44 protein-coding genes are annotated in these 54,953 nt (G+C 74.6%); 24 read left to right on the top strand and 20 right to left on the bottom strand.

Translation table 11 applies throughout. From position 1 onward, the window contains the following. Positions 1–221: 221 nt before the first annotated feature. Positions 222–1,355 (bottom strand): alpha/beta hydrolase-fold protein, encoded by a 1,134-nt coding sequence (locus ABZ641_RS01120; protein ID WP_344622532.1) that lies wholly within the window; start codon positions 1,353–1,355, stop codon positions 222–224. A gap of 157 nt (positions 1,356–1,512) precedes the next feature. Here ABZ641_RS01120 and ABZ641_RS01115 point away from each other — a divergent pair, with 157 nt between their 5' ends. Then, complete coding sequence (locus ABZ641_RS01115; RefSeq protein WP_344622531.1) at positions 1,513–1,743, top strand: hypothetical protein; 231 nt, start codon at positions 1,513–1,515, stop codon at positions 1,741–1,743. Between the two features lie 123 nt (positions 1,744–1,866). Here ABZ641_RS01115 and ABZ641_RS01110 read toward each other — a convergent pair whose 3' ends face one another. Continuing rightward, a complete protein-coding gene (locus ABZ641_RS01110; protein WP_359978198.1) occupies positions 1,867–2,469 on the bottom strand; it encodes an HAD hydrolase-like protein in 603 nt (200 codons plus the stop codon). 375 nt (positions 2,470–2,844) lie between these two features. Here ABZ641_RS01110 and ABZ641_RS01105 point away from each other — a divergent pair, with 375 nt between their 5' ends. Then, complete coding sequence (locus tag ABZ641_RS01105) at positions 2,845–3,228, top strand: cold-shock protein (RefSeq protein WP_344622529.1); 384 nt, start codon at positions 2,845–2,847, stop codon at positions 3,226–3,228. A 30-nt stretch (positions 3,229–3,258) separates the two neighbouring features. On the opposite strand, the gene ABZ641_RS01100 is transcribed toward ABZ641_RS01105, so the two are convergent. Genes ABZ641_RS01100 through ABZ641_RS01085 form a run of 4 tightly spaced genes read right to left on the bottom strand, consistent with a single transcriptional unit; the run spans position 3,259 to position 6,665 of the window. Next, on the bottom strand, positions 3,259–4,101 hold the full coding sequence (locus tag ABZ641_RS01100) for a 1,4-dihydroxy-6-naphthoate synthase (RefSeq protein WP_359978196.1): 843 nt from the start codon (positions 4,099–4,101) through the stop codon (positions 3,259–3,261). Continuing rightward, positions 4,094–4,792 carry a futalosine hydrolase gene (locus ABZ641_RS01095; RefSeq protein ID WP_359978194.1) on the bottom strand — a complete coding sequence of 233 codons (699 nt, stop codon included), beginning with the start codon at positions 4,790–4,792 and terminating at the stop codon, positions 4,094–4,096. The genes ABZ641_RS01100 and ABZ641_RS01095 overlap by 8 nt, the downstream gene beginning before the upstream one ends. Positions 4,793–4,802: 10 nt before the next feature. Further along, positions 4,803–5,321 (bottom strand): hypothetical protein, encoded by a 519-nt coding sequence (locus tag ABZ641_RS01090; RefSeq protein ID WP_359978191.1) that lies wholly within the window; start codon positions 5,319–5,321, stop codon positions 4,803–4,805. A gap of 60 nt (positions 5,322–5,381) precedes the next feature. Further along, positions 5,382–6,665 carry an MFS transporter gene (locus tag ABZ641_RS01085; RefSeq protein ID WP_359978188.1) on the bottom strand — a complete coding sequence of 428 codons (1,284 nt, stop codon included), beginning with the start codon at positions 6,663–6,665 and terminating at the stop codon, positions 5,382–5,384. Between the two features lie 507 nt (positions 6,666–7,172). Here ABZ641_RS01085 and ABZ641_RS01080 point away from each other — a divergent pair. Both ABZ641_RS01080 and ABZ641_RS01075 read left to right on the top strand, forming a co-directional pair. Continuing rightward, positions 7,173–8,054, top strand: coding sequence for a DUF3027 domain-containing protein (locus tag ABZ641_RS01080; protein WP_344622612.1), 882 nt, complete (start codon positions 7,173–7,175; stop codon positions 8,052–8,054). Between the two features lie 111 nt (positions 8,055–8,165). Next, a complete protein-coding gene (locus ABZ641_RS01075) occupies positions 8,166–11,456 on the top strand; it encodes a molecular chaperone Hsp90 (RefSeq protein ID WP_344622525.1) in 3,291 nt (1,096 codons plus the stop codon). Between the two features lie 53 nt (positions 11,457–11,509). Here ABZ641_RS01075 and ABZ641_RS01070 read toward each other — a convergent pair whose 3' ends face one another. Together ABZ641_RS01070 and ABZ641_RS01065 are read right to left on the bottom strand one after the other, a co-directional pair. Beyond that, on the bottom strand, positions 11,510–13,939 hold the full coding sequence (locus ABZ641_RS01070; RefSeq protein WP_359978185.1) for an HAD-IC family P-type ATPase: 2,430 nt from the start codon (positions 13,937–13,939) through the stop codon (positions 11,510–11,512). Positions 13,940–13,992: 53 nt separating this feature from the next. After that, positions 13,993–14,301, bottom strand: a complete 309-nt coding sequence (locus ABZ641_RS01065) for a DUF2530 domain-containing protein (protein WP_344622523.1) — start codon at positions 14,299–14,301, stop codon at positions 13,993–13,995. Positions 14,302–14,564: 263 nt separating this feature from the next. Between ABZ641_RS01065 and ABZ641_RS01060 the strand changes: the two genes are divergently transcribed. Both ABZ641_RS01060 and ABZ641_RS01055 read left to right on the top strand, forming a co-directional pair. Next, on the top strand, positions 14,565–16,031 hold the full coding sequence (locus ABZ641_RS01060; protein ID WP_344622522.1) for an NCS2 family permease: 1,467 nt from the start codon (positions 14,565–14,567) through the stop codon (positions 16,029–16,031). A 391-nt stretch (positions 16,032–16,422) separates the two neighbouring features. Next, on the top strand, positions 16,423–18,114 hold the full coding sequence (locus ABZ641_RS01055) for a hydrogenase maturation protein (RefSeq protein ID WP_359978182.1): 1,692 nt from the start codon (positions 16,423–16,425) through the stop codon (positions 18,112–18,114). A 69-nt stretch (positions 18,115–18,183) separates the two neighbouring features. Here the strand turns inward: ABZ641_RS01055 and ABZ641_RS01050 are convergent, their stop codons facing one another. Beyond that, entirely contained in the window at positions 18,184–19,152 is a 969-nt protein-coding gene (locus tag ABZ641_RS01050; protein WP_344622520.1) for an MHYT domain-containing protein, read from the bottom strand. A 268-nt stretch (positions 19,153–19,420) separates the two neighbouring features. On the opposite strand from ABZ641_RS01050, the gene ABZ641_RS01045 reads away from it, so the two are divergent. The 3 genes from ABZ641_RS01045 to thpR all read left to right on the top strand — a co-directional run bounded on the left by ABZ641_RS01045 (position 19,421) and on the right by thpR (position 22,242). Then, complete coding sequence (locus tag ABZ641_RS01045) at positions 19,421–19,855, top strand: MarR family transcriptional regulator (protein WP_359978180.1); 435 nt, start codon at positions 19,421–19,423, stop codon at positions 19,853–19,855. A gap of 131 nt (positions 19,856–19,986) precedes the next feature. Beyond that, positions 19,987–21,510 (top strand): MFS transporter, encoded by a 1,524-nt coding sequence (locus ABZ641_RS01040; RefSeq protein WP_344622518.1) that lies wholly within the window; start codon positions 19,987–19,989, stop codon positions 21,508–21,510. 138 nt (positions 21,511–21,648) lie between these two features. Next, the gene (gene thpR, locus ABZ641_RS01035) at positions 21,649–22,242 is read left to right on the top strand and encodes an RNA 2',3'-cyclic phosphodiesterase (protein WP_344622517.1); all 594 of its coding nucleotides are present in this window, start codon (positions 21,649–21,651) and stop codon (positions 22,240–22,242) included. 164 nt (positions 22,243–22,406) lie between these two features. Here thpR and ABZ641_RS01030 read toward each other — a convergent pair whose 3' ends face one another. Beyond that, complete coding sequence (locus ABZ641_RS01030; RefSeq protein WP_359978176.1) at positions 22,407–24,182, bottom strand: glycoside hydrolase family 35 protein; 1,776 nt, start codon at positions 24,180–24,182, stop codon at positions 22,407–22,409. A gap of 173 nt (positions 24,183–24,355) precedes the next feature. Between ABZ641_RS01030 and ABZ641_RS01025 the strand changes: the two genes are divergently transcribed. After that, on the top strand, positions 24,356–25,210 hold the full coding sequence (locus ABZ641_RS01025) for an AraC family transcriptional regulator (RefSeq protein WP_344622515.1): 855 nt from the start codon (positions 24,356–24,358) through the stop codon (positions 25,208–25,210). Between the two features lie 178 nt (positions 25,211–25,388). Here the strand turns inward: ABZ641_RS01025 and serC are convergent, their stop codons facing one another. Further along, entirely contained in the window at positions 25,389–26,507 is a 1,119-nt protein-coding gene (serC, locus tag ABZ641_RS01020) for a phosphoserine transaminase (RefSeq protein WP_359978173.1), read from the bottom strand. 119 nt (positions 26,508–26,626) lie between these two features. After that, the gene (locus tag ABZ641_RS01015) at positions 26,627–27,727 is read right to left on the bottom strand and encodes a citrate synthase 2 (RefSeq protein WP_344622513.1); all 1,101 of its coding nucleotides are present in this window, start codon (positions 27,725–27,727) and stop codon (positions 26,627–26,629) included. Positions 27,728–28,126: 399 nt separating this feature from the next. On the opposite strand from ABZ641_RS01015, the gene pdxH reads away from it, so the two are divergent. From pdxH to ABZ641_RS00980, 7 genes are all read left to right on the top strand, one after another. Then, positions 28,127–28,750, top strand: a complete 624-nt coding sequence (pdxH, locus tag ABZ641_RS01010; protein WP_359978208.1) for a pyridoxamine 5'-phosphate oxidase — start codon at positions 28,127–28,129, stop codon at positions 28,748–28,750. A 190-nt stretch (positions 28,751–28,940) separates the two neighbouring features. Further along, positions 28,941–29,123 (top strand): FxSxx-COOH cyclophane-containing RiPP peptide, encoded by a 183-nt coding sequence (fxsA, locus tag ABZ641_RS01005; protein ID WP_344622512.1) that lies wholly within the window; start codon positions 28,941–28,943, stop codon positions 29,121–29,123. A 6-nt stretch (positions 29,124–29,129) separates the two neighbouring features. Continuing rightward, complete coding sequence (locus tag ABZ641_RS01000) at positions 29,130–31,535, top strand: FxsB family cyclophane-forming radical SAM/SPASM peptide maturase (RefSeq protein WP_359978170.1); 2,406 nt, start codon at positions 29,130–29,132, stop codon at positions 31,533–31,535. Between the two features lie 31 nt (positions 31,536–31,566). Next, positions 31,567–32,475: an AAC(3) family N-acetyltransferase gene (locus ABZ641_RS00995; RefSeq protein ID WP_344622510.1), complete on the top strand. Its 909-nt coding sequence runs from the start codon at positions 31,567–31,569 to the stop codon at positions 32,473–32,475. Positions 32,476–32,567: 92 nt separating this feature from the next. Then, entirely contained in the window at positions 32,568–33,914 is a 1,347-nt protein-coding gene (locus ABZ641_RS00990; protein WP_344622509.1) for a TIR-like protein FxsC, read from the top strand. Positions 33,915–34,048: 134 nt separating this feature from the next. Further along, positions 34,049–37,924, top strand: a complete 3,876-nt coding sequence (gene fxsT / locus ABZ641_RS00985; RefSeq protein ID WP_344622610.1) for an FxSxx-COOH system tetratricopeptide repeat protein — start codon at positions 34,049–34,051, stop codon at positions 37,922–37,924. Positions 37,925–37,980: 56 nt separating this feature from the next. Then, positions 37,981–38,979 (top strand): D-glycerate dehydrogenase, encoded by a 999-nt coding sequence (locus ABZ641_RS00980; RefSeq protein ID WP_359978166.1) that lies wholly within the window; start codon positions 37,981–37,983, stop codon positions 38,977–38,979. On the opposite strand, the gene ABZ641_RS00975 is transcribed toward ABZ641_RS00980, so the two are convergent. The 3 genes from ABZ641_RS00975 to ABZ641_RS00965 all read right to left on the bottom strand — a co-directional run bounded on the left by ABZ641_RS00975 (position 38,942) and on the right by ABZ641_RS00965 (position 41,751). Then, on the bottom strand, positions 38,942–39,808 hold the full coding sequence (locus tag ABZ641_RS00975; protein WP_359978205.1) for an alpha/beta fold hydrolase: 867 nt from the start codon (positions 39,806–39,808) through the stop codon (positions 38,942–38,944). The two genes, ABZ641_RS00980 and ABZ641_RS00975, sit on opposite strands and share 38 nt — an antisense overlap. Positions 39,809–39,825: 17 nt before the next feature. Then, positions 39,826–40,797 (bottom strand): DUF4231 domain-containing protein, encoded by a 972-nt coding sequence (locus ABZ641_RS00970; RefSeq protein WP_344622507.1) that lies wholly within the window; start codon positions 40,795–40,797, stop codon positions 39,826–39,828. A 198-nt stretch (positions 40,798–40,995) separates the two neighbouring features. Continuing rightward, positions 40,996–41,751, bottom strand: a complete 756-nt coding sequence (locus ABZ641_RS00965) for an SIS domain-containing protein (protein WP_359978202.1) — start codon at positions 41,749–41,751, stop codon at positions 40,996–40,998. A 191-nt stretch (positions 41,752–41,942) separates the two neighbouring features. Between ABZ641_RS00965 and ABZ641_RS00960 the strand changes: the two genes are divergently transcribed. After that, entirely contained in the window at positions 41,943–42,632 is a 690-nt protein-coding gene (locus ABZ641_RS00960) for a metal-dependent transcriptional regulator (RefSeq protein ID WP_030268918.1), read from the top strand. Between the two features lie 568 nt (positions 42,633–43,200). Here the strand turns inward: ABZ641_RS00960 and ABZ641_RS00955 are convergent. Next, positions 43,201–43,902 (bottom strand): bifunctional DNA primase/polymerase, encoded by a 702-nt coding sequence (locus ABZ641_RS00955; RefSeq protein WP_344622506.1) that lies wholly within the window; start codon positions 43,900–43,902, stop codon positions 43,201–43,203. Positions 43,903–44,216: 314 nt separating this feature from the next. Between ABZ641_RS00955 and ABZ641_RS00950 the strand changes: the two genes are divergently transcribed. Both ABZ641_RS00950 and ABZ641_RS00945 read left to right on the top strand, forming a co-directional pair. Further along, positions 44,217–45,593, top strand: coding sequence for a hypothetical protein (locus ABZ641_RS00950; protein ID WP_030268921.1), 1,377 nt, complete (start codon positions 44,217–44,219; stop codon positions 45,591–45,593). A 274-nt stretch (positions 45,594–45,867) separates the two neighbouring features. Continuing rightward, complete coding sequence (locus ABZ641_RS00945; protein ID WP_359978161.1) at positions 45,868–46,962, top strand: hypothetical protein; 1,095 nt, start codon at positions 45,868–45,870, stop codon at positions 46,960–46,962. A gap of 105 nt (positions 46,963–47,067) precedes the next feature. Here ABZ641_RS00945 and ABZ641_RS00940 read toward each other — a convergent pair whose 3' ends face one another. Further along, positions 47,068–48,381 (bottom strand): ABC transporter substrate-binding protein, encoded by a 1,314-nt coding sequence (locus ABZ641_RS00940; protein WP_344622503.1) that lies wholly within the window; start codon positions 48,379–48,381, stop codon positions 47,068–47,070. A 264-nt stretch (positions 48,382–48,645) separates the two neighbouring features. Here ABZ641_RS00940 and ABZ641_RS00935 point away from each other — a divergent pair, with 264 nt between their 5' ends. Next, a complete protein-coding gene (locus ABZ641_RS00935) occupies positions 48,646–49,083 on the top strand; it encodes a hypothetical protein (protein ID WP_344622502.1) in 438 nt (145 codons plus the stop codon). 110 nt (positions 49,084–49,193) lie between these two features. Continuing rightward, a complete protein-coding gene (gene purU, locus ABZ641_RS00930) occupies positions 49,194–50,060 on the top strand; it encodes a formyltetrahydrofolate deformylase (RefSeq protein ID WP_344622501.1) in 867 nt (288 codons plus the stop codon). A gap of 37 nt (positions 50,061–50,097) precedes the next feature. Here purU and ABZ641_RS00925 read toward each other — a convergent pair whose 3' ends face one another. Both ABZ641_RS00925 and ABZ641_RS00920 read right to left on the bottom strand, forming a co-directional pair. Next, a complete protein-coding gene (locus tag ABZ641_RS00925) occupies positions 50,098–51,210 on the bottom strand; it encodes a zf-HC2 domain-containing protein (protein WP_344622500.1) in 1,113 nt (370 codons plus the stop codon). Beyond that, positions 51,207–51,848, bottom strand: a complete 642-nt coding sequence (locus ABZ641_RS00920; RefSeq protein WP_344622499.1) for a sigma factor — start codon at positions 51,846–51,848, stop codon at positions 51,207–51,209. The genes ABZ641_RS00925 and ABZ641_RS00920 overlap by 4 nt, the downstream gene beginning before the upstream one ends. A gap of 581 nt (positions 51,849–52,429) precedes the next feature. Here ABZ641_RS00920 and ABZ641_RS00915 point away from each other — a divergent pair. Further along, positions 52,430–52,903 (top strand): ATP-binding protein, encoded by a 474-nt coding sequence (locus ABZ641_RS00915; protein WP_344622498.1) that lies wholly within the window; start codon positions 52,430–52,432, stop codon positions 52,901–52,903. A 296-nt stretch (positions 52,904–53,199) separates the two neighbouring features. On the opposite strand, the gene ABZ641_RS00910 is transcribed toward ABZ641_RS00915, so the two are convergent. After that, positions 53,200–54,276: a helix-turn-helix domain-containing protein gene (locus ABZ641_RS00910; protein WP_359978154.1), complete on the bottom strand. Its 1,077-nt coding sequence runs from the start codon at positions 54,274–54,276 to the stop codon at positions 53,200–53,202. Between the two features lie 86 nt (positions 54,277–54,362). On the opposite strand from ABZ641_RS00910, the gene ABZ641_RS00905 reads away from it, so the two are divergent. After that, positions 54,363–54,953 (top strand): MFS transporter (locus ABZ641_RS00905; RefSeq protein ID WP_359978151.1); only part of this gene is annotated, 591 nt, incomplete at its 3' end.

The following is a 54,953-nucleotide window of genomic DNA, read 5'->3' as shown; positions in this document are numbered from 1 at the left end:
GGACGCGCCGGACGCGCCGGACGCGGCGGGGGCGGCACCGCGGACGGCGGGCCGGGTGCACCCGGCCACGGCGGTGCCGACGCTCGCGGCGATCGCGGTCAGGACCGCCCGGCGGGTCGGCCGGTGGGGCATCGGGACCTCCCGGAGGTCGGGCATGTGCGTCCGATTATGAACGAAATGCCCGATCCTTCTGAGGAGCCGTCACCCCGCCGCGGCCGGGATCAGCGCGGGTCGGTGAGGTGTTCGCCCAGCCAGCCCAGCGAGGCCGGGAGCATCCGCGACCAGGTGTTGAAGTTGTGGCCGCCGGTGGCCAGGGTGATCGAGGAGACCTTCGTCTGCCCGCCCTTGGCGGCGGCGACGAACTTCTCGGTGCTGCCGTAGTAGTCGCCGTCGCCCTCGCGGCTTCCGCCGACGAGCAGCGAGACCGCCGGCCGGGGCCGGTGGGTGAGCCGCCAGGTCAGGTCGGCGTCCTCGCGGCGGTGGGCGTCGCCGCCGAAGAGGTCCCCGGTCGTGGCGTCCTCGGCCGCCTTGTAGTACCCGGAGAGGGAGACCGCGGCGGAGAACACGTCCGGGCTGCGCAGCGCCAGCTTGAGGGCGCAGTAGCCGCCGGTGGAGTTGCCGATCGCACCGAAGCTGCCGGGGCCGTCGGCCACCCGGTAGGCGGCCCGGATCGCGGCGGGCACGTCGGCGGTGAAGTAGGTCGCCGCCTTCGGACCGCCCGGGACGTCCTCGCACTCGGTGTCCCGCGGCATCGCCGGCGAGGGCCGCATCAGCACCAGCACCGTCGGCTTCATCCTGCCCTCGCGGATCAGCTGCAGCTCGGTGCCGGGGTAGTTCAGCTTGGTGATCAGGTTCTTGGCGTCGCCGGGGAAGCCGGTGATGGCGATCGCGGCGGGGAAGCGCTTGTCCTTGTACTCCGGCTGGAAATACTGCGGCGGCAGGTAGACGTAGCCGTCGGTGGCCAGGCCGGTGGAGGCGCCGGGGATGCGGATCCGCTCCAGCTTGCCGACCTGGGCCGCGTCCCGGCCGACGGTGTTGGTGCCGCGGACGTTCTCCGCGGACAGCCGCTGCACCCCGTGCGCCCGGCCGTCCAGCCGGTTCTGGATCGTCACCGGGCCCTGGTCGCCGGTGCCCAGCAGGTCGTCCCAGCTGCTGTAGAAGGCGAAGTAGTTGTTGGCCAGCAGGCCGAGGGTGCACATCACCGCCAGCTGCGTGCCGACGATGGTGCCGATCCGCCCCAGCACGGCCGCCCACGTCCGCTCGGCCAGCCGCGGCCAGAGCCAGACCGTGCCCGCGATCGCCGCCACCGCCACCAGGGCGGACAGCGCCAGCACTTTGTGGCTGGTGAGTCCCATTCTCCGCTCCCCCGTAAGCCCCGATTCCGGTCTCAGTGTCAAGGATCGCTGGGAGATTCCTGGGAGGACTCGGCGCGCAGGGTGAATCGTCCCCCGCCGAACGGCGGGGGGCGGAGAGCTGGGAGACTGATGGGGTCCGTGCTGTGAGGAGCCCGCTGTGAGCAAGCAGACCGCCGACCGTGGCGACGCCCTGGTCCGCGCCGGGGCGATCGTGTTCGCCGTCGGCGCGGTGGCGACCCTGGTCACCTTCGTCCCGCTGTTCTTCGACCTGACCAGGCTGCCCACCGCGGCCTACTGGATCTGCATGCTGATGCCGCTCGGCTTCCTGCTGTCGCTGGCCGGCCTGCTCGCCACCGCCCGGGCCGAACGCCGGCGCGCCCGGGACTGACGGCCGCCGGGGCCGACGCGGCCGGGGCCCGCCTCGAAGGGCGTACGGGTGCCTCACGGGCACATGGGAGCAGTTCCCCGCGCTCCCGAACCCGTCGGCCGAGCGCCCCGTGGACGCCGTCCCCTACAGGGCGTCCGCCAGCCAGGCCGGGAAGGCCGTGAGGTCGTCCAGGACGGCGTCCGCGCCGGCCGCGCGGAGCTCCTCGGCGGTGTACGGCCCGGTGGCCACCGCGACCGCGACGGCGCCCGCCGCCCGGGCACCGGCGATGTCGCCGAGGTGGTCGCCCACGTAGACGCCGGCGCCGTGTTCGCGCAGCGCGTCGCCCTTGGTCTCCGCCCACAGGTCGCCGACCAGGACGTCCACCTCCAGGCCGAAGTGCTCCAGGTGCAGCCGCGCGTTCCGCTCGTACTTGCCGGTGATCACCGCGACCCGGCCGCCGTGGGCCCGGACGGCGGCGACCGCCTCCAGGGCGCCGGGCAGCACGAGGGTCCCGGGCAGCGCGTACTCCCGGTACATCTCGCGGTACCGGTCGGCGATCTCGTCCAGCCGCTCGGCCGGGAACCAGTTGGCGAGCTCGCGCAGCAGCGGTGGCCCGAGCCGGCTGACCGCCAGCTCGCTGTCGATCCAGGTGCCGGTCTCGGCGGCGAGCGCGTCGTAGGTGGCCTTGATCCCGGGCCGGGTGTCCAGCAGCGTCATGTCGAGGTCGAAGCCGACGGTGAGAGCCATGCCCGCCAGCCTAGGCCGTGCCGGCCGTCCGCCGGCCGCCGTGCGGACCCCCTGCCACGTGCTCTCCGTCACTGCCCGCAGTTCCCCGGGGACCCAAAGTTTCGACCGCGGGCCCGGCCGGGTATGCAGCCCTCGCACGGGGTGGTCGATCACCCCGCTTCGTCTCCGGGGGGTGTCTGCCTGTGGATCGCGCCGTGCCGCGTCCCTGCCGGGCCGTGCCCCCGTCCGGACGTGCCGCTCGGGAGTGAGCGGCTGAGGGATCATTAATCCGCTGAGCGTCGCCGACCACCCGCGTAGGGTGGTCGGCTCGCCGTCCACCCGACGGGATCCGGCCACCGCCGGTCCCGCCCACACTCACAACGAGGACAGTTCGAGATGCCCACCGGCCAGGTCAAGTGGTTCAACGAGACGAAGGGATTCGGCTTCCTGTCGCGCGACGACGGGGGCGACGTCTTCGTCCACACCAAGGCGCTGCCCGCCGGGGTCACCACGCTGAGGCCGGGCCAGCGCGTCGAGTTCGGGATCGTCGCGGGCCACCGCGGCGACCAGGCGATGGGCGTCACGCTGCTCGACGCCCTGCCGTCGGTCGCCGCCGCCCAGCGCCGCAGCCCCGACGACATGGCACCGATCGTGCAGGACCTGATCACCACGCTGGACGCCGTCCTGCCGGGCCTGCAGCGCGGCCGCTACCCCGCCAAGCCGGCCGGCCAGAAGCTCGCCGTGATGCTGCGGGCGGTCGCGGACCAGTTCGACGTCTGACCGGACCGCCCGCACCAGGGCGTCAGGACCTCAGAAGCGCAGCGCACCCGGGTCGACCGAGGGCACCAGCCCCTCCGCGGCGGCCCGGGTGAGCAGCGTCTCGACCGCCGCGTACCCCTCCGCGCCGAGGTCCTCGGTGAACGCGTTGACGTAGAGGCCGATGTGCTGGTCGGCCACCGCCGGGTCCATCTCCTGCGCGTGCTCCAGCACGTACGCCCGGGAGTCCTCCGGGGCGTCCCAGGCGGCCCGCACCGAGGCGCGCAGGGTGTCGGCCAGCTCCTTCAGCCGGTCGGCGCCGAGCGAGCGCCGGGCCACGATCGCGCCGAGCGGGATCGGCAGCCCGGTCTCCCGCTCCCAGGCCTCGCCCATGTCGGCGAGGCGGTGCAGCCCGTACCGCCCGTACGTGAAGCGGGCCTCGTGGATCACCAGTCCGGCGTCCACCCGGCCGTCCCGCACCGCGGGCATGATCTCGTGGAAGGGCATCACGACGATCCTCCCGAAGCCGCCGGGCACGGCCTTCGCGGCCCAGAGCCGGAACAGCAGGTAGGCCGTCGAGCGCTCGCTCGGCACCGCCACCGTGCCGCCCGTCAGGTCGGCGTCCGGCTCCCGGGTCAGCACCAGCGGGCCGCAGCCGCGCCCCAGCGCCCCGCCGCAGGGCAGCAGCGCGTACTCCTCCAGCACCCAGGGCAGCTGCCCGTAGCTGATCTTCAGCAGGTCGAGCTCGCCGCGCTCGGCCATGCCGTTGGTGACGTCGATGTCGGCGAACAGCACCTCGGGCGCGTCGGCGCCGGGCACCAGGCCGTGCGCCCAGGCGTGGAAGACGAAGGTGTCGTTGGGGCACGGCGAGTACGCGACCCGCAGCGGCTCAGCCATCAGCGGCCTCCTGGAGCAGTTCGGGGTACGGCAGCGCCGCGAAGGCCCGCTCCAGGGCCCCGAGCGCCTCGCCGATCCGCCAGGCGGCGCGGTCGCGCGGGCCGACGGGGTTGGACACGGTCCTGATCTCCAGGACGGGCAGGCCGGACCGGGCGGCGGCCTCGGCCACGCCGAAGCCCTCCATCGCCTCCGCGACCGCACCCGGATGACGGGCCGCCAGCGCGGCGGCCCGCTCGGCGCTGCCGGTCACCGTCGAGACGGTGAGCACCGGGCCGACCACGGCGTCCAGGGCCTTCGCCGCCAGGGCGGCCGCGTCCGGTGCGGGCCGGTGCCGCACGCTGCCGAAGCCCAGCTCGGTCACGTCCCGGAAGCCCTCCGGGGTCTCGGCGCCGAGGTCGGCCGCGACGATCCCGGAGGCGACCACCGTCGCGCCGACCGGCGCGTGCGGGGCGAAGCCGCCCGCGATGCCGGCCGACACCACCAGCCGGAACCGGCCGGTGGCCAGGGCCGCCGCCGTCGCCGCGGCCGCCGCGGCCGGGCCGACCCCGCCGGCCAGCACCTCGACCGGAACGCCCGGCGCCCCGGCGCGCGCGAGCCCGCGCAGCACCGCGTCGGCCTCGGCCTGCACGGCGACGACGACGAGCAGCCCGGCCGGGGGGCCGGACTGCTCGTCGTCGTACCTGGGGCTCATCGCCGGAGGGTCAGTCCTGGGTCTTCATGTCGAAGTACCAGATGCCCAGGATCTCCTGGGTCTTCTGGTCGGCCTCGACGACCGTCACGGTGGTGGTGCCCGAGGAGTTCAGCACCTGCGAGGCCGGCACCGAGCCGGACCAGGTGGTGCCGCGGGTGTCCTGCGCGAGCGGGGTCTGGCCCTGGGCGCCGCCGTCGGTGAAGGCGAACCAGCCGCGGTCCGCGACGGACGGCGGCACACCCACGCCGATCCGGTCGCTGGCCTGCACGTCGGTCGACGGCAGGGTGTTGGCCTCGCGGGCCTTCTTCGCGTCCACCTGGCACTTGGCGAGGACGTCCTGCGGCAGCGCCTTGCCGTCGTTGTAGCAGAACGGCGCCGAGGTGATCGACGAACGGCCGACCGTCAGGGTCACGACGTGCTCGTCGGGCTTGCCCTGGTCGGCAGCGTGCGCGATGGAGATGCCGACCGTGCCGGCGCCGATCACGACCACGGCGCCGATGGCGGCGATTGCACGGGTGCTGAGGCTCATGGGCAAGAGGCTACCGGGCTTTCGCGATCACGCGACGCGGGGGTGGCCGAGTCGCCGCGGCTATGCCACCCGTGGCCGAGTGGCCGTCCCGCGCAACCCCACCTTGAACAGCGAGCGCAGCGTCCACAGCAGCATCACCGTCATCACCGCCGCCGCCAGTGCCAGGCCCAGCGTCGCGTTCAGCGGCAGCGAGATGCCGACCACGCCGCCCACGACCCAGCACAGCTGAAGGACCGTCTCCGACCGCGCGAAGGCGGACGTCCGCACCGCCTCCGGCACGTCCCGCTGGATCACCGCGTCCAGCGCCAGCTTCCCCAGCGAGGCCGCCATGCCCGAGGCCGCCGCCACCACGGCGATCGTCAGCAGGCTGTACCAGATCGCCGCCGCTGCCGAGGCCATCGCCGCCAGCAGCAGCATCGCGGCGACCGTCGCCTCCGAACCGCGGGTCTTCAGCCAGGAGCCGAACACCGACCCCAGCGCGTTGCCCACCCCCGCCGACGCGGCCACGATGCCCAGCGCCGCCGTCTCCGGCACCCCGCTCACCGGCTCCTTGCGGACCAGGAACGCCAGGAACATCACCAGGAACCCCACCAGCCACCGCAGCGAGGACACCGCCCGCAGCGCCAGGATCACCGACGGGCCGACCGTCCGCAGGATCGCCTTCGACGACCGGGCGCCGTGCCCCTCGGCGTGCATCACCGCACGCTGCTCGCCCTTGGCCGAGTCCACCTTGTGCGGCAGGTGAAACGCCATCAGCGTGCCGATCACGAAGACCAGGAACGCCCCGCGCAGCGGCCACCCCGGACCGGCCAGGTGCAGCAGCCCGCCCACCCCGGCCGCGACCATCGTCGCCAGCAGGCCGGCCAGCGTCACCCGGGAGTTCGCCTTCACCAGCGACAACTGCGGCGGCAGCAGCCGCGGCACCACCACGCTGCGCACCACCCCGTACGACTTCGAGGCGACCAGCACGCCCAGCGCTTCGGGATAGAGGGCGATCCCCCCTCCGGCGATCGACCCGGCCATCGTCCAGGCCAGGATCGCCCGGGCCAGCATCGACATCGCCATCGCCGAACGGCGGCCGTGCGGCAGCTTGTCGAGCAGCGGACCGATCACCGGTGCCAACAGCGCGAACGGCGCCATGGTGATCAGCAGGTAGAGCGCGACCCGGCCGCGGGCCTCGCCGGTCGGCACCGAGAAGAAGATGGTGGAGGCCAGCGCGATGGTGATGAGCATGTCGCCGAAGGAGTTCAGCGCGTGCAGCTCGATCAGCTTCGCCAGCCCCGACTCGCCGGCGCCCTCCGCCGACGTCGCCCGCCGGATCCGCCGGCCGGTGCCGTGCACCATCCGGCCGGTCCGCACACCCGCCGCGGAAGCTCCCCTGACCAGTGCGTTCTTCGGCCTGCCGGCCTTCGGCGGCGTCTGCTCCCCGGCAGCTCCGGCGTCGGTGTCCGGATCCTGCGGCGGCACAGCCCTCACTCCCGAGGGACCCTCCGGCTGCGGAGCGTCCACGCCGTGCTGCGAGGGGGTCTCGTCCGCCACATACGCCATCCTGCCCGAGAATCAGCGACCGTACGACTGTTGACCCGGTGCGGCTTCCGCGGAACGCCGCGCGCGGCCCCGGACTGTGCCCGGACGCCGACCGGCGGGTAGCCTGCACTACGCGCACGGGGTTGGGACGGACCGGGCGGGGCGGCGCGGCCGGTGCCGGGGACGGACCCAGGTCGCGCAGAATAAGAAGTGCCCCTCGTACAGCTTCGGCGGGCGGGGCACCACCCCCGGACGGCCCCGGCCGTGCGCGGGACCGCCGCCGGACAACAGGACTGGGAGAGAATCGACGCCGTGAGCGCTGCGATGCGAAGCCGTACCCCCGACCGGCTCTGTGCCGAGGCCGTCGAACTCGCCCGCCAGGCCGCCGTCGAGATGGTCGGACCGGAGACCGTCGGCGCCCACCTCGGCGTCCGCGCCGAGGCCGACCGCGTGGTCACCCACACCTTCGAGTGCCTCGACGCCGCCTACCGCGGCTGGCACTGGGCGGTCACCGTGGCCCGTGCACCACGCGCCAAGAACGTCACCCTCGACGAGGTCGTCCTGCTGCCCGGCGACGACGCCGTCCTCGCCCCGCAGTGGGTGCCGTGGAGCGAGCGCCTGCGCCCCGGCGACATGGGCCCCGGCGACCTGCTGCCCACCGGCGCCGACGACCTCCGGCTGGAGCCCGGTTGGAGCGGCGAGGACGAGCCCGCCCCCAACTCCGCGATGAGCGAGGCCGCGGAGGAGGACGTCGTCCTCACCGATCCGCACGTCCAGCCCGCCCCGGCCCGCGCCCGGATCGGCGCCGTCGCCGAGGAGCTCGGCCTCGCCCGGCCCCGGGTGCTCTCCCGGCTCGGCCTGCACCTCGCCGCGGAACGCTGGGACTCGGCCTTCGGCCCGCAGACGCCGATGGCGCAGGCCGCCCCGGCCAACTGCGACACCTGCGGCTTCCTGATCCCGATCGGCGGCTCGCTCGGCCAGGCGTTCGGCGTGTGCGGCAACGAGTTCGGCCCCGCCGACGGCCAGGTCGTCGCCTTCGGGTACGGCTGCGGCGGCCACTCCGAGGCCGCGGTGCTGCCCGCCCCGCCCACCCCCTCCGAGCTGATCCTCGACGAGACCGTCGTCGAGCCGCTCACCCTCCACCCCGACCGCACCGGCGGCTCCGTCGAGCCCGACGCCCCCGCCGAGGAGCTCGGCCACTCCTGACGGAGCGGACACCCGCCCCGCGTGCGCCGTCCCCTGCGGTCGGAACTGTCCGTCCGGCAGGGGAGAATGCGGACGTACGCAGGGTGCGGACGGCGGAAGGCGGCAGGGCCAGTGGAGCCTCGGATCATCGGCGGTACGGACGGGCAGACGGCGGACGTCTTCGACACAGCGGGCCTGCGCCACCGCGTCCTGGACGCGTGGACGGCCGCGCCCGCACGCTTCCGGGAGGACGCCAACGCCGAGGAGGAGCTCGCCCTCGGCGGCTACCGCGACCGCCTGATCGTCGAGCTCGCCCAGAACGCCGCCGACGCCGCCGCCCGCAACGGCACCGCCCCGGGCCGGCTGCGGCTGATCCTCCGCGACGGCGTGCTGGCCGCCGCCAACACCGGCGCCCCGCTGGACGCCACCGCGGTGGAGTCGCTCTCCACCCTCCGCGCCTCGGCCAAGCGCCCCGAGGACGTCCCCACCGTCGGCCGCTTCGGCGTCGGCTTCTCGGCCGTGCTGGCGGTCGCCGACGAGCCCGCGGTGCTGTCCACGCACGGGTCCGTCCGCTGGTCGCTGTCCGAGGCCTCCGCGCTGGTCGGCGCCCGCCCGCAGCTCACCGAGGAGCTGCGCCGCCGCGAGGGCCACGTCCCGCTGCTGCGCCTGCCGTTCCCCGCCGAGGGGTCCGCCCCGGACGGCTACGACACGGTGGTGGTGCTGCCGCTGCGGGACGCCGCCGCCGAGGACCTGACCCGCCGTCTGCTCGCCGAGATCGACGACGCGCTGCTGCTGACCCTGCCCGGCCTCGCCGAGATCGTGGTGGAGACGCCGGAGGGCGTCCGCACGCTGACCCGGTCCGCGGACGCCCCGCGTCCGGACGGCATCACCACCGTCACCATCACCGACGGCGACCGGGCCACCGTCTGGCAGACGGTCGGCGCCGAGGGCACCGTCGCCGCCCCTCTGCTGGCCGACCGGACGACCGAGGAGCGCGCCCGCCCGTACTGGTCGGTGGTCTGGGCGGTGCCGGTCTCCGACACCGGAATGCCGCAGCCGCTGCGGACCACCGCGGTGGTGCACGCGCCGACGCCCAGCGACGAGCCGCTCGGCGTGCCCGCGCTGCTGATCGCCGGCTACCCGCTGGACTCCACCCGCCGCCACGTCGCCCCCGGCCCGCTCACCGACTTCCTCACCGAACGCGCCGCGGACGCCTACGCCGAGCTGCTGAAGGCCCGCGGGGCGGACCTCGGCTCGCTCTCCCTGGTGCCCGGCCGCCTCGGCCACGGCGCGCTGGACAACGCGCTGCGCGCCGCGATCCTGGACCGGCTGCCCGGCACGCCGTTCCTGCCGCACCCGGGCCCGGTCGAGGAGGGCACCCCGGCGCTGCGGCCGCGCGACGCGACGCTGCTGGAGGGCGCGGACGGCTCGGTGGTGTCCGCGCTGGCGCCGATCTTCCCCGGCCTGCTGCCGGCCGGCCTGGAGCGCCGCCCCGAGCTGCGGGCGCTGGACGTCCGCCGGGTGCCGCTGGCCGAGGTGGTCGACCAGCTCGGCGGCCTGGACCGGGAGCCCGCCTGGTGGCGCAACCTGTACGCGGCGCTGGCCGGGGCCGACCCGGAGGCGCTGGGCGCCCTGCCGGTGCCGCTGGCCGACGGCCGGACGGTGACCGGCCCGCGCCGGGTCCTGCTGCCCTCCGACCCGGCGGACTGGGCCGGCTACGAGGGGTACCCCGACTCGCTGGCCGAGGCGCTCGGCCTGCTCGACCTGCGGCTCGCCCACCCGGAGGCCGCCCACCCGCTGCTGGCCAAGCTCGGCGCCGTGACGGCGACCCCGGCCGGCGTGCTGGACACCCCGGAGGTGCGGGCCGCCGTCGCCCGCTCGCTGGAGGTCGGCGAGGACGACTTCGACGCCGCGGTCGACCTGGCCGACGCGGTGCTCGCGCTGGTGAAGGCCGCCGAGGCCGGCCCGGGCGACCACCCGTGGCTGGCCCGCCTGGCACTCCCGGACGACGAGGGCGAGCTGACCCGGGCCGGCGAGCTGATCATCCCGGACTCCCCGTTCGCCGACCTGGCCCGGGACGGCGACGCCGCCTACGTCGACGAGGACCTGCTGGAGCGCTGGGGTCCGGACGTGCTGGCCGCCGCCGGTGCACTGGCCGGCTTCGTGCTGGTCCGCGCCGAGGACGTGGTGCTCGACCCGGACGACCTGGAGCGGCTCGACCCGACCGTGCCCGCCGACCGGGCCGCCGGCGGCTCCCCCACGGGCCTGGTCGACGAGGCCCCGGACGGCCTCGCCGAATGGTGCGAGGACACCCTGGAGGCGCTGCACGCCGACGACAGCGGGGAGATCGGCGTGCCGCCGGTCGCCGCCGAGCTGCTCGCCGTCCGCGACCTCGACCTGGTCGACGACGCGGCCTGGCCGCAGGCGCTGAAGGTGCTCGCCCGCCCGCCGTACCGGGACGCCGTGGTGAACCCGGTGCGCACCCTGCTGCCGGACGGCCGCTACGTCGACCTGCCGCCGTACACGGCGTGGTGGCTGCGCGACCACCCGGTGCTGGACGGCCGGGAGCCGGCCGGCCTGCGCGCGGCCGGCGCCGACCCGCTGCTGCGCGGCCTGTACGACGAGGCCCGCACCGACCTGGACGAGCAGTTCCTGCACGCCCTCGGGGTGCGCACCACGCTGGCCGCGCTGCTCGCCGAGCCGCACGGCCCGGAGGAGCTGCTCGACCGCCTGGTGGACGACGCCTCCGACGTGACCCACCGCCAGCTGCACGGCATCCACACCCAGCTCGCCGCGCTGCCGGCCGGGCGGGTCGAGCCGCTGGACGTCGTCCGGGCGCTCGCCCCGCTGGACCCGGAGACCGGCCGCCGCCCCGACACCACGGTGATCGTGGACGCCGCGCAGGCGGTCGTCGCCGACGCGCCGGACCTGGTCGAGCTGCTGCACGACCACCCGGTGCTGCCGGTCGCCCCGGAGCTGGCCGCGGCCCTCGCCGAGCGGCTGAACGTGTCGCTGGCCAGCGAGGTGGCGGGTGGCCGGGTGCTCTCCGACGGCGTGCTGCACCGGGTGCCGGCCGTGGTCCGCGAGCTGCTGCCGGGCTGCCCGGCCGCCTACGAGGAGCACGAGGAGCTGCTGGTGGTCGGCCCGGACGGCGGGGAGGCGCACGTCGACTGGCGCTGGGACGCGGCCGCCGGCACGCCGGAGGTGCCGTACGCCCCGGAGGACGCCGAGGCGGGCGACGAGGACGACGAGTTCGAGGTGCCGCCGGTGCCGGGCCTGCTGCACGCGGCCACCCCGGAGGGCCTGGCGGCCGGCCTCGCCTGGTCGGTCGGCCAGTGGCACCGCCGGTTCGAGGTCCTCGCCGCGCTGGCCGAGCCGGACCGCGCCTACGAGCTGCTGAACGCCCGCGACTACGAGTCCTGACCGGCGCCGTGCCGGGGCCCGCACCCGCGGGTCCCGGCCGGCCCGGACGGGCCTCAGCCCACGCCGTTCCCGGCGGGCTCGGAGCGGAGCACGATCACCCGCCAGCTGATCTCCAGCAGCACGCCCGCGATCCCGGCGATCACCACCCCGAGCCAGGGGTCGCGGACGCCGGCCAGTTCGAGCTGGAAGAAGTCGGAGAGCCAGGGCACCGTCAGCACCAGCGCGAACGCCCCTCCCATCGCCGCGATCAGCAGGATCCGCCACCAGGAGTACGGCCGGGCGACGATCGCCAGCACCCACATCGCCACCAGGAAGAGCGTCAGCGTCGCCACGCTGGTGTCAGCCTTCAGGTCGGTGCCGTCGTCGGCCCGGGCCAGCATGTACGAGGTGAAGGTGGCGGCGCCGGCGATCACCCCGCCGGGGACGGCGAACCGCAGTACCCGCCGGACGAAGCCCGTCCTGGCCCGCTCGTTGTTGGGCGCGAGGGCGAGGAAGAAGGCCGGCACGCCGATGGTGAGGGTGGAGAGCACGGTGGAGTGCCGGGGCAGGAACGGGTACGGCACGTGGGTGAAGACGACCAGCAGGGCGAGCAGCACCGAGTAGACGGTCTTCACCAGGAAGAGGGTGGCGACCCGCTCGATGTTGCCGATCACCCGGCGGCCCTCGGCGACCACCGAGGGCAGGGTGGCGAAGGAGTCGTCGAGCAGCACGATCTGGGCGACCGCGCGGGTGGCGTCGCTGCCGGTGCCCATGGCGACGCCGATGTCGGCGTCCTTCAGCGCCAGCACGTCGTTGACGCCGTCGCCGGTCATCGCCACGGTGTGCCCGCGGGACTGCAGCGCGCCGACCAGGTCGCGCTTCTGCTGCGGGGTGACCCGCCCGAAGACGGATGCCATGTCGGCGGCGTCGGCGAAGGCGGCCGGGTCGTCGTGGGGGAGGGTGCGGGCGTCCACCGGCTGGTCGGCGCCGGGCAGGTCGAGGTGGCCGGCGACCGCGCCGACCGCCACCGCCGCGTCGCCGGAGATCACCTTGGCCCGGACCTTCTGCCGCTCGAAGTAGCGCAGGGTCTCGGCGGCGTCCGCGCGCAGCCGCTGCTGGAGCACCACCAGGGCGAGCGGCTCCAGCCCGGCCGCCGGGTCGGGGTCGTCCAGCGGCACGGGTGAGCGGCCGAGCAGCAGCACCCGCAGCCCGCGGGCGCCGAGCCCGTCGGCCTCGGCCAGCGCCGGGTGCCCGGCCGGCAGCAGGACGTCGGGGGCACCGAGCAGCCAGCTGCCCTCGCCGCCCTGAGGTTCGGCGAGCCGGGCCGCGCTCCACTTGCGGGCGGACGAGAACGGCACGGACTCGACCACCCGCCAGTGGCCGTCCGGCGGGGGGCCGTAGGCCTCGATGACGGCCTGCATGGAGGGGTTGGGGCGGGCGTCCGCGGCGCCGAGCGCGCCGAGCGCCTCGCGGAGGGTCTCCGGTGCGCCGTGCCGGGCCCGGCCGTCGGCGAGCGGCCGCAGCTCCAGCAGGTCCATCCCGCCCTCGGTGAGGGTGCCGGTCTTGTCCAGGCAGACGGTGTCGACCCGGGCGAGCCCCTCGATCGCGGGCAGCTCCTGCACCAGGCACTGGCGGCGGCCGAGGCGGATCACGCCGATCGCGAAGGCGACCGAGGTCAGCAGCACCAGGCCCTCGGGCACCATCGGCACGATCCCGGCCACCATCCGGCGGACGGCCTCCTGCCAGTCGTTGCGCTCCACCGCGAGCTGGCTGACGATCAGGCCGAGCGCGGTCGGCACCAGCAGCCAGGTGATGAACTTGAGGATCTCGTCGATGCCGCTGCGCAGCTCGGAGCGGACGAGGGTGAACTTGGCGGCCTCCTCGGAGAGCCGGGCGGCGTAGGCCTCCCGGCCGACCTTGGTGGCGGTGAACGCACCCGCGCCGGCGACGACGAAGCTGCCGGACATGACCTGGTCGCCGGGGCGCTTGAGGACGGAGTCGGGTTCGCCGGTGAGCAGCGACTCGTCGATCTCCAGGCCGTCGGCCTCGGTGACGGTGCCGTCGACGACGACCTTGTCGCCGATGCCGAGCAGCACGGTGTCGTCGAGCACGACCGCGGAGGTGGCCACGGCCAGCGCGGCGCCGTCCCGGCGGACCTGCGGCTTGGCCTCGCCGATCAGCGCGAGGCTGTCGAGGGTGCGCTTGGCCCGCAGCTCCTGGACGATGCCGATCGCCGTGTTGGCCACGATGACCAGGCCGAACAGGCCGTCCTGGATCGGGCCGACCACCAGGATGATCGCGAACATCACGCCGATGATGGCGTTGAAGCGGGTGAAGACGTTGGCCCGGACGATCTCGCGGACGGAGCGGCTGGAGCGCACCGGGACGTCGTTGACCTGTCCGCGGGCGACCCGCTCGGCGACCTCGGCCGCCGTCAGCCCGCCCCGACGCCCGGACGGCCCCGGGTGTCCTGCCTCGGCCGTGCCCTCCGCGGGATGCGTCATGGGTCCGACTCTAGGTGGGGCCCCGGGCCGGTGCCGCTCCGCCGAGGGGGCGGTCAGTCCAGACGAGTGGCGGGGCCCTCGGGGCTCTGCGCGCCCGTCGCGGCCCCGGTCGCGGCCTCGGCGGCCCGGGCGCGGCGGATGGCGTCCCGGCGGGCGCGGCAGTACCAGAGGCCGATCAGGCCGAGCAGGCCGCCGGAGAGGCAGATCCACGGCCAGGTGCCGTGGCCGTGCTGCTCCAGGGTGCCCTTGAAGGGCAGCAGGGCGAGGAAGGCGACGAACCACAGCGCCGTGCCGCCGCCGACGATGGCGACGTCGTTGGCCTCCAGCGGCGGGGGCGAGGGGCGCAGCGGGGTCTTGGGCATGGCCCCTAGGGTACGGGGACGAGGAGCCTCCGGTGCAGGGGTGGCGGGCGCCCGACGACCGATTCTGCGGGTGGATGGCCGTAAGGGCCTTCTTCTACGCGCGAAGATGGCGTGCGAACGAGCGAAAACTCATACTTGGGCTTCCGGTTGCTGCTACGCGCGTCATTCCGCCCGTCCGGCAGGCCGCCGGTGGACCGGGTCAGTGCCGCCCCGGGTTCCGCCGTCACCACCCCCGTCCGTGCCCCCACCCGACGAGGACCCGCATGTCTCCGCAGGCCCAGCCGACGTCCGCGCTCGACGCGCCGTCCGTGCCCTCCGCCGCACCGCAGCCCCCCACCGGTGTGCTCGACCGCTTCTTCCGGATCACCGAGCGCGGCTCCACGCTGCCCCGGGAGATCCGCGGCGGCGTCGCCACCTTCTTCACCATGGCCTACATCCTGGTGCTGAACCCGATCATCCTGGCCAACGCCACGGACATGACCGGCGCGCACCTCGACAGCGGGCAGCTGGTCACCGCCACCGCGCTCACCGCGGGCCTCACCACCCTGCTGATGGGCGTCATCGGCAACGTGCCGATCGCACTCGCGGCCGGCCTCGGCGTCAACAGCATCGTCGCCCTCCAGCTCGCCCCCCGGATGACCTGGGCCGAGGCGATGGGCATGGTCGTGCTGGCCGGCTTCGCGATCCTGCTGCTGGTCGCCACCGGCCTGCGCGAGCGCGTGATGAACGCCGTGCCGCTCGGCCTGCGCAAGGCCATCGCGATCGGCATCGGCCTGTTCATCGCCCTGATCGGCCTGGTCGACGCCGGCTTCGTCAGCCGGATCCCGGACGCCGCGCACACCACCGTCCCGCTGCAGCTCGGCGGCAGCGGCCACCTGCTGGGCTGGCCGGTGCTGGTCTTCGTGCTCGGCCTGCTGCTCACCCTGGTGCTGCTGGTCCGCAAGGTGCCCGGCGCGATCCTGATCGGCATCGTCGTCGCCACCGTCGTCGCCCTGGTGATCGAGCAGGTCGTCGGCCTCGGGCAGGGCTGGGGCCTGACCGTCCCGACCTGGCCGGGCAGCCCGGTCGCCGCCCCGGACTTCGGCCTGATCGGCAAGGTCGACCTGGTCGGCGGCTTCCACCACGCCGGTGCGCTCACCGGTGTGCTGTTCGTCTTCACCGTGCTGATGTCCTGCTTCTTCGACGCGATGGGCACCATCCTCGGCGTCGCCGACGAGGCGCACCTGCTCGACGAGAAGGGCGACCTGCCGGGCATCAACAAGATCCTCATGGTGGACGGCATCGCCACCGCGGCCGGCGGCGCCACCTCCTGCTCGGCCAACACCTGCTACGTGGAGTCCACCGCGGGCGTCGGCGAGGGCGCCCGGACGGGCTTCGCCTCGGTCGTCACCGGCGTGCTGTTCCTGTTCGCGCTGTTCCTGACCCCGGTGGCCACCATGGTGCCCGCGCAGGCCGCCACCCCGGCGCTGGTCGCGGTCGGCTTCCTGATCCTGGCCAACTCGATCAAGGAGATCGACTGGGCCGACCACACCATCGCGATCCCGGCGTTCCTGACCATCGTCCTGATGCCGTTCACCTACTCGATCACCAACGGCCTGGGCATGGGCTTCATCGCCTTCTGCGTGCTGCGCCTGGCGGCCGGCCGAGGCCGCGAGGTGCCCGCGGCGATGTACGCGGTGTCCGCGGTGTTCGCCTTCTACTACCTGATGCCGGCGCTCGGCCTGCTCTGACCTCCGCCGCCGTACGGGCCCTCCCACCGGATCCCCGGGGGAGGGCCCTTCGCGTTCCCGGCGCCGGCGGCGTGCGCGCCGTGCCGGCCCGGGGGGGAGCGGACCGGCGCATTCGGGGGGCGTACGGGTGGCGATCCGGCGTCGATTCGAGGGAGGGGTCGGCCGTTCCGGGCGGGTGTTGTGCAGGGGCCGTCGACCCGTCCCGATCTGGCAACTTGCGTGTGCATGACCATGCTTGGATGGCCCGACCCCGCCCGGCGGCGGCCCGTCCGGCCCACCCCGGGGCGCGGATCCGGTGACGCCGGCAGCGCTCCCGGGTAGGCATCTGCGTCATCCGGAGCCGACCGGCCGGGACACCCCCACCACCGTGACATGTCGTCGGAGGGCCACCTTGCGCATCCTGCTGGTCGCCAGCGCGTTCAACAGCCTCACCCAGCGTGTCCACACCGAGCTGCGCGACCGGGGCCACACCGTGGCCGTCGAGCTCGCCCTCGGTGACGAGCCCGTCCGCGCCGCCGTCGGACGGTTCGAACCCGACCTCGTCCTCGCGCCCATGCTGACCCGGGCGGTGCCGGAGGACGTCTGGCGCAGGCTCCCCGTCCTGATCGTCCACCCCGGCCCCAAGGGCGACCGCGGGCCGTCCTCGCTCGACTGGGCCATCCACGAGGGCGCCGAGGAGTGGGGCGTGACCGTCCTGCAGGCCGTCGCCGAGATGGACGCCGGGCCGATCTGGGCGTCCGTCCCCTTCACCCTGCCCGCCTGCGGCAAGAGCGAGGCGTACCGCACCGAGGTGGCCGACGCCGCCGTGGAGGCCGTGCTGCTCGCCGTCGAGCGGTACGGCAGCGGCTGGTTCGAACCCGAGCCGCTCGACTACGCCCGCTGGGACGTCCGCGGGAAGCCGCGGCCGTACCACGCACAGGAGTACCGGCGGATCGACTGGGCCGCCGACGACACCGCCACCGTGCTGCGCAAGCTGCGCTCCGGCGACTCCCAGCCCGGCGTCCTCGACGAGCTGTACGGCCGCGAGCACTTCCTGCACGGCGGCCACCCCGAGGACCTGCTGCGCGGCGCCCCCGGCGCCGTCCTCGCCACCCGTGAGGGCGCGATCTGCCGGGCCACCACCGACGGCGCCGTCTGGATCCCGCAACTGCGTCCGCGCCGCACCCCCGGTGGCCCGGCCACCTTCAAACTGCCCGCCGCGCAGGTGCTCGGCAGCCTCCTCGACGGCGTGCCCGAGGTGCCCGTCACCCCCTACGACGCCGCCCGCCGCCGCACCTGGTCCGAGCTGCGCTACCGCGAGGAGGCCGGCGTCGGGTACCTGGAGTTCGCCTTCCCCGGCGGGGCGATGAGCACCGGGCAGTGCCGCCGGCTGCTCGCCGCCTACCGGGAGGCCTGCGCCCGGCCCACCGCGGTGCTGGTGCTCGGCCCGGCCCGGGACTTCTTCTCCAACGGCATCCACCTCAACACCATCGAGGCGGCCGCCGACCCCGCCGAGGAGTCCTGGCAGAACATCAACGCCATGGACGACCTGGTCGAGGCGGTCCTGACCACCACCGACAAGCTCACCGTCGCGGCCCTGGCCGGCAACGCCGCGGCCGGCGGCCTGATGCTGGCGGCCGCCGCGGACGAGGTCTGGTGCCGGGCCTCCGCCGTGCTCAACCCGCACTACCGGCTGATGGGCCTGTACGGCTCCGAGTACTGGACGTACACGCTGCCCCGCCGGGTCGGCGAGGAGACCGCCCACCGGCTCACCACCGCCGCGCTGCCGGTCGGCGCCCGGGAGGCCGAGGCGGTCGGACTGGTCGACCGGGTGCGCCGCGGCGGCGCCGCCGAGTTCCGCCGCTGGGTCGAACGGGAGGCCGCCGCGCTCGCCGACGCGCCCGAGCTGGGCGCCCGGCTGCTGGAGAAGAAGCGCCGCCGGGCCGCCGACGAGGCCGCCAAGCCGCTCTCCGCCTACCGTGCCGAGGAACTGGCCCGGATGCGGCGCAACTTCACCGCCCCCGACGAGCCGTACCACCGGCTGCGCCGCGACTTCGTGCACAAGGTCTGCCCGGCCGCGACCCCGGAGCACCTGCGCGGCTGACCCGGCGAACGGCCGAGGGCCGGCCCGCCCCCCGTGGCGGACCGGCCCTCGGCCGTGGGTGCTGCGTGCTCAGTACTGCGGCTTCCCGTCGGCCTGCGGGCCCGACCAGGCGGGCACGACCCGGCCGCTCACCGGCGCGGACTGCGCCGGACGGGCCCGGCGGCGGCCGCTCTGCGCGGTCTGCCCGGCACCCGGGACGAACAGGTCCGGCCCGGCACCGCCGTCCTGCAGCGGCCACTGCGGCCAGTCGTCCGGCGCGCGCCGGGCAGCGGAGGGACGGGACGGCAGCGGTGCGGCCGGCCCGGTCACCACCGGGCGGTGCTTGCTCGGCGCCACCGCGAAGGCCAGCGCACTGATGAAGACGTACGTGCCGAAGCCGACCGCGAGCGGGAAGACGAACTGCAGCGCGACCGGGCCGGGCGGGGCGTGCTCGGTGTCCGAGAGCCGGACGGAGACCGCCAGCATGCCGGTGTAGTGCATGGCGCACACGGCCACGCCCATCACCGGGGAGGCGGCCAGCACCGCCGCGGTGCCCCGGATGTTGAGGGCGGCCCAGAGCGCCGCCGTGGCGGCGAGGACGGCGATGCCGATCGAGGCGCCGACCAGCACCGGGTCGTAACCGATCCGACCGGGCAGCCGCACCGCCGCCATGCCCAGGTAGTGCATGGCGGCCACGCCGAGCCCGGTGGCGACGCCGCCGACCAGCACGGCGCTGCGCCGGTGGGTGCTCTGGCCCACGGTGAAGATGCCGATGCCGACGAAGCCGATGGCGACCAGCAGGCTGACCAGGGTCAGCGGGACGTCGTAGTGGATCTCGACGCCGCTGACCGCGAAGCCGAGCATGGCGACGAAGTGCATGCTCCAGATGCCGCCGCCGAGGGAGATCGTGCCGAGCAGCAGCCAGTTGCGCCGCGAGCGGCCTTCGGTGATCAGTGCCCAGCGGGTGCTGCGCAGCGCCACCAGGGCGCCGAGACATGCGACGAGGTACGAGAACGCCGGTGTCACCCAGCCGTAGACAGCGTGGTGGATGTGACCCAAGAGGACTCCCGGGGCGGAGTAGGGGTGCACAGTGCCGGCGTGCTGTGTTCCTGACAAGCCCGAACCCTAGCGACCCGCTCCGCTCGTGGGCAACGCCGGGAGATTCAGTGAACTCGCAGGTCAGTAGCGGTACTTCACGTTTGGCCCAAGATCTTGTCACCGGAGGTCGACACGATGTCCCGCCGGTCTTCGCACCGTGGCGGGCGGTGCGGCGACACCGGCGGAAAAGGATTTTCCTTAGCGAGAGTAATGACATAGGCTAAGGACCATGCCCGAGATGTCCGAGGACGATCTCGCAGCCGTCAGCCAGCTGCGGTCGTCCACGATGCGCCTTGCCCGCCGGCTGAGACACCAGCGTGTCGAGGAGTCGCTGAGCCCCACCGAAATGGGGGTCCTCGGCACCCTGGCGCGCTGCGGCAAGGCCACCCCCGGCGAGCTCGCCCGCCGCGAGCACGTCCAGCCTCCGTCGATGACGCGGATCATCGCGATGCTGGAGGAGAAGGGGCTGGTACGGCGCGAGCCGCACCCGGACGACCGCCGACAGGTGGTCGTCAGCAGCACCGAGCAGGCCGAGGCGATCCTCACGGAGAGCCGACGCCGGCGGAACGCCTGGCTGGCCGAACTGGCCGAAGGGCTGAGCGAGGAGGAGTGGGCGCTGATCCGCGCAGCGGCACCGGCCCTCTCCAGACTCGCCCACCTCTGACGCGCACCCCGACCGGCACGACGTCTCACGGCAACCGAACGAAGGAGCACCGCATCACCGCAGGACACATCCGAGAGAACAGCCGCGCGGCGACGAACCTGCCCGTCGCCGCGCCCCGAGGGGAGACCACCTTGACACCGCCGGCCGCAGCCAGCGCCGCCGCCACCCGCACCGACGACCTCGCCGCAGACCCCGCAGCCGACCGCGCTGCCACCGCCGAGAGCCAGGCGCCCGCCCCCGTGGGCCTGCCCGGCACCGGCGACGACGACCCCGACGAACGCCCCGCGGCGGTCACCCCCGCCGCATCCGCCCCCGCCGCCACCCGAGCGGGGGACGGCCCCACCGGGGCCCGCTTCACCCGGCCCGGAGGAATGTTCTCCTCCCTCCGGATCCGCAACTACCGGTACTACTTCGCCGGCCAGGTCGTCTCCAACACCGGCACCTGGATGCAGCGCATCGCCCAGGACTGGCTGGTGCTGAGCCTCACCGGCAGCCCCTTCGCGGTCGGCGTGACCACCGCCATGCAGTTCCTGCCGATGCTGCTGCTGGGCCTGTGGGGCGGCGTGCTCGCCGACCGGCTGCCCAAGCGCCGGCTGCTGCTCGCCACCCAGGGCGCGATGGGCCTGCTCGCCGCCGGGCTGGCCGTGCTCACCGTCACCGGCGCCGTCACGGCCGGGTACGTCTACGTCTTCGCGCTGCTGCTCGGCCTGGTCACCGTCGTCGACAACCCGACCCGGCAGGCCTTCGTCAGCGAGATGGTGCCCGCCAAGGACCTCGCCAACGCGGTCAGCCTGAACGCCGCCAACTTCCAGACCGCCCGGCTGGTCGGACCGGCCGTCGCCGGCCTGCTGATCGCCGCGGTCGGCAGCGGCTGGGCCTTCGCGGTCAACGCGCTCTCCTTCGCCGCCGTCCTCGGCGGCCTGCTCGCCATGCGCGAGAGCGAGCTGCGCCCCTCCACCCCGGTCGCCCGGCAGAGCGGCCAGTTGCGCGAGGGCCTGCGCTACGTCCGCGAGCGGCCCGAGCTGCTCTGGCCGATGGTGCTGGCCGGGTTCATCGGCACCTTCGGCTTCAACTTCCCGACGCTGCTCTCCGGCTTCGCCTACGACACCTTCAAGGTCGGTGCCGGCGAGTACGGGCTGCTGAACACCGCGATGGCCGTCGGCTCGCTGGCGGGCGCCCTGCTCGCCGCCCGCCGCGGCGCCCCCAGGCTGCGCCGGCTGGTCGGCGCGGCGGTCGCCTTCGGCACGCTGGAGGTGCTGGCCGCGCTCGCCCCCGGCTACTGGACCTTCGCCGCGCTGCTCACCCTGATCGGCGTCTTCGGCCTGACCTTCAACACCTCGGTCAACTCGGCGCTCCAGCTGGGCACCGACCCCGCCGTGCGCGGCCGGGTGATGGGCCTGCTGGTGCTGGTCTTCACCGGCGGCACCCCGATCGGCGCCCCGCTCGTCGGCTGGGTCACCGCCGCCTACGGGCCCCGGCTCGGCCTGCTCGCCTGCGGCCTGGTCTCGGCCGCCGCCGCGGCCGTGATCGCCGTGGTGCTGGCCCGCGCCGCCGACCTGAAGGTCCGGGTCGACCTGCACCCGGGTGCGGGCCGCCGGGTGGTCGCGGTGGTGCCGCGCACCCTGCCCAAGAAGGACCTGGCCACCGCCTGCTGAGGCCCGGCCCGGCAGGCCCCCGTCCACCGGGGCCTGCCGGGCCGCCGTCACGGTCGTCACCGTCCTTGGAGCCCCCGGTTCTGAGCCGGCCCCGCGGAAGGGCTCCGACCGGGAAGGCCGACGGGGAAGATGGGGCCCATGAGGCTCTTTGTGGCGGTCAACCCGCCGAGCGAGGCGGTCCAGGAACTGGTCGACGCCGCGGCCGCGCTCCGCGAACGGCCCGGCGCGGACCGGCTGCGGTGGAGCGGGGTCGACGGCTGGCACCTCACCCTGGCCTTCCTGGGCGAGATCCCGGTCACCGAGGTGCCCGCCCTGGAGGCCGTCCTCGCCCGCACGGCCGGCGAGAACGGCGCCCACCGGCTCCGCCTCGCCGGCGGCGGCACCTTCGGCGACCGGGTGCTCTGGGTCGGCGTGGACGGCGAGGTCTGGGCACTGCGGCGGCTCGCCGAGGCCGTCCGGGGCGCCGTCGGCGAGGTCGGCGTGGAGACCGACCAGTACGGCTTCCACCCCCACCTCACGCTCGCCCGCGCGGGGTCCAGCCGCGGGCGTCGGCGGGCGGAGCAGCGGGTCGCCGCGGCCGAGCTGCAGCACCTCGCGGCGGGGCTGGACGGGTTCCGCGGGCTGGAGTGGGAGGCGGGGGAGATCCACCTCGTCCTCAGCGAGACCGGCTTCGGCCCCTCCCACTACCGCACCCTCACCACCTGGCCCCTCGCCCACTGGCAGGCGGAATAGCCCCAGGGGTGCGGGGAACTGCGCAATCCGGACGTGGCGTCCTTTCGGGTCCGGTGGTGCGAAATCAGGGGCGCGGGGAACTGCGCACCTCGGATGCGGAGCACCTCGCGGGTATGACCGTTCCCGGATTGCGCAGTTCCCCGCGCCCCTGGGGTTTTTCCCGTTCAGCCCAGGGTGGGGGTGGGGCGGAGTTCGATCTTGCGGGGGTGGGCGTCGCCGAGTTCGAGGAGGGTGAGCTCGTTGCGGCCGGGGCGGAGGAGGGGCTGCGGGCAGTAGAGCGTGGTCTGCGGGCCCCGGGCGTCGTAGCGGCCCAGCAGGAATCCGTTGACCCAGAGGTAGCCGCGCACGCCCCCCGGCACCGCGAGGAACGCGTCCCCGGTGTCCGTCAGGTCGAGCACCCCGCGGACGAGGCGTGCCGCGTCCCCCGTCCCGTCCGCCGGTTCCGGCCCGAAGTCCGCCGCCGGCAGCGGGTCGAGCCGCAGCGGTTCGGCCTGCCACCCGTGCAGGTACTGCCGTTCGTGCCGGACGCCGTCGACGCCCTTGGTCTCGCCCACCAGCGGCCCGTAGTTGACCCGGCCGAGCGATTCCGCCAGCAGCTCGACCGCGACGCCGCCCGGCACCGCGAGCTCCGGCCGGGCCACGCCGCGTTCCAGGTCGGCCACCCGGACGCCGTCCACCCGGAGCACGGCCCGGTCCCGCAGTCCTTCGACGGTGAGCGGCAGGTCCGGCCGTCCGGCCGGCACCCGGGCGGTGTAGCGGACGAGGCCGTGTTCCAGTCCGAGTTCCTCGAAGCGCGGCGGCACCGGCGCGTGGACGGCCGGGCCGAACGGCAGTGCGGCCGATTCGGTGAGGGCGACGGCCGGTGCCTCCAGCACCGGCGGCAGCTCGGGCAGTGCCGGTGCCCGGCCGTCGAGGAAGCGCGCCTCGTCGGGGTGGGCTGCGGCGAAGTCGGCCAGCACCTCGCGGAAGAGCGCGTACTTCGCGGTCGGCGCGCCGCGCTCGTCCAGGGGGGCGTCGTAGTCGTAGGAGGTGGTGACCGGCTGGTAGGGCGAGTGGGTCCAGGCGGTGGAGTTGAACGGCGGGTCGGCGTGGTTGGCGCCCGCGCCGGTGCCGAAGTTGGTGCCGCCGTGCGCCATGTAGAGGTTGACCGAGGCGCCGGCGGCGAGGATGCGGCGCAGGGTGTCGGCGGCGTCCTGCGCGTCGCGGGTGTGGTGGGGGCGGCCCCAGTGGTCGAACCAGCCGTTCCAGAACTCCATGCAGAACGGCGGGTCCTCGGGCCGGTGCCGGCGCAGGGCCGCGAAGCCGTCCTCCGGGGCGGAGCCGAAGTTCACGGTGGCGAGCACGCCGGGCAGCGTCCCGCCGGTGAGCATGTGGTCCTCCGGTCCGTCGGAGGTGAACAGCGGGACGGTGACGCCGCGCCGCAGCAGGCCGTCCGCGAGGTGCCGCAGGTAGCCGGTGTCGCTGCCGAAGGAGCCGTACTCGTTCTCGACCTGCACCATCAGCACGTTCCCGCCCCGGTCGACCTGCCGGGCGACCACGCCGGGCATCAGCTCGTCGAGGAAGGCGTCCACGGCCGCCAGGTACTCCGGGTCGGACGTCCGCGCCCGCCGTCCGACCCGTGCGGTCAGCCAGCCGGGCAGCCCGCCGTTGTCCCACTCGGCGCAGATGTACGGGCCCGGCCGGACGATCGCCCACAGCCCCTGCCGGGCCGCCTCGTCGAGGAAGGCGCCGAGTTCCGCCGTCCGCTCGTACCGGCCCGGCGCCGGCTCGTGAAGGTTCCAGGCGACGTACGTCTCGACGGTGTTCAGGCCCATCGCGCGGACGGCGGCCAGCCGGGCGGGCCACTGCTCGGGGCGGGTGCGGAAGTGGTGCACGGCGCCGGACAGGATGCGCAGCGGGCGCCCGTCCAGCCGGAAGCCCGCGGAGTCGTAGGTCAGCATGCCCCCAGCCTGCCGGGGCGCCCCGGCCGCGGCCATGGACAAACCCCGGGCGGGTGTTGGACTGTCGTCCCCGACCGTCGCCCGCGGTCCCCGTCCCTCGACGGCCGCCCGCGGTCCCCGTCCCCCGACGGCCGCCCGCCCGTTCCCCGACCGCCCGTCCCCGGAGGTGAGCCGTGCAGCGCTGGTGGCACTACCTGACCCCCGGTCCGGCCCAGCTGGCCACCGGGCTCGCCTGCCTGGGCGTCGGCATGCAGCGCGGCCCGCTGCCGGTGGTCGGGCCGCGCACCCTGGACCGCTGGGTGGCCGTGGTGGTCACCGCCGGCCGCGGCTGGTACGCCGTGCCGGACGGCTCCCGCCGCCCGGTGGCCGCCCCCGCGGTGGTCTGGCTGCGGCCGGGCGTGCCGCACCACTACGCGCCGGACGCCGGCGGCTGGTCGGAGTCCTTCGTCGACTTCACCGGCCCGGCCCTGGCCGGTTACGCCGAGCTCGGCCTGCTGCCGGACGAGGCGGTGGTGCCGCTGATCGCCGCGGACCGCGCCCAGCGGGTGATCGCCCGGATCGCCGGCGCGTGCCGCCGCGGCGGACCGCTGGTGGACACCGAGGCCGCCGCCGCGGTCCACGAGCTGCTGGTCGAGCTGCACCGGCAGCGGGCCGACCTGGACCCGCGCGGCGGGACCGTGCTGGAGGCGCTGCGCCGGGACGCCTTCCTGCCGCTGCCGGTGGCCGAGCACGCCCGCCGGGCCGGGCTGACGGTGGCCGGGCTGCGCCGGGCCGTCCGCGCGGTGGGCGAGACCGGCCCGAAGGAGTACCTGCTGGCGGTGCGGCTCAGCGAGGCCAAGCTGCTGCTCGCCGCCGGGGAGCTGCCGGTGGCGGCGGTGGCCCGCCGGGTGGGCTACGAGGACCCGGCGTACTTCACCCGGCTTTTCACCCGCCGGGTCGGCGTCGCCCCCTCGGTCTTCCGGGAGCGCGAGCAGCGGGGGGAGCTCCCGCCACGGGGCAGTGCCGGGGCCGGGGCGGCGACCGACTAACCTCGAAGCGTGGACCCGAAGACTCGCATGCGGATCGTGACCGGCGCACTGGTGCTGCTGCTCGTGGTGGTGGTCGTCAGCTCGCTCGTGGGCAAGTGACCGGAGCCGGGCCCGCCCGGCACCGGACGGCGAAGGGCCACCGCCCGGAGGCGGTGGCCCTTCGGTGCGTCCGCGGACGTCAGAGCCGGTCGACCACGTAGTCGATGCAGGCGGTGAGCGCCTGGACGTCCGACGGCTCCACGGCCGGGAACATCGCGATCCGCAGCTGGTTGCGGCCCAGCTTGCGGTAGGGCTCGGTGTCGACGATGCCGTTGGCGCGCAGCGCCTTGGCGATCGCCGCGGCGTCGATCGAGTCGTCGAAGTCGATGGTGCCGACGACCTGCGAGCGCTCCTCGGCCTTGGCGACGAACGGCTGCGCGAAGGAGGACTTCTCGGCCCAGGAGTACAGGATCGAGGAGGACTCCGCGGTGCGGGCCACCGCCCACTCCAGGCCGCCGTTGCCGTTCAGCCACTCCAGCTGCTCGGCGAGCAGGAAGAGCGTGCTGATCGCCGGGGTGTTGTACGTCTGGTCCTTCGACGAGTTGTCGATCGCCGTCGGCAGGTCGAAGAACGGCGGGATGTAGCGGCCGGAGCCGGCGATCTCCGCGGCGCGCTCCAGCGCGGCCGGCGAGAAGGTGGCCAGCCAGAGGCCGCCCTCGCTGGCGAAGGACTTCTGCGGGGCGAAGTAGTAGACGTCGGTCTCGGTGATGTCGACCGGCAGGCCGCCGGCGCCCGAGGTGGCGTCGACCAGGACCAGCGAGCCGGCGTCCGCGCCCTCGGGGCGGCGGATCGGCATGGCGACACCGGTGGAGGTCTCGTTGTGGGTCAGCGCGTAGACGTCCACGCCCGCCTCGGCGACCGGCAGCGGGTGGGTGCCCGGCTCGGTCTTGATCACCGACGGCTCGGACAGCCACGGGGCCGCCTTCACCGAGGAGGCGAACTTGGACGAGAACTCGCCGAAGTTCAGGTGCTGGGACTTCTCGCGCACCAGACCGAAGGCGGCGATGTCCCAGAAGGCGGTGGAGCCGCCGTTGCCGAGCACCACCTGGTAGCCCTCGGGGAGGGAGAACAGGCTGCTCACGCCCTCGCGCACGCGCTTGACCACGTTCTTGACCGGGGCCTGGCGGTGGGAGGTACCCAGCAGGGAGGTTCCGGTGGCGGCGAGGGCACTCAGGGCCTCGGGGCGCACCTTGGACGGGCCGCAGCCGAAGCGGCCGTCGGCGGGCTTGATGTCAGCGGGGATCTGGATCTGGGCCACGGCGGCAGCCTACTGCCCCGGGTGGTGCCGCGGGGGCGGTCGTCCGCCCGCTGAGATGTGATCTACGCACGGAACGGGCGGGTCCGGGCACGCCCGGACCCGCCCGAAAGAGCGAAGCGTCAGTGCGCGATCGAGTCGTAGCCCTCGATCTCGCGCGGGCTGCGCGGGCCCGGGCCGATGTAGCGCGCGGAGGGGCGCACGAGGCGACCGGTGCGCTTCTGCTCCAGGATGTGCGCCGACCAGCCGGCGGTGCGGGCGCAGGTGAACATCGAGGTGAACATGTGCGCGGGGACCTCGGCGAAGTCCAGCATGATCGCGGCCCAGAACTCCACGTTGGTGGCGAGCACGCGGTCGGGGCGGCGGTTGTGCAGCTCCTCCAGCGCGGCCTTCTCCAGCGCCTCGGCGATCTCGAAGCGCGGCGCGCCGAGCTCCTTGGCGGTGCGGCGCAGCACGCGGGCGCGCGGGTCCTCGGCGCGGTAGACGCGGTGGCCGAAGCCCATCAGGCGCTCGCCCTTGTCCAGCGCCTTCTTGACGTAGCCGGCGGCGTCGCCGGTGCGCTCGATCTCCTCGATCATGCCGAGCACGCGGGACGGGGCGCCGCCGTGCAGCGGGCCGGACATCGCGCCGACCGCACCGGAGAGCGCGGCCGCGACGTCGGCGCCGGTGGAGGCGATGACGCGGGCGGTGAAGGTGGAGGCGTTCATGCCGTGCTCGGCGGCGGACGTCCAGTAGGCGTCGACGGCCTTGACGTGACGCGGGTCGGGCTCGCCGCGCCAGCGGATCATGAACCGCTCGACGACCGTCTCGGCCTTGTCGATCTCGCGCTGCGGCACCATCGGCAGGCCCTGGCCGCGGGCGGACTGGGCGACGTACGACAGCGCCATCACGGCGGCCCGGGCGAGGTCGTCGCGGGCCTGGTCGGCGGAGATGTCGAGCAGCGGCTTGAGGCCCCAGACCGGGGCGAGCATGGCGAGGGCGGACTGCACGTCCACCCGGATGTCGCCGGAGTGCACCGGGATCGGGAACGGCTCGGCGGCGGGCAGGCCGGGGTTGAACTTGCCGTCGACCAGAAGGCCCCAGACGTGGCCGAAGGAGACGTGGCCCACCAGGTCGTCGATGTCCACGCCGCGGTAGCGCAGGGCGCCGCCCTCACGGTCGGGTTCGGCGATCTCGCTCTCGAAGGCGACGACACCTTCGAGCCCGGGTACGAAGTCGGACATCAGACGGCTCCTTCAGTGATCCGATCCGGCGCGCCGCGATGAGTGGTGCGACGGGCCGGGTGACCGTGGGTGGTTGGCACTCGGTGTCAGCCTGGCAGGCACGGCGTGCATTGCGCCATACACCACGACGGTGATGTTTGCCCCAGACGACACCCGACGGTGCGGGCGCCCGGCGTCATCGGCGGACACCCGGGAGAAAACCGGTCCATACCGGACGGTTCCCGGGGCGGCCCCCGCCCAAGCGGTGGCGTGACACCTTAACTCCCCCCGGGGTTTGCCGGGACGTAGCAGCCCGCAACGCTTGTCGTACGGGATGATGTTGCCGTGCCTACCGCGGAGCGACCCCCGACTACCCTGACCACGCCGGCCGAACCCCGGCCGGGCCCGGACCTCGCCGTCATGCGCAAGCACTACCAGCACGAGGGGCTGTCCGAGGGCGACCTGGCCGCCGACCCGGTGACCCAGTTCACCACGTGGTTCCACGAGGCGGACGAGGCGGGCGTCGCCGAGCCCAACGCCATGGTGGTCTCCACCGCGGACGCGGCCGGCCGGCCCAGCTCGCGCACCGTGCTGCTCAAGGGGTACGACCTCCGCGGCTTCGTCTTCTACACCAACTACGGCTCGCGCAAGGGCGCCGAACTCGCCGTCAACCCGTGGGCCTCGCTGCTCTTCCCGTGGATCGAGCTGGCCCGCCAGGTGATCGTCTGCGGCCGGGTCGAGAAGGTCGGCCGGGACGAGACCGCCGCCTACTTCCGCACCCGCCCGCACGGCTCCCAGCTCGGCGCCTGGGCCAGCGAGCAGTCCAGCCCGGTCGCCGGCCGCGAGGTCCTGGAGCAGCGGTACGCCGACCTCGCCGCCCGCTACCCCGAGGGCGAGGGCGTGCCGGTGCCCCCCTTCTGGGGCGGCTACCGGGTCGTCCCGGAGACGGTCGAGTTCTGGCAGGGGCGCGAGAACCGCCTCCACGACCGCCTGATCTTCGTCGTGGAGGGTGACGGCTGGCGCGTCGAGCGACTGTGCCCCTGATCGGGCATCCTGTCGACCGGGGATGCCCCAAACGATTGGGATGCCCGATTCGGAGCAGTCGAAACGCTGATGGCGCGTCAAAGTCTCTGCATAATAGGGTCGGGCCACGGGCCCTTCCCGCCAAGGTCGGGCCGCGAGCTCATGCCGTTTTCCCCATTGGCGCTTTGACCTCGCAGAATCGAGACTTCCCATGGTCGCTGCACTCGCCACCCGGCCTGTCGACGACACGTCCGCCGAGGAAGCCGTCATCCGGCCCTCCCTTGCCGCGCTCGCCGCTCTGGGAACGGACGAACTGACCGCACAGCTGCACCGCGCGCTGCCCGGCGCGGATGCCGGCCAGGTGGCCGTGGCCGCGTTCAACTCGTCCATCTGACCGGGCGTGGCAGCGTCCGGCAGCCCGCACGACGCGGCTGCCGCGCCGGTGGTGCCGTTCTCGCAGTTCGTGGTCAAGGTCCACAGTCGCTGCGACCTGGCCTGTGACCACTGCTACGTCTACGAGCACGCGGACACCAGCTGGCGGGGGAAGCCGAAGGTCGTCACGGGGGAGGTCCTCACCCGGACGGCCGACCGGATCGCCGAGCACGCCCGCACCCACACCCTCCCCGCCGTGCACGTCGTGCTGCACGGCGGGGAACCGCTCCTGGCGGGCCCCGCGGTGCTGCGCCGGGCCGCCGAGGAGCTGCACCGGGCGCTGCCCGAGGGCTGCGCCCTGGACCTGCGGATCCACACCAACGCGGTGCTGCTGAGCACCGCCTTCCTCGACCTCTTCGCCGAGTACGGCATCAAGGTCGGCGTCTCCCTGGACGGGGACCGGGCCGCCAACGACCGGCACCGCCGCTTCGCCGACGGCCGCTCCAGCCACGCCAAGGTCCTCAAGGCCCTGGACCTGCTGCGCCGCCCCGAGTACCGGCACCTCTACGCCGGGCTGCTCTGCACGATCGACGTCGAGAACGACCCGATCGCCGTCTACGAGGCGCTCACCGCCCTGGCGCCGCCGCGGATCGACTTCCTGCTCCCGCACGCCACCTGGGACACCCCGCCCCCGCGCCCCGAACGCCTCGGCCCGCACCCCTACGCCGACTGGCTGCTCGCCGTCCACGAGCGGTGGAGCGCCGACGGCCGCCCGGTGCCGGTGCGGACCTTCGACTCGATCCACCGCACCCTGCGCGGCCGCTCCAGCCTCACCGAGTCCCTCGGCCTCGACCCCGCCGACCTCGTGGTGATCGACACCGACGGCAGCTTCGAGCAGGCCGACAGCCTCAAGACCGCCTACGACGGCGCCCCGGCCACCGGCTTCACCGTGTTCGAGCACACCCTCGACCAGGTCGCCGACCACCCCGGCATGCGCGAACGCCAGTCCGGCCTCGCCGGTCTGGCCGAGCAGTGCCGCGGCTGTCCCGTCGTCCGCTCCTGCGGCGGCGGCCTCTATGCACACCGCTGGCGCACCGGCGGCAGCGGTTTCGCCAACCCCTCGGTCTTCTGCGGAGACCTGATGCACCTCATCACCACCGTCCGTGACCGCATCGGCCCGGCGGCCACCGTGCCCGCCCAGGCCGCCCCGGTCGAACCCGACCTGACGGCGGAGCAGTTCGACCAGCTGGCCGCCGGCCACGGCGACCGCGCCACCGTCGAAGCCCTCGCCGCCGCCCAGCTCGGCCTCACCCGGCGCATGACGGCCGCCCTCGCGGACGGCCGCCCGGACGCCTGGCAGCTGCTCACCGAGCTGGACGGCCGCGCCCCGCACGCCCTGGACGCCGTCCTCGCCCACCCCTACGTCCGGGCCTGGGCCGCCCGCTGCCTGCGCGGCGAGCCCGGCGCCGACCTCGGCGGGCTCGCCGAGCTGGCCGCCGCCGCCGCGATCCGCGCCGGAGTGGAGGCGGACCTGCCCGTCCCCGTCCGGGCGGGTGCCGTCCACCTGCCCACGCTCGGCCGGCTGGTCGTCGGCGGGGCCGGCGAGGCCCGGCTGACCACCACCGCCGGGGGCTTCTCGGTGCGCGGCCTGCAGGTCGGCCGGGACACTCCGCCCGGCGCCGCCTGGCAGCCCGTCCGCCGGGTCGCGCTGCCCGGCTGGACGGTCGCCCTGGAGGACACCGACCCGCAGCGCGACAGCCACCAGTGGCCCGCCGCGGACCGGCTCCCCGAGGACGAGCTGCTCGGCTGGACGGGCGCGCTGCGCGAGGCCTGGGAGCTGATCGGTCGCGACCTGCCCGGGTACGCACCGGGGCTCGCCGCGGGCCTGTCGACCGTCACCCCGCTGCGGCCCGGCCCGCCCGGCCGCGACGTGAGCGCCGCCGCCCGGCAGGCCTTCGGCGCCGTCGGCATCGCCCGGCCCGCGACGGCGCCGATCCTCGCGCTGCTGCTGGTGCACGAGTTCCAGCACGTCAAGCTGGGTGCGGTGCTCGACCGGCACGAGCTGTACGACCCCGCGGACGACCGGCTGTACCACGCCCCGTGGCGGCCCGACCCGCGTCCGCTGGAGGGCCTGCTCCAGGGCACCTACGCACACCTCGCCGTGACCGAGTTCTGGGCCGGCCGGGTCCGCGCCTACGACGGCCTGCCCGGTGCGGCCGCCGAGCACGCCCGGCTCCAGCTGGCCCGCTGGCGGGCGCACACCGCCGCCGCGGTCGAGGACCTCGCCGGCTCCGGCTCGCTCACCCCGCTCGGCGAGCGCCTGGTGGCCGGCATGCGGGAGGCCGTCACCCCGTGGCTCTCCGTGCCGGTCGGGGCCGTCGCCGAGGCCGCCGTCCGGGACGAGACGGCCGCACCACCCACCGCAGTCCGCTGACGTCAGCCGTATCCCAGGAGGAACCCCCGTCGTGTCCACCACCGTCGCCGAACCGGGCACGCCGGCACCGCCGACCCTTCCCGTGGCCGGCGGGCCACCGGTGGTCGAACGGGTCGAACGGCCGGCCGGCGGGTCGCAGCGCGACCCGTGGACGGCCGCCGACCTGACCGGCCAGCTCCGCGCGATGGGCCTGGGCCTGGGGGACACCGTCCTGGTGCAGTCCTCGCTGCGGCGGCTCGGCGAGCTCGCCGACGGTGCCGCCACCCTGCTGGACGCCCTGCTGGAGACCGTCGGCCCGGACACCGGCACGGTGGTCGTCTACACCGCCTCCCCGGAGAACAGCGACACCTCCCGGCTGGCCCGCGAGCTGACCGTCGGCATGACGCTGGAGGAGGAGTCGGCGCACAAGCGGGCGATGCCGCCGTACGACCCGGCGACCACCCGGACCTCGCCGGTGCTCGGCTGGTTCCCCGAGCACGTCCGCTCGCACGCCAAGGCCGTCCGCAGCGACCACCCGCAGACCTCGTTCACCGCCGTCGGCGCCCGGGCGGTCGAACTCATGGCCGACCACCGGCTGGAGAGCCACCTCGGGCACCACTCGCCCACCCGCAAGCTGTACGACGACCCGGCGGCCCGCGCACTGCTGATCGGCCTGCCGGTGTGGTGCTGCACCGCCTTCCACCTCGCCGAGTACCAGCTGCCGCACCCGCCCTCGCAGGTCTACGGCTGCGTGGTGCCCGACGGGGACGGCGGACACCACTGGGAGCACTTCAACGCCGTCAGGCTGGTCGACGAGCACTTCATGCCGATGGGGCCGGTGCTGGAGAAGACCGTCGCCGGGCTCGTCCGCGGTACCCTCGGCGACGCGCAGTGCTGGCTGGTGCCCGTGCGCGCCGGTGTCGATGCGGCGCGCAACTACATCGAAACGTGCGCCCGTTGACACGTTCGCGCGCTGTTCCGCCGGGGAAGGTCACCTTCCTAGACTGATCCCGTTCGGGGGTCGAGGTACGAACGGTCTCGGGGGAGGCGCGTGTGAACAGCCCGGGGGGATGGGGGAAGGACGCCTCGCGGCCGTACTTCTTCCTCAGCTACGCGCACACCCCGCGTGCCACCGGCAAGGCCGGCGACCCCAACCACTGGGTGGCCAAGCTCTACGACGACCTCTGCGAGGCCATCACCGAGCTGACCGACGTCCCCGAGGGGGTGCCGGTCGGCTTCATGGACCAGTCCATGCACCAGGGGCAGTTCTGGGCCGAACGCCTCTCCCGCGAGCTCGGCGCCTGCCGGGTCTTCGTGCCGCTCTACTCGCCCCGCTACTTCAAGAGCCACGCCTGCGGCCAGGAGTGGCACATCTTCAGCCAGCGTCCGGTCTACCAGCGCTGGCAGGACGGCGAGGTGACCAGCGGCATCGTCCCGGTGCTCTGGGTCGCCATGGACCACTACACGCTGCCCCGCTGCGCCAGTGAACTCCAGTTCAACCACGGCAGCTTCGGCCCCGACTACGCCGCCGAGGGCCTGTACGCGCTGATGAAGCTCACCGCGTACCGGGCCCAGTACGAACTCGCCGTCCACCGGCTCGCGCAACGCATCGTCGAGGTCGCCGAGCGCACCATCATCCCGGTCACCCGTCCCGCCGCGTTCGAGGACCAGCCGAGCGCCTTCGCCGGCACCGAACCGCCCGCCAACACCCTGCGGATCTCGGTGTACTCCTACCGTCGCGGCGAACAACCGCCGGGCCGCAGCCCCGAGTTCTACGGCGCCCGGCGCACCGACTGGCAGCCCTACCGGCCGGAGTCCCGCCGCCCGCTCGCCGACGACGCCGTGGACGTCGCCCGCAGCATGGGCTTCCAAGCCTCCGTCCACGAGTTCGAGACCGAGGCCACCGCACTGCTCGGCGGCGCCGAGCCGACCTCGCCCGGCATCGTCCTGATCGACCGCTGGGCCCTCTACGACGGCCGCCGGCGCGAGACCGTCCGCCGCCTCGACCAGCGCAATCCGGCCTGGATCACCACCCTCGAACCGTGGAACACCGAGGACGAGGAGAGCACCGCGCAGGACGAGGAGCTCACCCGCCTCAGCGACGACGTGCTGCGCGCCGCCCGCGCCCGGCGGCCCACCCTCCGCGGCGGCGGCTCCGGCGCGCCCGGCAGCCTGGAGGCCTTCCGCGGCGAGATGGAGTGGGCGGTGATCCGCGCCAACCAGGGCTTCGAACGCCGGGACGGGCCCACGACCCCGCACCTGCCGGCCCCGCGCAGACCCAGCCTGCGGGGCGACTTCGACACCGGGCAACGGCCCCGCACCGTGCCGCTCGACTTACCAGGGGACGACGAGGACGGCGGAGGCACCGGAAGGGCCGCGCCGGAGGGAGGACAGCCGTGAGCAACAGCCGGACCTGGCCCGCCGCGGCGGTCCGCCGCACCGGGCCCGAACCGTCCGCCGAGACCCGCTCCGACGAGGACCGCCAGGGCCGGATCGTCACCTTCTACTCGTACAAGGGCGGCACCGGCCGCACCATGGCGCTGGCGAACACCGCCTGGATCCTCGCGGCCAACGGGTTCCGGGTGCTGACCGTCGACTGGGACCTGGAGGCGCCCGGCCTCGGCCGGTTCTTCCACCCGTTCCTCAACCAGGCCGCCGTCGACGGCACCACCGGCATGATGGACCTCTTCGCCGACTACTACGACGAGGCCCGCCGACCCGTCGAGCGCGCCGTCGACTGGCACGAGGACTTCGCCCGGATCCACCCGCACGCCATCTCGCTCTCCTGGCGCTTCCCCGGCACCGGCGGCCTCGACTACGTGCCGGCCGGCCAGGTCAACCGGGACTACTCCGCCAACCGGATCGACTGGGACGACTTCTACGAGCGCTACGACGGCCAGCGGTTCCTGCAGTCGCTGCGCCAGGACATGAAGCACCACTACGACTACGTCCTGATCGACAGCCGCACCGGCCTCACCGACACCGCCGACATCTGCACCGTCGAGATGCCCGACGACCTGGTCGTCTGCTTCACCCTCAGCGACCAGAGCATCGACGGCGCCGCCCGGATCGCCCACACCGTCGACGGCCGGTACGCCGACCGCGGGATCCGCATCCTGCCGGTGCCGATGCGCATCGACGAGAACGAGAAGGAGAAGGCCGACGCCGGCCGCGCGCACGCCCGGATCCGCTTCTCCGGCCTGCCCGCCGGCCTCGCCGAGCCCGAACTCGCCCAGTACTGGGCCTCCGTGGAGATCCCGTACCGGCCGTTCTACTCCTACGAGGAGATCCTCGCCCCGTTCGGCGACGCACCCGGCCAGCCCGCCTCGCTGCTCTCCGCCTGCGAGCGGCTCACCGCCGTGCTCACCCGCGACCGGGTCACCGCGCTGCCGCCCATGGACGAGCTCGAACGGCTCCGCAACCTCGACTCGTTCATCCGGCGCAGGCCCACCGCCCCCGCCGACCTCTACCTCAGCTTCGTGCCCGAGGACCGCGTCTGGGCCGACTGGATCGCCTCCGTGCTCTCCGATGCCGGCTTCCGGGTGGTCTCCCGCGACCTCGGCGTCGGCGCCGACCCGCGCTCCTCCACCGAGCAGGGCATCGACGCCGCCTACCGCACCGTCGCCGTGCTCTCCTCCGCGTACCTCGTCTCGCCGCAGGCCCAGGCACTGTGGGAGCGCGCCGTCGGCGGCGACCCGGCCGGCACCCGCCGCCAGGTCATCCCCGTCCGGGTCGGCGACGTCCGGCTCACCGCGCCGTTCAACAACCGCAACCCCGTCGACCTGGTCGGCCGCGACGAGACCCAGGCCGCCGTCACCCTGCTGCGTGCCCTCGGGCACACCGACCCCGCACCGGTCGAGCGCAGCCCCGGCAGCCCGCGCTTCCCCGGTACCCGGCCCACCTACTGGTCGGTGCCGCAGCGCAACCCGTCCTTCACCGGCCGCGCCAAGGTCCTCGACGACCTGCGCGAGCAGCTCGTCGGCGGCCCCACCGCCGTGCTGCCCACCCCGCAGACCCTGTACGGCCTCGGCGGCGTCGGCAAGACCCAGGTCGCCCTGGAGTACGCCCACCGCTTCATGTCCCACTACGACCTGGTCTGGTGGATCGACGCCGAGCAGGCCGAGTCCGTCGTCCTCTCGCTCGCCGAACTCGCCGACAGACTGGGCCTGCGCGTCGGCGAGAGCGTCAACGAGGCCGCCGAGTCCGCCCGCGAGGCGCTGCGCCGCGGCGCCCCCACCTCGCGCTGGCTGCTGATCTTCGACAACGCCGACGAGCCCTCCGAGGTCCGCCGGTACTTCCCCGGCGGCTCCGGCCACATCCTCATCACCTCGCGCAACCAGGGCTGGTCCGGCCAGGCCGGAGTGCTCGGCGTCGACGTCTTCACCCGCGGCGAGAGCATCGACCACCTGCGCCGCCGGGTCCGCGGGCTCACCCGCCAGGACGCCGACCGGGTCGCCGAGGCCGTCGGCGACCTGCCGCTCGCCGTCGAGGTCGCCGCCGCCTGGCTGGAGACCACCCGCACCCCGGTCGACACCTACGTCGCCCAGCTGCAGGCCGAGGCCACCAAGGCGCTCGCCGCCGGCGAGACCCCGGTCGACTACCCGACCCCGGTCGGCGCCACCTGGAACGTCTCCATCACCCGGCTGCGCGAGCAGTCCCCGGCCGCCGTCCGGCTGCTGCAGCTGTGCGCCTTCTTCGCCCCCGAGCCGATCTCGCTCACGCTCTTCTACAACGAGCAGATGACCCGGGCGCTCGCCCCCTACGACGACGAGCTGACCGACAGCTTCATGCTCGGCAAGGTGATCCAGGCGGTCAGCCGCTACGCCCTCGCCAAGACCGACGCGGCCAGCAACAGCTTCCAGGTGCACCGGCTCGTCCAGGCCGTCGTCCGCAGCGGCATGACGGAGGTCGAACGCCAGGACGCCATGCACGACGTGCACCGCATCCTGGTCAGCGCCCGGCCCTCGCTCGGCGACACCGACGACCCCGGCAACTGGCCCGCCTTCGAGAAGATCTGGCCCCACCTCACCCCCTCCCGCGCCCAGGACTGCGACGAGCGAGAGACCCGCGAACTGCTCATCGACCGCGTCCGCTACCTCTGGAAGCGCGTCGACCTCGACCGCGCGATGACCCTCGCCCGCACCCTCGACGCCACCTGGACGGCCCGCTACGCCGCCGAGGCCAACAACGCCGAACGCCGCTTCCTGCGCCGCCAGATGCTCAGCCTCAACTTCCAGCTCGCCAACGTGCTGCGCTCGCAGGGCGCGTACAGCGAGGCGCTGGAACTCGACCGCGCCACCCTCGCCGGCCAGAAGGAACTCCTCGGCGACCACAACGCCTTCACCCTGATGACGGCCGGCTCGCTCGGCGCCGACCTGCGCAACCTCGGCCGGTTCCAGGAGGCGCTGATCCTGGACATCGACACCTACAACCAGTTCCGCGACCTGTTCGGCGACGACAACCCGCGGACCCTGTCGGTGGCCAACAACCTCGCCATCGACCACCGGCTGGTCGGCAACTCCCAGCTCGCCCGCGACCTCGACCAGGAGACCTTCGACCGGCGCGCCGCGGTGCTCGGCCCGCGCCACCCCTACACCCTCTCCAGCAAGTCCAACCTCGCCCGCGACCTGCGCGAGATGGGCGACTACAAGGGCTCGGTCGAACTGCTCCGCGAGGTCACCGAGGTCCTCGACGAGATCCTCCAGCCCGACGCCCCGGAGAACCTCCGCAACGCCAAGTCCCTCGCCGTCTCGCTGCGCCGGGCCGGCGAGGTCCGCGAGGCGCGCCGCCTCACCGAGCAGACCTACGAGCGGTACGTCGACCGGTACGGCCCGGACAACGCGGACGCCCTCGCCTGCCGGCTCAACCTCGCCGCCGACCACAGCGCCGCCGGCGACAAGGAGACCGCCCGCGACATCGCCGCCGCCGCCTACGACGGCTACCGGCGGCTGCACGGCGACCAGCACCCCTTCACCGCCGTCTGCCAGAACAACCTCGCCATCTACCTGCGCGGCAGCGGCGACATCGCCGGAGCCATCCGGCACAACGAGGAGGCCGTCGCCGGCCTCGCCCACTCCCTCGCCCCCGACCACCCCTACACCCTCAACGCCACCATCAACCTCGCCAACGCCTACGCCGACGACCACCAGCTCGGCCGGGCCGAGGAACTCGGCCGCTCCGCCTACGCGGGCCTGCACAACCGCTACGGCCCCGGCCACCCCGACGCCGTGGTCTGCTGGCTCAACCTCGCCATCACCCTGCGCACCTCCGGCCGCCAGGAGGAGGCCGAGGCCCTGCGCCGGCAGTCGATCAGCGCCCTGATCGAACTCTTCGGCGACGACCACCCGACGATCGTCTCCGCCCGCGGCTGGCAGCGGATCAACCGCGACCTCGAACCCCAGCCCCTCTGACGGCCCCGGGCCGGCCGCACCGGCGGCCGGCCCGGCCGGGGTGTAGCGTGCGGCGGGTGAACGAGCACGCACCCCGGCCCGCCGTCCTGGTCACCCGCCGGCTCGCGCCCGGGGTGGCGGACCGCCTCGCCGCCGCCTGCGACCTGCGGTACCACGACAGCGAACAGCCCCTGCCCCGCGCCGAACTGCTCGCCGCCGCGGCCGGCTGCACCGCCCTGCTCACCACCCTCGACGACACCGTCGACACCGAACTCCTCGACGTGGCCGGCCCCGGCCTGCGGCTGGTGGCGAACCACGCGGTCGGCACCCACAACATCGACCACGCCGCCTGCGCCGCCCGCGGCGTCGCCGTCTCCCACACCCCCGGCGTGCTCACCGAGTCCACCGCCGACATGGCCTGGGCCCTGCTGCTCGCCGCCACCCGCCGGCTCGGCGAGGGCGAGCGGCTGCTGCGCTCCGGCCGACCCTGGGCCTGGGCACCGACCTTCCTGCTCGGCGTGGAGCTCTCCGGCACCCCGCTCGGCATCCTCGGCATGGGCCGGATCGGGCAGGCCGTCGCCCGGCGGGCCGCCGGCTTCGGCATGCCGGTCGGCTACCACAACCGCAACCGGCTCCCCGCCGACCTCGAACGGGGCGCCCGCCACCTGCCGCTCGACGACCTGCTGGCGAGCTCCCCCGTCCTGGTGGTCACCGCCCCGCTGACCGCCGCCACCCGCCACCTGCTCGACGCCGAGCGGATCGCGCGGATGCCCGCCGGAGCCGTCCTGGTCAGCATGACCGCCGGGGTGGTCGACGAGGAGGCGGTGGCCGCGGCCCTCGCCTCCGGGCACCTGTTCGCCGCCGCCGTCGACAACTTCGAGCACGAGCCCGCCGTCCCGGCCGCGCTGCTCGCCCAGGAACGCGCCGTGCTCGCCCCGCACCTCGGCAGCGCCACCGTCCGCACCCGGCAGGCCATGGGCGACCTGGCCGTCGACAACGTGCTCGCCGTCCTCGCCGGGGCCGAGCCGCCGACCCGGGTCAGCCCGCCGCCGCCCACTGCAGCGCCTCGGTCATGACCTTGAGCGCACCGAAGTGCGCCGCCCCCGGCTCCAGGTAGAGGTCGGCCCCCGGGATCTGGTCCGCCAGCCAGCGGGAGTGGTCGACCGGGGAGAACTGGTCGTCCGCACCGTGCCAGAGCCGGGTCGGCACCCGGATCGACGAGACCTCGAAGCCCCACGGCCCGGTGAACGCCAGCACGTCGTCGATCCAGCCGTCCGCGCCGTGCCGGAACGCCTCCTGGTACGTGGCCAGCAGCATCCGCCGGATGCCCGCGTCGGAGACCAGCGCCCGGTCGGTCGGCGGCAGCTCCGGCACCAGGTCGTTGATCAGCGCGTGCGGGTCGTCCCGGATCAGCCCGGAGCGGAAGCGGAAGGTGTCGGCGAAGTGCTCCTCACCGCGCTCCACGTCCGTGTACTCCCGCACGTTGGACGCCGTCATCCCGCCGTACCAGTCCAGCCCCTCGGCGTGCCGCGGCGCCAGGCTCACCAGCGCGGCCACCCGGGCCACCCGCTCCGGCAGCAGCGCCGCGCAGGCCAGCGCGTGCGGCCCACCGCCGGACCGGCCGAGCACCGCGAAGCCGTCCAGCCCGAAGGCGTCCGCGATCGCCACCACGTCCTCGGCCGCCGCGGCCACCCGGCGGCCCTGCCGCCGGGTCGACTCGCCGTAGCCCGGCCGGTCGAAGGAGATCAGCCGCATCCCGAGCCGTGCCAGCACACTGCTGCGCGGCACGGGCCCCACCCTGCTGCCCGGCGTGCCGTGCAGCAGGAACACCGGTTTCCCGTACGGATCACCGGTGGTCTCGACCGCCAGCCTCCGCCCCCCCTCGGCCTCGACCAGTCGTCGCACCACGCAGTTCCTCCAGGTCAGTTGGGCACGTCCAGGCTGCGCACCTCGCGGCGGGCCTGCCAGGTGGTGTGTTCCCGCGAGATGGCGTCCTCGGCGTCCCGGGCCAGCCGGGCCCAGGTCTCCTCGGCGTCCTCGGAGTCCGGCCGGAGCTGGTCCAGCTGGCGCTCCACCAGGACGAGTTCGGACGCGGCCAGTGAATAGGCGGCCGCCTGCGGCCGGTACTGCCGCAGCTGGGCCCAGGCGGCCACCGAGGCGGCCACCGCGGAGACCGTGCCCAGCGCGTCGTAGCTGAACCAGCCGAGCGCCCGCAGCACCGCCAGCACCAGGCCGAGCATCGGCAGGGCGATCCCCAGCCGCCCGGCCCACCGGCCCGCGTTGGCGCACTGCCGGGCCTTGTTCTGGTACCAGGTGCGCTGGGCGTGCACCCGCTCGCGCAGGTAGACGTCCCGGCGCACGGTGAGCGGCTGCCCGCGCAGCTGCTCCATCTTCTCGGTGATCTGCGGGTGCCGGGCCGGCGCCCGCCAGCCCTGCAGCTCCGTCCGGACCCGGGCCATCTGCGGGATCACCCGGTCGGTCTCGAACTCGCCGAGGATGCCGTCCAGCTGGATCGCGTAGAGCCGCTCGGCGTCCGGCAGTTTCTTGGGCGGCGGCCGGTAGGAGTCGGCGCGCACCGCGTACTTCCAGGACAGCGTCTTCACCGACTCGGCGACCGCCCGGCCCTCGTACCAGAGGCCCTGCGGGTTCTGCACGCTGACCAGCGCGGCCATCAGCACGGTGCACAGGTACGCGGCGGCGGCGACCCAGGCCCATCCGGTGCCGTCGGCCGATCCGGTCGCGGCGGCACCGACCAGCAGCACCAGCTCCCACCGGGCGAGCAGCACGGCCCGCCGCTGGCCCTGCAGCGAGGAGGAGTCGGCGGCCCAGAACAGCTCGGGCAGCAGGTCCTCCTCGCGCACCCAGCCGATCGAACGTGCCGGTCCCGTCGTCATGTCGGCCCCCCACCGTCGCCCGAACCCCAGCAGCCCGCGCAGCCCCCAGCAGCAGCTGTTCTGCCCCGCCTGCCCACGCGGTACGCCTGGGGAACGGCCAGTATGGGTGCGGACCGTCCCGGACGGACAGGCACAGTTCGGACAGAAGCCGTGCCCGGACCGGCCCCGGACCTGCCTCCGGACCGGGCCGACGGGCCGTCAGAAGGCGTAGTAGATGCGCTCCCGGTTGTCCGCCATGACCTTGGCGTTCCACTCCGTCCCGCCGTCCACGTTGCCGGACCGGAACAGTGGCGGGGTGATCCCCCGCGCGGTCAGCCGGCCGACCGCCGAGACCACGACGGCCTGCATCAGCGCGCTGGTCACGATCGTGGAGACCGGGCCGAAGCTCGTCTCCGCCCCCGCGCAGGACAGCTCCCCGTCGCCGACCGCGATCTTGTTGTCCAGCACCACGTCGCAGTTGTCCTTGAGGTACGTCCCGGACGGGTGGTGGGAGGAGACCGCCCCCGGGTAGGCGAGCGAGGTCACCCCGACCACGCCCATCCCGCGCTCGCGGGCGTGCCGGGCCAGCTCGACCGGCATCACCTGGCGGCCGGAGAGCGAGATCACGAACAGCAGGTCGCCGGCGGTCGCCGGGGTGAGGTCCAGGGTGGCGGTGGCCAGCCCGGAGACCCGCTCCAGCGCACTGCCCAGCGGCGCCGGCATCACGTTCACCCCGGTCATCCCCGGCACGTTCAGCAGGTTGATCACCACCAGGCCGCCGGCCCGGTACACCACGTCCTGGGCGGCCAGCGAGGAGTGCCCGGCACCGAACGCGAAGATCCGGCGATCCTCCGCGACCGCGTCGGCGAGCAGCTCGGCCGCGGCCCCGATCGAGGCCGCCTCCTCGCGGCGGACCCGCTCCAGATGGGCCACGGCGGCGTCGAAGTACTGCCCGACCAGGTCGGTCATCGAAATCTCCGAATCTGTGCGGGGCCCGGTGGTCCAGACCGCTCATGGAGGAAGATACGGCGAGCACGGTGCTGCCTGCGGCGGTCCGCTGTCAACAGCGATGAAAAGAGCCGGGCATGTACCACGACCGGCCCCTGTTGACACTGCGGTACGCCAGAATTGGCGGTGAGGACACCGAAGAACGGAGACCAGCGGCGATGTCTGGCCTGATCGACACCACGGAGATGTACCTCCGCACCATCCTCGAACTGGAGGAGGAAGGCATCACCCCGATGCGCGCCCGCATCGCGGAGCGCCTGGAGCAGAGCGGCCCCACGGTCAGCCAGACCGTCGGGCGGATGGAGCGTGACGGCCTCCTGCGGGTCGCGGGCGACCGCCACCTGGAACTCACCGAGGAGGGCCGCCGGCTCGCCGTCCGCGTCATGCGCAAGCACCGGATCGCCGAGTGCCTGCTGGTCGACGTGATCGGCCTGGAGTGGGAGCAGGTCCACGAGGAGGCCTGTCGCTGGGAGCACGTGATGAGCGAGACGGTCGAGCGCAAGGTGCTCGCCATGCTCGGCCACCCGACCCAGTCCCCGTACGGCAACCCGATCCCCGGCCTGGACGAGCTCGGCGACACCAAGGCCGAGGGCGAGGGCTTCGACGCGGCCCTGCTCACCCTCGACTCGGTGGCCGGCAGCGGCAGCGCCAGCGTGGTCGTCCGCCGGATCGGCGAGCCGATCCAGACCGACGAGGAGTTGATGCGCACCCTGCGCCGCGCCGGTGTCCGTCCGGGCGCCACCGTCCAGGTCGCCCCGGCCGCCGGCGGCGTCCTGGTCGGCGCCGGCGAGGGCGCGGCCGAACTCGGCAAGGACATCGCCGCCCACGTCTTCGTCGCCCAGGCCTAGGCCCCGGGCCCGTTCCCGGGCTCCGGTCCGCGACCCGGCCGCGCCACGTGCGCCGGGCCGCTCTTCGGCGTGCCCGCGGTTCCTCACCGCATCAGGGGCCCGGTGCTCCCCGGCACCGGGCCCCTGGCGCGCCCCACCCGTCCCCCTCGGTTCCCTCCCTGCTCCCTCCCTGTTCCCCCGAACGACCACGGCACCGGCCACCCCGAGCCGGGACGGTGCCGCAGCCCCCGATCCCCCCGTCCCCGCGTCCGGCTTCCCCGACCGAACGCCCCTCCCGGCCCCCCGGGTCCGTGCCCCCTCTCATGTTGCCGCCGTGCGTCCTCCCGCCGGAATTTCTCCCCTCGGCAGGTCCCGCCAATCCTTGAGAGTTGTCACCCGAACGAGCAGGCTTGCCGCGCTGACCAGCGGGTACACCCCTGCCTCAGGGCATAGACGCGTCAGGCGGGCCCCGCCCCCTGTGAGGGGCGGGGCCCGCCGGATGCGCGCGAGGGTGTCGCGCGGTTCCCGCCCTCACCCGATAGGAGCAGGGCGGCGATCGGCGGACGGGTGAATTCCCGTCAGACCCGGTTCAGCGGACGGCCGCCACGGCCGGCCCCGGCTGCGGCCGGAGCGGCTGCAGGGCCTCCCGTCCGCAGGCGTAGGCGAGCGGATTGATCAGTTCGGCGGCGTCCGGGAGCCAGCGGTTCATCGCGGACGGCGGGCGCGCCCACTGGGCGAAGCCGTAGGGGCCGATCCGGGACGGCGGCGCCACCACGTGGTCGCCCTCGCCGCGGGCCACCAGGTCGAGCCGGCCGGGTGCCCAGCCCAGCTTGCGGAGCATCTCCGGGACCTTGGCCGCCACCCCGGGCAGCACCAGGAAGTGCAGCCGGCGGCCGGCCCGCCCGGCCGCCGCCGGGACGGCCACCACCGGGCCGAGCTGGAGCCCCATCCGCTCCATCCGGGCCAGCGCCAGGCAGCCCGCCACCTCCGGCACGTCCAGCACGTCGAAGGAGCTCCCGGTGGGCAGCAGAACGGAGGCCTCGGGGCGCTCCGTCCACCAGCGGCGCACCACGCCCGGGCCCGCGCTGGCCCGGCGGCGCCAGTCCTCCTCCGCCGGGTGGGCGCCGGGCATCGCGCACCGGAGGTCGCCGCACGAGCAGTGCGCCGGTCCGTCGCCGTCGACCAGCCACGTGCCGGGGACGACCTCCCAGTGGCGGTCCTCCGCGTAACTGACGGCTTCGATGAGGAGCGGGGGCGGACCCTGCTCGCGGGCTCCTGGGCTGTTGTCCACGTGGTGCTCAACTACCGTGCGTGAAGGCGGTTACGGCTGGACGGCGGGTGGTCAGCAGGACGCCGCCGATGTCACCCTCGACGGTGAGCCGGCCGTCGTGTCGACCGCCGTTCCGGGGGCGGTAACGGGCGCAATGGGGGCGCACAGGGGCATTCATCAGGGCGCGTGGGGAGTGGATGCGTCACCCTGGGTATTCCGCTGGTGTCGCCGGGTTGCCGGCCGGGGGCAGGTCCCGCTCCCGCCGCCGGCGCACGCACCAGCAGCAGAATCGTCGCCCCGCGGTCAGGGCCGGGGGCGTTGGGGAGGCGAAGTCCATGGCCGCGAGACCACTCGTCGCACGAGAGCCCAACGAGCGCTTGCAGCAGCTGATCCAGGAGGCGGGCTGCTCGAACGCGGGCCTGGCCCGCCGGGTCAACCTCTGCGGCGCGGAGCACGGCCTGGACCTGCGCTACGACAAGACCTCGGTGGCCCGCTGGCTCCGCGGCCAGCAGCCGCGCGGCCAGGCGCCCGCCGTCATCGCCGAGGCGCTCGGCCGCAAGCTCGGCCGCGGCGTCACCGTGGACGAGATCGGCATGGCCGACGGCAAGGGCCTCAGCTCCGCCGTGGGCCTGCAGTTCGCGCCCAACCTGAACGCCGCGCTGGAGCAGGTCTGCGAGCTCTGGCGCAGCGACGTCGGCCGGCGGGACTTCCTGGCTGGGGCCGCGGTGGCGGCGTCCGCCCTGGTGGAGCCCAGCCGGGACTGGCTGATCACCCCGCCGGACCCGGTGGTCGCCCGGGCCGGCGCCACCCGGGTCGGCCCGACCGACGTCGCCGCCGTCCGGGCCACCACCCAGATGCTGGTCGAGCTGGACCACCGCTTCGGCAGCGGCCACGTCCGCCCGGTCGTGGTGCACTACCTCAACAGCGTGGTGTCCAACCTGCTCTCCGGCGGCTACCGGGACGAGACGGGACGTCAGCTCTTCGCCGCCGTCGCGCGGCTGACCGAGCTGGCCGGCTACATGGCGGTCGACACCGGCCAGCCGGGGCTGGCCCAGCGCTACTACATCCAGGCGCTGCGGCTGGCCCAGGCGGCCGACGACCGCGGTTACGGCGGCTACGTGCTCGCCGCCTCCATGAGCCACCTGGCAGCCACCCTCGGCAACCCGCGGGAGATCGCCCAGCTCGCCCGGGCCGCCCAGGAGGGCGCCCGCGCGGTCGCCACCCCGACCGCGATGGCGATGTTCTACGCCGCCGAGGCGCGCGGCCACGCGCTGCTCGGCGACGCCCGGGCCTGCGAGGCGGTGGCGGCCAAGGCCCAGGAGGCGATGACGCACCGCAACCCGGCGGACGACCCGGACTGGATCGTGCACTTCGACGAGGCGTACCTCGCCGACGAGCTCGCGCACTGCCACCGGGACCTCGAACAGGGCGCGAAGGCGGAGGCGTACGCCCGCACCGCGCTGGAACTGCATCCGGTGAGCCGGGTGCGCCGGCGCGCGGTGGACCTCGTCCTGCTGGCGACGGCGCAGTTGCAGCAGCGCGAGGTCGAGCGGGCCTGCGAGACGGGCACGCAGGCCGTGCGGTTGCTGAGCGGTCTGCGTTCGAACCGTGGGGTGGAGTACCTGCACGACTTCCGCAGCAGGCTGGAGCCGTACCGGGAGCACCGGGTCGTCCGGGAGTTCCAGGCGAGGCTCGCGGGGGAGGCGGCGTAGCGGCGGAGGGGGCGGCGGGCCCCCCGCTTCGTGAGGAGCGGGTGAGGAACGCCCTCCCTGCGTAGTCACCCGTGCAGGTGACCGGGTAGCGTGGGCGTGCTATGCAGCGTTACCCAGGTCGTCGAGCAGTTGTGGTCCGCCGTCAGCGAGCGCGCGGCACAGGTGAGGAATCGCGTTGAGCCAGCGCCGCTTCTCCCACTCCCATTCCTCCAACGACTTCAATCTGGACGATCTGTTCAGGCCGGAGTCCGGAGGGGAGCAGGGTCAGCCGGGCGTGCCCGCACAGCAGGCGCCGCCCGTCCAGCAGCCGGTGCCGCAGGCCGCACCGCCGACGCCGGGCCAGGGCGGCCCCGAGTACTGGGGGTCGCCGCCCGGCGCCGCCCAGCCCGCGGCCCCGGTCGAGCACGCGCCGGAGACGCAGTACCTGCCGCCGTACCCGACCGCGGACCCCTCGGTCGGCGGGGCCCCGCAGACGCCGGGTCAGGCGATGCCGGGTCAGCCCGGCTACGGCGGGCAGTCCTACGGCGGCCAGCAGACCTTCGGCGGGCAGCAGCAGCCGTACGGCGGCCAGACCTTCGGCGGGGGCTTCCCGGCGGAGGCGCAGCCGCAGCAGGCCGTGCCGCAGCCCGGCTACGGCGGCCAGCAGACCTTCGGCGGGCAGTCCTTCCCCGGGGCCCCGGCCGCGCCGCCGGCCGTCCCCGGCCACGGCGAGCCGGGCGGCCGGGCGGCCGCCCGCTCCAACCGACCGTCCAACAAGATCGTCATCGGCGGTGTGATCGCGGGCTGCGCGGCGGCGGGCATCCTCGTCGCGGTGCTGATGAGCGGTGGCGACGACGACCCGTCCGGCACCGGGACGACGCCGGTGGCCAAGGCGTCCAGCGGCGCCCCGGCGACCGCCGGCACCGGTGGCATGACCCCGGAGGCCAAGGAGCAGGCCAAGGCGCTCTCCGACCTGCTGGGCACCGCCAGTGCCAGCCGGCAGGCCGTGGTCGGCGCGGTGGCGGCCGTCGGCAAGTGCGACAAGCTGCCGGAGTCGCGGGCGGCGCTGACCGACGCGGCCGCGCAGCGGCAGGGCCTGGTGACCAAGCTCGGCGCGCTGAAGGTCGACAAGCTGACCGGCGGCGCGGAGCTGGCCTCCCAGCTGCAGCGGGCCTGGCAGGCCTCGGCCACCGCGGACACCGAGTACGCGGCCTGGGCGGGCGACGCCGCGGCGGGCTGCGACCCGGCCGCGATCAAGAACAACCAGCACCTGAAGACGGCCACCGAGGCCAGCGGTACGGCGACCGGGGCGAAGGACAAGGCCTCCTCGCTGTGGAACGCGATCGCGGGCCAGGCCGGGCTGCCGACCAAGGACAAGACGGAGCTCTGAGCCCCGCGGGCCGGCGGTCCGCGGCCGGAGCTCACGCAGAACGCCGAGGGGCGGACGGGAGTGATCCCGTCCGCCCCTCGCCGTCCGCCGGGGTGCCCGCCGCCGTCAGGACGGGGCCTTGCCCCCGGCGAGCACCCAGCGGACGTCGACGAAGCCCTTGTGCTGCTCGACCAGGCGGCCGCCCTGCACGTGCTGGAAGGTGACCGAGGTGTTCACCAGCCGCGGCGAGTCCGCGCTGGCGAGCATGTTGGTCATGCCCCAGCTGAGCGGCGGGGTGGCGCCGTTGGTCTCGATCGGGTCGCCGCCGTCCAGCACGCCGCGCAGCGTCTTGGCGGTGAGCGGCTTGCCGGCTTCGACCCGGTTGGCGGCGGCCCGCAGCACCTCGTAGGCGACCCAGGTGGTCTGCACGCCGGGGTCGGCGACGTCGATCGCGGTGTCGCCGCTGCCGTACGTGCGGACGGTGCCGCGCAGCGCGTCCCAGACGGGCGAGGACTCGGGCGGGAACCAGCCGGTGGCGTAGGCGCCGCCGAGCGGCCCGCCGTCGCCGCCGGTGGAGTCCACCACGGACTGCTGGAAGCTGCCGATCACCGAGGCCAGCACGGTGTGCTTGGGGCCGAGCCGGCGGAACGGGTCCAGCAGGTTGGAGGTCGGCTCGGGGCCGAGCGCGACCGTGACGCAGTTGCCGTTCCGGTCGTCGCCGATGGCCTTCTGGGCGATCGGCGTGTAGTCGTTGGACCGCTCGGGCGCCTTGACGTCGGTCAGCCGGATCCCGGCGGGCCGCAGCGCGGCGTCCAGGTAGCCGACCAGGGTGTCGCCGGCCCGGGTGTCCGGGCGGATCAGCGCGACCGACCTGCAGCCCGCCTCGACCAGCTGGCGGCCGCTGCCGGCGATCAGCGCGGGCGTGCCGCCGGCCACCGGGTAGGACAGCGGGCTGCTGAACTCCGGCGTCGACAGGCCGTAGCCGCCCAGGTAGGGGATGCCGGCCTGCTCCAGCGTGGAGACGAAGCTGCCGCCGTACTGGCTGTAGGAGCCGACCACCGCGACGGCCTTCGCGTCGATCGCCTGCCGGGCGCAGGCGGTGACGCCGTCGGCGGTGTTGTGCTCGTTGCAGGTCAGCACGCGCAGCGTGCGGCCGTGCAGGCCCCCCTTGGCGTTGATCTCGCGCCCGATCGCCTCGGCGAGCGCGGTCATGCCGGGCCGGTCCGCCGAGCCCGTGTCGGCGGGCGCCCAGGTCATCACGGTCAGGTCGCCCGAGGCAGAGGCGGCGTCCGCCGGTCCGCCGCAGGCGGAGGTGGCGAAGACCGCGGGGACGAGGGCCGCCGCCGCGGCCAGGACGCCCGCTCTGCGGCGGGTCCGCCGGAGTCCGGTGCTCTGCCGGCCGGCGGGCCGATGGTCGTCGGGCGATCCGTTCCGCCTCATGGTGACTCTCCCCTCCCGGGTACACACCCACGGCCGCACTGTGATTCGGCCGAAATCAAGCCTTGACCTCGGTCCGCACGCCGAGAGGGACGAAAAGCGAACGTGAGGCCAACGGAGGCGGAACTCCGGGGGGTGACGCGTGTAGACCCGGCGGTCGGTGGCGGCACGTACGATCGAGGCACGATGTCCGACTCCACAGATTCTTCGTATCGGTCCGCCAACACCTCTTCTCGTGGCGGCCGCCGCTCCAGCACGATGGGCCGCATGCCGCTCAACGATCTCCCGTGGTGGCGCTGGCGGGCCCGCATCCGCTCGGCGCTCCACATGCTCTCCGACCCGTCCTTCCAGCAGCACACCTGGCTGGCCGGCCTGGACGGCTACGGCGACGTCACCGACGCCGTCTACCGCCTGGTCGAGGACAGCTGGCTGGACCGCTGGTCCGCCGAGAAGTACATCGGCACCGTCGTCCGGGACGCCGCCGAGGCCGCCGCCCTGGACGCCGCGGTGCTCCGGGTCCTGCGGGTGCTGCACCAGGTCGGTGCGGACGCCCCCGCCGTCTCCTACCTCGGGCACCAGCTGTGGCCCGAGGCGGTCGCGGCCGCCCGGGAGGCCCACGTCCTGTTCGCGGTCAACGACGGCGAGGACCCGGACACCCCGCCGCGCAGCCTGGAGGTGCTGCGGATCATGACGCAGGCGGCCTGACCGGGCCGCCCGGCGCGCGGCGGCGTCCCGCAGTCCGGTCAGCGGCGCGCCGGGCGTCCGGAATGTGACACGCTTGGCCGTCCGTCGTGAGCGAGTGGAGGAACCCGCACGTGGAAGAGCAGAAGGCCGGCGCCCAGTACGTCCTCACGCTGTCCTGTCCGGACAAGCAGGGGATCGTGCACGCGGTCTCCAGCTACCTCTTCATGACCGGGTGCAACATCATCGACAGCCAGCAGTTCGGCGACGCCGACAGCGGGCTGTTCTTCATGCGGGTGCACTTCTCCGCCGCCGGGCAGGTCACCGCGGAGAAGCTGAGGGCCAGCTTCGCCGCCGTGGGCGCCTCCTTCCACATGGACTGGCACATCCACTCGACCGCCGAGCGGATGCGTGTCGTGCTCATGGTGTCGAAGTTCGGCCACTGCCTGAACGACCTGCTCTTCCGCACCCGGATCGGCGCCCTCCCGGTGGAGATCGCCGCCGTGGTCTCCAACCACACGGACTTCCGCGAGCTCACCGAGTCCTACGGGATCCCGTTCCACCACGTCCCGGTCACCCGGGACACCAAGGCCGAGGCCGAGCGCCGGCTGCTGGACCTGGTCGCCGAGGAGAACGTCGACCTGGTGGTGCTCGCCCGCTACATGCAGGTGCTCTCGGACGACCTCTGCAAGGAGCTCTCCGGCCGGGTGATCAACATCCACCACTCCTTCCTGCCGAGCTTCAAGGGCGCCAAGCCGTACCACCAGGCGCACACCCGCGGGGTGAAGCTGATCGGCGCCACCGCGCACTACGTCACCGCCGACCTCGACGAGGGCCCGATCATCGAGCAGGAGGTGGCCCGGGTGACCCACGACGTGACCCCGGAGCAGCTCGTCGCGATCGGCCGGGACGTCGAGTGCCAGGCGCTCGCCCGGGCCGTCAAGTGGCACAGCGAGCGCCGGGTCCTGCTCAACGGCAGCCGCACGGTCGTCTTCGCCTGAGCCCGCCCGGGCGCCCGGCCCGCGGCCCCGGCGCCCGTCAGGGCCGGGAGAGCAGCGGCAGTGCGTGCAACACCTGCCGGATCGCCTCCCGGTCGCCCTCCCGCCCGACCGGGATCAGGTCCGGGTCGCGGTGGGCCGCCGCCAGGTAGCAGAACTCCAGGCCGTCCAGCGCCATCTCCGCGACCGGCTCGGCGGGCCCGCCCGGCCCGTCCAGCGGGATCAGCCACTCGCCGGCCGCCGGCCCGTCGATGACCAGCCGCAGCGAGCGTCCCGGCGAGCCGGCCGGGGCGGGCTGCGCCCGGCGGGCGGCGAACAGCCGGGGGAGTATCCGCGCGCCGAGGTCGATCAGCCGGTGCAGGTGCGCCGGGGCGGGCGGCGGATAGGGGTAGTCCACGGCGCGGGCGATGTCGTCGCCGTGGATCCAGCACTCGAAGGCGCGGTCCAGGAAGGCGTCGCGCAGCGGCAGCACGGCGAAGCCGTAGTCCACCGGAGCGCCGCCGTCGCCGCCGCCCGCCGAGGCGGCCCGCAGCAGCTCCCGGCTCTGCCCCCGCCAGCGCAGACGCACCTGCTCCGGGTCGTCGCCGCCGGCCGCGGTGATCAGGGCCAGGGTGCGGTCCAGCACGTCGGCGGGCCCGCCCCGCCCGGGCACCCGGGGCGCCGGCGGACGCCGCCCGACCACCGGCGGACGGGCACCGCCCAGCGGGTCGGGCAGGCCGACCGCGCGGGCGAGGTAGCCGTCCACCGCGGTCAGGTGGCAGACCACCTCGGCCGCCCGCCAGCGCTGCACCCCGCCGTGCCACGGCAGTTCGGCGACCTCCTGCCACTCGGCCGGGCCGAGGTCGCTCAGCAGGGCGTCCAGCTTGGCGCTCTCCGCGGCGTACGGGGCCGCCCAGGCCGGGATCGGCAGCTCCGCCGGGCGGCGGCCCAGGCACCAGTCGAGCACCTGGCGGCGCAGCGTCGCCGAGAGGTCGAGCGGTTCGTCGGGGGTGAGCTCGGCGGCGGCACGGCTCAGCCGGGCCGCCTCCTCGGCGCACTCCGGGCAGCCGGCGAGGTGCCGGTCGACCTCGGCGGCCTCCTCCCGCGGGCAGGCCCCGAGCGCCCACGCCCCCAGCAGGGAGCGCAGCGCCTCGTGCCGCCCGGGCGCCGTCACGGCCCCGGCCGTCCGGCCGCCGGTACGGGCTCCGGGACCGGCTCCGGACGGGCGCCGTCCCGGGCGTCCGCGTGGCTGCCCGTGCGGACGGCGCCGTGGCCGCCGTGGACGCCGAGGACGCCGCCGCGGCGGCCGTCGCGGGCCACGTCGTGGGAGGCCGCGAGTTCGCCGGCCACCAGTTGCAGGCCGAGCCGCATCCGGTGCTTGGCCGCGCTCTCGCCGATCCCGAGCCGGCGGGCGGTGTCCCGGTAGGTGCGGCCCTCGTGGTGGCCGGGGGCGATGGCCTCGCGCAGCGGGTCGGGCAGCGAGGCGACGGCGTGGTGGACGCCGGCGGCGGCGGACCGGGCGGCGATCTCGTGCTCGTCGCCGCAGCCCTCGCGCAGCCGCGCCACCGCGCTGCGGTGGGTGAGCCGGCCCAGCCAGGATCGCAGGGTGCCCTGTTCGGGGTGCCAGCGGTCCGGGTCCGTCCAGACCTGGGCGAAGACGTCGCGGGTGAGCTGTTCGGCGGCGTCCTGGTCGTCGAGGACGCGCAGCGCGAGGCCGTGCACGAGCGGCGCGAACCGGTCGTACAGTTCGCCGAGCGCCGTCTCCTCGCCGCGGACGAGGCGGAGCGCGAGACGTTCGTCGGAACTGCTCATGCGGTGCCGCGCTCTCTGCTCACGAGGGTGTCCCTCCCCGCTCTCCCCGGCGTGTCGCCGACGCCGGCCGCACCGCGCCCGCCCGGGCACGCCGGCCGGCGGGCCATGCCTTCGACCACGGTATCCAAGACCGCGCACCCGCCGGGTGAAATGCGGAAATGAGGGGCCGGGAAGTTTCACTCCGTCAGATCCTGCCGGTACCCCGGCGGCGACGGCGGGTTCGGACAGATGTGGGAAGGGTGGTTCGCTCGTGGCGGGCGCCCCGGACGGCCGCTCTGGCGGTACCGTCGTTGTGCTCGTGCACAGGCCCCGACCCGGCCGGACGATCGTCGGTGCGACGCTCGTCAGGGTGAGCGGGACAGTATGCACCGAGCTGTCCCCCGATCGCTGGAATATGCCCGAAGCGCTTGCTGCGACCACCCGGTCGAATCATCCTGAGGCGTATTCGTGTCGAAGCCATGGGTAATCCGACCAGGCAGACCGGCCGAGCGCGGCCGGCCGACCGGTGTGATGAAGGCGCTGCCGCCCGGGCCGGGCGGCAGGGTGTGGGTGGCCGATTACCGAGTGCGGGTGGTGGAGCGGTGCAGGTACTTCAGGTGCAGCTGGCGGTCCAGGCGGACCCGGCGGAGGTCGGCAGGGCGCGCCGGTGGGTACGGACCAGGCTTCAGGGGCACGGGCTCGACCCGGACGCGCCGATCGCCGAGACCCTGGTGCTGGTCGTCTCCGAACTCGTCACCAACGCCGTGGTGCACACCGGCTGTCCGGCCGTGCTGAGACTCACCATGCCGGTGGCCGACGCCGCGTCGCCTGACGTCGCCTCATCGCCGGTGCGGGTCGAGGTCGCCGACGCCAGCCGGACGGCGCCCGCCCCGAGGCACGCCGGCCGGGACGCCACCAACGGCCGCGGTCTGGAGCTGGTCGAGCTGCTCTGCGTGCGCTGGGGCTGGTACCCGGAGGGCTCCGGCAAGCGGGTCTGGTGCGAGATCGACCCGGGCGCCGAGGCGCCCGTCCCGGCCGCGGTGCCCCTCTTCGACGGACTCGTCCGGCAGCTCTGACCGCCCGGCTGCCGCGGGCCGTGCCCCCGCCCGGGACCGCCGCCCGCACCGGTGCACCCGGGGCGCACGGGCCGTCCGCACCGGCCCGGCCGTGCTCCGCATTCCGGCCGATGCGCCGCAACCTCGCCGAATTTACGACAAGCCATTGACGTGACGTATCCGACTGATCACGCTTGGGTGCAGCTCCGTCGCGAGGGGACGCCGAGGGGAGCCCGGGTGGTGCCAGCACATCAGGGGGACCGGCTGCCGACCGCCCGCAGGCCTCCTCGGCGAGTGCGGAGCGCAGGCGCGCGGGTTCAGGGCTCGCGCGTCCGCTCGGGCGGTGTCCCGGCGTGCCGTGCTCGGGGCGTGCGCGGCGGGGCACCGTCCGGCGAGCGGCGCGGCGCAGGCTCCGTGGTGCGGAAGGTCCGCCGGTAGGCGCTCGGCGCGACGTCGAGCCGGCCGCGCAGGTGCAGCCGCATCGAGGCCGCGGTGCCGAACCCGGCCCGCCGGGCCACCTGGTCCACCGACAGGTCGGTCTCCTCCAGCAGCCGCCGGGCCAGGTCGGTGCGCTGCAGCGCCAGCCACTCGCCCGGGCTGCTCCCGGTCTCCTCGCGGAAGCGCCGGGTGAAGGTCCGCACGCTGGTGCCCGCCCGGGCGGCCAGTTCGCCCAGCGGCAGCGGCCGGTCCAGGTGCTCCAGCGCCCAGGAGCGGACGGCGGCCGTGCCGGACCCGCCCTGCAGCGGGTCGGGCCCGGGCGTCGCCACGTACTGCTTCTGCCCGCCCTCCCGCCACGGCGGCACCAGGCAGGTCCTGGCCACCGCGTTGGCGACCGCGCTGCCGTGGTCGCGGCGCACCAGGTGCAGGCAGACGTCGACGCCCGCGGCCACCCCGCCGGAGGTCAGCACGTCGCCGTCGTCGGTGAAGAGCACGTCCGGGTCCAGCCGCACCTGCGGGAACATCCGGGCGAAGCGCTCGGTGTACGCCCAGTGGGTGGTGGCCGGGCGGCCGTCGAGCAGGCCGGCCGCGGCCAGCACGAAGGCGCCGGTGCAGATCGACACCAGCCGGGTGCCGGGGCGGATCACCGCCAGGGCGGCCGCGATCCGCGGGTCGAGGACACCGTCCACCACGTCGCCGGGGCCGTCCTGCTGCGCCGGGACGACCACGGTGTCGGCCTCGGCGAGGAGTTCGGGGCCGTGGTCGACCGCGACCCGGAAGTCGGTGCTGGTGGCGACCGGCCCGCCGTCCACGGTGCAGGTGGCCACCCGGTACAGCGGGACGCCGTCCGGGCCCCTGGCCGACTCGAAGATCCGTGCCGGGATGGCCAGTTCGAAGGCGATCGCCCGGTCCAGTGCGAGCACCGCCACCCGGTGCTGCCGCGCGGCCCCTGCCATCCTGGTCTCCCTTCGTGCGGGGCGGTGCCACATTGTGACCCGTAAACCACTGGCCCGCGGAAGTGGTCTGGACCAAAACTGCTGTCGTGCCCGAACTGAGACCCGCGCCCGCCCCGGCCGTCACCGCCCCCGCCCCGGATGCCGGACCGGCCATCTGGACCCGCAACTTCCGGCTCTACTTCACCGCCCGCAGCTCCGGCCTGCTCAGCGACGCCATGCTCCCGGTCGCCGTCGCGGCCGGCCTGATCGGCGCCGGACACCCGCTCGGCAGCGTCGGCTACGCCATGGCCTTCCTGATGGCCCCCTTCGCCGGCCTGGTGCTGATCGGCGGGGTGCTCGCCGACCGCTTCACCGCGCGCCGGCTGATGATCGCCGCCGACCTGCTCAACCTGACCACCCGGGTGCTGATGGCCTGGCTGTTCTTCACCGGCGTCGACCGGCTCTGGCAGCTGTACGCCCTGCTCGCGGTGGCCGGCACCGCCGCAGCGATGTTCCAACCCGGCGCCGCCTCCACCGTCCCGCTGACCGCCCGCGACGTACAGGGCGCCAACGGCGTGCTGCGCACCTCCGAGGCGCTCACCGCGCTGCTCGGCCCGGCGGTGGCCGGCCTGCTGGCGGGGGCCGCCGCCACCGGCTGGGTGATGGTGGTCGCGGCCTGCGCCTACGCGCTGAGCGCC

Origin of the sequence: Kitasatospora sp. NPDC007106 (assembly GCF_040634455.1) — a bacterium.
Classification (GTDB): Bacteria; Actinomycetota; Actinomycetes; order Streptomycetales; family Streptomycetaceae; genus Kitasatospora; species Kitasatospora arboriphila.
The sequence above is the reverse complement of the archived record's forward strand: the minus strand, read 5'-3'. Positions and strand labels throughout refer to the sequence as shown.

Bases quoted from the DNA above. Each gene is read 5' to 3' on its own strand.
- ABZ641_RS01120 (WP_344622532.1), bottom strand. From the start codon at position 1,355: ATGGGACTCACCAGCCACAAAGTGCTGGCGCTGTCCGCCCTGGTGGCG.
- ABZ641_RS01110 (WP_359978198.1), bottom strand. From the start codon at position 2,469: ATGGCTCTCACCGTCGGCTTCGACCTCGACATGACGCTGCTGGACACC.
- ABZ641_RS01105 (WP_344622529.1), top strand. From the start codon at position 2,845: ATGCCCACCGGCCAGGTCAAGTGGTTCAACGAGACGAAGGGATTCGGC.
- ABZ641_RS01100 (WP_359978196.1), bottom strand. From the start codon at position 4,101: ATGGCTGAGCCGCTGCGGGTCGCGTACTCGCCGTGCCCCAACGACACC.
- ABZ641_RS01095 (WP_359978194.1), bottom strand. From the start codon at position 4,792: ATGAGCCCCAGGTACGACGACGAGCAGTCCGGCCCCCCGGCCGGGCTG.
- ABZ641_RS01090 (WP_359978191.1), bottom strand. From the start codon at position 5,321: ATGAGCCTCAGCACCCGTGCAATCGCCGCCATCGGCGCCGTGGTCGTG.
- ABZ641_RS01085 (WP_359978188.1), bottom strand. From the start codon at position 6,665: ATGGTGCACGGCACCGGCCGGCGGATCCGGCGGGCGACGTCGGCGGAG.
- ABZ641_RS01080 (WP_344622612.1), top strand. From the start codon at position 7,173: ATGCGAAGCCGTACCCCCGACCGGCTCTGTGCCGAGGCCGTCGAACTC.
- ABZ641_RS01070 (WP_359978185.1), bottom strand. From the start codon at position 13,939: ATGACGCATCCCGCGGAGGGCACGGCCGAGGCAGGACACCCGGGGCCG.
- ABZ641_RS01065 (WP_344622523.1), bottom strand. From the start codon at position 14,301: ATGCCCAAGACCCCGCTGCGCCCCTCGCCCCCGCCGCTGGAGGCCAAC.
- ABZ641_RS01060 (WP_344622522.1), top strand. From the start codon at position 14,565: ATGTCTCCGCAGGCCCAGCCGACGTCCGCGCTCGACGCGCCGTCCGTG.
- ABZ641_RS01045 (WP_359978180.1), top strand. From the start codon at position 19,421: ATGCCCGAGATGTCCGAGGACGATCTCGCAGCCGTCAGCCAGCTGCGG.
- thpR (WP_344622517.1), top strand. From the start codon at position 21,649: ATGAGGCTCTTTGTGGCGGTCAACCCGCCGAGCGAGGCGGTCCAGGAA.
- ABZ641_RS01030 (WP_359978176.1), bottom strand. From the start codon at position 24,182: ATGCTGACCTACGACTCCGCGGGCTTCCGGCTGGACGGGCGCCCGCTG.
- ABZ641_RS01015 (WP_344622513.1), bottom strand. From the start codon at position 27,727: ATGTCCGACTTCGTACCCGGGCTCGAAGGTGTCGTCGCCTTCGAGAGC.
- pdxH (WP_359978208.1), top strand. From the start codon at position 28,127: ATGCGCAAGCACTACCAGCACGAGGGGCTGTCCGAGGGCGACCTGGCC.
- fxsA (WP_344622512.1), top strand. From the start codon at position 28,941: ATGGTCGCTGCACTCGCCACCCGGCCTGTCGACGACACGTCCGCCGAG.
- fxsT (WP_344622610.1), top strand. From the start codon at position 34,049: ATGGCGCTGGCGAACACCGCCTGGATCCTCGCGGCCAACGGGTTCCGG.
- ABZ641_RS00970 (WP_344622507.1), bottom strand. From the start codon at position 40,797: ATGACGACGGGACCGGCACGTTCGATCGGCTGGGTGCGCGAGGAGGAC.
- ABZ641_RS00960 (WP_030268918.1), top strand. From the start codon at position 41,943: ATGTCTGGCCTGATCGACACCACGGAGATGTACCTCCGCACCATCCTC.
- ABZ641_RS00950 (WP_030268921.1), top strand. From the start codon at position 44,217: ATGGCCGCGAGACCACTCGTCGCACGAGAGCCCAACGAGCGCTTGCAG.
- ABZ641_RS00940 (WP_344622503.1), bottom strand. From the start codon at position 48,381: ATGAGGCGGAACGGATCGCCCGACGACCATCGGCCCGCCGGCCGGCAG.
- ABZ641_RS00935 (WP_344622502.1), top strand. From the start codon at position 48,646: ATGCCGCTCAACGATCTCCCGTGGTGGCGCTGGCGGGCCCGCATCCGC.
- ABZ641_RS00920 (WP_344622499.1), bottom strand. From the start codon at position 51,848: ATGAGCAGTTCCGACGAACGTCTCGCGCTCCGCCTCGTCCGCGGCGAG.
- ABZ641_RS00910 (WP_359978154.1), bottom strand. From the start codon at position 54,276: ATGGCAGGGGCCGCGCGGCAGCACCGGGTGGCGGTGCTCGCACTGGAC.